The organism is Novosphingobium sp. ZW T3_23 (assembly GCF_044987305.1).
GTDB lineage: Bacteria > Pseudomonadota > Alphaproteobacteria > Sphingomonadales > Sphingomonadaceae > Novosphingobium.
Window position 1 is genome coordinate 1 of sequence record NZ_JBJDRF010000006.1, and the last position, 53,270, is coordinate 53,270.

The 53,270-nt window shown below is 64.9% G+C and carries 59 protein-coding genes and 2 tRNA genes (1 of these 61 running past the window's edge); 40 read left to right on the top strand and 21 right to left on the bottom strand.

The features are described 5' to 3' along the window. Positions 1-170: 170 nt before the first annotated feature. Positions 171-497 (top strand): hypothetical protein, encoded by a 327-nt coding sequence (locus ACI3K3_RS05230; RefSeq protein WP_404912566.1) that lies wholly within the window; start codon positions 171-173, stop codon positions 495-497. Between the two features lie 225 nt (positions 498-722). Beyond that, a complete protein-coding gene (locus ACI3K3_RS05235; protein WP_404912567.1) occupies positions 723-2,060 on the top strand; it encodes an MFS transporter in 1,338 nt (445 codons plus the stop codon). A gap of 28 nt (positions 2,061-2,088) precedes the next feature. Here ACI3K3_RS05235 and ACI3K3_RS05240 read toward each other — a convergent pair whose 3' ends face one another. The 3 genes from ACI3K3_RS05240 to trpB form a co-directional block, all read right to left on the bottom strand. Continuing rightward, a complete protein-coding gene (locus tag ACI3K3_RS05240; protein WP_404912568.1) occupies positions 2,089-3,384 on the bottom strand; it encodes a bifunctional folylpolyglutamate synthase/dihydrofolate synthase in 1,296 nt (431 codons plus the stop codon). Between the two features lie 103 nt (positions 3,385-3,487). After that, positions 3,488-4,282 (bottom strand): tryptophan synthase subunit alpha, encoded by a 795-nt coding sequence (gene trpA / locus ACI3K3_RS05245; RefSeq protein WP_404912569.1) that lies wholly within the window; start codon positions 4,280-4,282, stop codon positions 3,488-3,490. Between the two features lie 4 nt (positions 4,283-4,286). Beyond that, entirely contained in the window at positions 4,287-5,540 is a 1,254-nt protein-coding gene (gene trpB / locus ACI3K3_RS05250; protein WP_404912570.1) for a tryptophan synthase subunit beta, read from the bottom strand. Positions 5,541-5,785: 245 nt separating this feature from the next. Here trpB and ACI3K3_RS05255 point away from each other — a divergent pair, with 245 nt between their 5' ends. Then, a complete protein-coding gene (locus ACI3K3_RS05255; RefSeq protein ID WP_313434290.1) occupies positions 5,786-6,253 on the top strand; it encodes a hypothetical protein in 468 nt (155 codons plus the stop codon). Between the two features lie 122 nt (positions 6,254-6,375). Here the strand turns inward: ACI3K3_RS05255 and ACI3K3_RS05260 are convergent, their stop codons facing one another. After that, the gene (locus ACI3K3_RS05260) at positions 6,376-7,020 is read right to left on the bottom strand and encodes a phosphoribosylanthranilate isomerase (protein WP_404912571.1); all 645 of its coding nucleotides are present in this window, start codon (positions 7,018-7,020) and stop codon (positions 6,376-6,378) included. 52 nt (positions 7,021-7,072) lie between these two features. Here ACI3K3_RS05260 and ACI3K3_RS05265 point away from each other — a divergent pair, with 52 nt between their 5' ends. Continuing rightward, a complete protein-coding gene (locus tag ACI3K3_RS05265) occupies positions 7,073-7,510 on the top strand; it encodes a DUF4019 domain-containing protein (RefSeq protein WP_404912572.1) in 438 nt (145 codons plus the stop codon). 52 nt (positions 7,511-7,562) lie between these two features. Here the strand turns inward: ACI3K3_RS05265 and ACI3K3_RS05270 are convergent, their stop codons facing one another. The 4 genes from ACI3K3_RS05270 to purB all read right to left on the bottom strand — a co-directional run bounded on the left by ACI3K3_RS05270 (position 7,563) and on the right by purB (position 11,017). Next, positions 7,563-8,321 (bottom strand): SIMPL domain-containing protein, encoded by a 759-nt coding sequence (locus ACI3K3_RS05270; RefSeq protein WP_404912573.1) that lies wholly within the window; start codon positions 8,319-8,321, stop codon positions 7,563-7,565. A gap of 211 nt (positions 8,322-8,532) precedes the next feature. Next, a complete protein-coding gene (pyrF, locus tag ACI3K3_RS05275; RefSeq protein WP_313434283.1) occupies positions 8,533-9,210 on the bottom strand; it encodes an orotidine-5'-phosphate decarboxylase in 678 nt (225 codons plus the stop codon). A 4-nt stretch (positions 9,211-9,214) separates the two neighbouring features. Beyond that, complete coding sequence (locus ACI3K3_RS05280; protein WP_404912574.1) at positions 9,215-9,535, bottom strand: LapA family protein; 321 nt, start codon at positions 9,533-9,535, stop codon at positions 9,215-9,217. Between the two features lie 168 nt (positions 9,536-9,703). Further along, positions 9,704-11,017, bottom strand: a complete 1,314-nt coding sequence (gene purB / locus ACI3K3_RS05285; RefSeq protein WP_404912575.1) for an adenylosuccinate lyase — start codon at positions 11,015-11,017, stop codon at positions 9,704-9,706. Positions 11,018-11,371: 354 nt separating this feature from the next. Here purB and ACI3K3_RS05290 point away from each other — a divergent pair, with 354 nt between their 5' ends. Further along, complete coding sequence (locus ACI3K3_RS05290) at positions 11,372-12,472, top strand: alpha/beta fold hydrolase (protein ID WP_404912576.1); 1,101 nt, start codon at positions 11,372-11,374, stop codon at positions 12,470-12,472. A gap of 25 nt (positions 12,473-12,497) precedes the next feature. Here the strand turns inward: ACI3K3_RS05290 and ACI3K3_RS05295 are convergent, their stop codons facing one another. From ACI3K3_RS05295 to radC, 3 genes are all read right to left on the bottom strand, one after another. After that, entirely contained in the window at positions 12,498-13,607 is a 1,110-nt protein-coding gene (locus ACI3K3_RS05295) for an endonuclease/exonuclease/phosphatase family protein (RefSeq protein WP_404912577.1), read from the bottom strand. Between the two features lie 109 nt (positions 13,608-13,716). Then, the gene (locus tag ACI3K3_RS05300) at positions 13,717-14,466 is read right to left on the bottom strand and encodes an NRDE family protein (RefSeq protein ID WP_404912578.1); all 750 of its coding nucleotides are present in this window, start codon (positions 14,464-14,466) and stop codon (positions 13,717-13,719) included. A 1-nt stretch (position 14,467) separates the two neighbouring features. After that, positions 14,468-15,226, bottom strand: a complete 759-nt coding sequence (radC, locus tag ACI3K3_RS05305) for a DNA repair protein RadC (protein WP_404912579.1) — start codon at positions 15,224-15,226, stop codon at positions 14,468-14,470. 125 nt (positions 15,227-15,351) lie between these two features. Here radC and ACI3K3_RS05310 point away from each other — a divergent pair, with 125 nt between their 5' ends. From ACI3K3_RS05310 to purT, 10 genes are all read left to right on the top strand, one after another. Further along, positions 15,352-18,531: a YdbH domain-containing protein gene (locus ACI3K3_RS05310; RefSeq protein ID WP_404912580.1), complete on the top strand. Its 3,180-nt coding sequence runs from the start codon at positions 15,352-15,354 to the stop codon at positions 18,529-18,531. A 50-nt stretch (positions 18,532-18,581) separates the two neighbouring features. Further along, the gene (locus tag ACI3K3_RS05315; RefSeq protein WP_404912581.1) at positions 18,582-18,815 is read left to right on the top strand and encodes a YnbE family lipoprotein; all 234 of its coding nucleotides are present in this window, start codon (positions 18,582-18,584) and stop codon (positions 18,813-18,815) included. Then, a complete protein-coding gene (locus tag ACI3K3_RS05320) occupies positions 18,815-19,210 on the top strand; it encodes a YdbL family protein (RefSeq protein WP_404912582.1) in 396 nt (131 codons plus the stop codon). Before ACI3K3_RS05315 ends, ACI3K3_RS05320 begins: the two co-directional genes overlap by 1 nt. 342 nt (positions 19,211-19,552) lie before the next feature. Next, complete coding sequence (locus tag ACI3K3_RS05325; protein WP_021233352.1) at positions 19,553-19,873, top strand: AtpZ/AtpI family protein; 321 nt, start codon at positions 19,553-19,555, stop codon at positions 19,871-19,873. 54 nt (positions 19,874-19,927) lie between these two features. Beyond that, positions 19,928-20,713, top strand: a complete 786-nt coding sequence (locus ACI3K3_RS05330; RefSeq protein WP_021233351.1) for a F0F1 ATP synthase subunit A — start codon at positions 19,928-19,930, stop codon at positions 20,711-20,713. A gap of 40 nt (positions 20,714-20,753) precedes the next feature. After that, positions 20,754-20,978, top strand: coding sequence for a F0F1 ATP synthase subunit C (locus ACI3K3_RS05335; RefSeq protein WP_007013775.1), 225 nt, complete (start codon positions 20,754-20,756; stop codon positions 20,976-20,978). Positions 20,979-21,076: 98 nt separating this feature from the next. Then, positions 21,077-21,571 carry an ATPase gene (locus tag ACI3K3_RS05340; protein ID WP_404912583.1) on the top strand — a complete coding sequence of 165 codons (495 nt, stop codon included), beginning with the start codon at positions 21,077-21,079 and terminating at the stop codon, positions 21,569-21,571. Then, the gene (locus tag ACI3K3_RS05345; RefSeq protein WP_404912584.1) at positions 21,564-22,175 is read left to right on the top strand and encodes a hypothetical protein; all 612 of its coding nucleotides are present in this window, start codon (positions 21,564-21,566) and stop codon (positions 22,173-22,175) included. The genes ACI3K3_RS05340 and ACI3K3_RS05345 overlap by 8 nt, the downstream gene beginning before the upstream one ends. Positions 22,176-22,418: 243 nt before the next feature. Beyond that, positions 22,419-23,798, top strand: coding sequence for a magnesium transporter (mgtE, locus tag ACI3K3_RS05350; RefSeq protein WP_404912585.1), 1,380 nt, complete (start codon positions 22,419-22,421; stop codon positions 23,796-23,798). Positions 23,799-23,828: 30 nt separating this feature from the next. After that, complete coding sequence (gene purT, locus ACI3K3_RS05355; RefSeq protein WP_404912586.1) at positions 23,829-24,995, top strand: formate-dependent phosphoribosylglycinamide formyltransferase; 1,167 nt, start codon at positions 23,829-23,831, stop codon at positions 24,993-24,995. A gap of 43 nt (positions 24,996-25,038) precedes the next feature. Here the strand turns inward: purT and gloB are convergent, their stop codons facing one another. After that, a complete protein-coding gene (gene gloB / locus ACI3K3_RS05360) occupies positions 25,039-25,809 on the bottom strand; it encodes a hydroxyacylglutathione hydrolase (RefSeq protein ID WP_404912587.1) in 771 nt (256 codons plus the stop codon). A 163-nt stretch (positions 25,810-25,972) separates the two neighbouring features. Beyond that, positions 25,973-27,685: a 30S ribosomal protein S1 gene (rpsA, locus tag ACI3K3_RS05365; protein ID WP_404912588.1), complete on the bottom strand. Its 1,713-nt coding sequence runs from the start codon at positions 27,683-27,685 to the stop codon at positions 25,973-25,975. Between the two features lie 325 nt (positions 27,686-28,010). Between rpsA and ACI3K3_RS05370 the strand changes: the two genes are divergently transcribed. Beyond that, complete coding sequence (locus ACI3K3_RS05370; RefSeq protein ID WP_404912589.1) at positions 28,011-28,808, top strand: aspartyl/asparaginyl beta-hydroxylase domain-containing protein; 798 nt, start codon at positions 28,011-28,013, stop codon at positions 28,806-28,808. A gap of 151 nt (positions 28,809-28,959) precedes the next feature. On the opposite strand, the gene ACI3K3_RS05375 is transcribed toward ACI3K3_RS05370, so the two are convergent. The 3 genes from ACI3K3_RS05375 to aroA all read right to left on the bottom strand — a co-directional run bounded on the left by ACI3K3_RS05375 (position 28,960) and on the right by aroA (position 31,332). Next, on the bottom strand, positions 28,960-29,592 hold the full coding sequence (locus ACI3K3_RS05375; protein ID WP_404912590.1) for a (d)CMP kinase: 633 nt from the start codon (positions 29,590-29,592) through the stop codon (positions 28,960-28,962). Positions 29,593-29,618: 26 nt separating this feature from the next. Next, a complete protein-coding gene (locus tag ACI3K3_RS05380) occupies positions 29,619-29,942 on the bottom strand; it encodes a permease (RefSeq protein WP_404912591.1) in 324 nt (107 codons plus the stop codon). Between the two features lie 67 nt (positions 29,943-30,009). Then, positions 30,010-31,332, bottom strand: a complete 1,323-nt coding sequence (gene aroA, locus ACI3K3_RS05385; protein WP_404912694.1) for a 3-phosphoshikimate 1-carboxyvinyltransferase — start codon at positions 31,330-31,332, stop codon at positions 30,010-30,012. A gap of 203 nt (positions 31,333-31,535) precedes the next feature. Between aroA and ACI3K3_RS05390 the strand changes: the two genes are divergently transcribed. From ACI3K3_RS05390 to rimM, 5 genes are all read left to right on the top strand, one after another. Continuing rightward, positions 31,536-31,856 carry a TIGR02300 family protein gene (locus ACI3K3_RS05390; RefSeq protein WP_404912592.1) on the top strand — a complete coding sequence of 107 codons (321 nt, stop codon included), beginning with the start codon at positions 31,536-31,538 and terminating at the stop codon, positions 31,854-31,856. Between the two features lie 223 nt (positions 31,857-32,079). Beyond that, positions 32,080-32,155: transfer RNA gene (locus tag ACI3K3_RS05395), tRNA-Ala, on the top strand. A 231-nt stretch (positions 32,156-32,386) separates the two neighbouring features. After that, a complete protein-coding gene (gene ffh / locus ACI3K3_RS05400; RefSeq protein ID WP_404912593.1) occupies positions 32,387-33,850 on the top strand; it encodes a signal recognition particle protein in 1,464 nt (487 codons plus the stop codon). Positions 33,851-33,882: 32 nt separating this feature from the next. Beyond that, a complete protein-coding gene (gene rpsP, locus ACI3K3_RS05405) occupies positions 33,883-34,311 on the top strand; it encodes a 30S ribosomal protein S16 (protein WP_334183587.1) in 429 nt (142 codons plus the stop codon). 18 nt (positions 34,312-34,329) lie between these two features. Continuing rightward, positions 34,330-34,839, top strand: a complete 510-nt coding sequence (gene rimM, locus ACI3K3_RS05410; protein WP_404912594.1) for a ribosome maturation factor RimM — start codon at positions 34,330-34,332, stop codon at positions 34,837-34,839. Positions 34,840-34,889: 50 nt separating this feature from the next. On the opposite strand, the gene ACI3K3_RS05415 is transcribed toward rimM, so the two are convergent. Beyond that, a complete protein-coding gene (locus ACI3K3_RS05415; RefSeq protein ID WP_404912595.1) occupies positions 34,890-35,213 on the bottom strand; it encodes a hypothetical protein in 324 nt (107 codons plus the stop codon). A 120-nt stretch (positions 35,214-35,333) separates the two neighbouring features. Here ACI3K3_RS05415 and ACI3K3_RS05420 point away from each other — a divergent pair, with 120 nt between their 5' ends. The 4 genes from ACI3K3_RS05420 (at position 35,334) to ACI3K3_RS05435 (ending at position 38,000) form a co-directional block, all read left to right on the top strand. Further along, positions 35,334-36,248, top strand: coding sequence for a LysR substrate-binding domain-containing protein (locus tag ACI3K3_RS05420; protein WP_404912596.1), 915 nt, complete (start codon positions 35,334-35,336; stop codon positions 36,246-36,248). A gap of 61 nt (positions 36,249-36,309) precedes the next feature. Beyond that, on the top strand, positions 36,310-37,056 hold the full coding sequence (gene trmD / locus ACI3K3_RS05425) for a tRNA (guanosine(37)-N1)-methyltransferase TrmD (RefSeq protein WP_404912597.1): 747 nt from the start codon (positions 36,310-36,312) through the stop codon (positions 37,054-37,056). Further along, complete coding sequence (rplS, locus tag ACI3K3_RS05430; RefSeq protein ID WP_404912598.1) at positions 37,053-37,421, top strand: 50S ribosomal protein L19; 369 nt, start codon at positions 37,053-37,055, stop codon at positions 37,419-37,421. The genes trmD and rplS overlap by 4 nt, the downstream gene beginning before the upstream one ends. A gap of 306 nt (positions 37,422-37,727) precedes the next feature. Next, positions 37,728-38,000 carry an HU family DNA-binding protein gene (locus ACI3K3_RS05435; RefSeq protein ID WP_313434240.1) on the top strand — a complete coding sequence of 91 codons (273 nt, stop codon included), beginning with the start codon at positions 37,728-37,730 and terminating at the stop codon, positions 37,998-38,000. Positions 38,001-38,116: 116 nt separating this feature from the next. Here the strand turns inward: ACI3K3_RS05435 and ACI3K3_RS05440 are convergent, their stop codons facing one another. Both ACI3K3_RS05440 and ACI3K3_RS05445 read right to left on the bottom strand, forming a co-directional pair. Continuing rightward, positions 38,117-38,953 carry a hypothetical protein gene (locus tag ACI3K3_RS05440; RefSeq protein WP_404912599.1) on the bottom strand — a complete coding sequence of 279 codons (837 nt, stop codon included), beginning with the start codon at positions 38,951-38,953 and terminating at the stop codon, positions 38,117-38,119. A 23-nt stretch (positions 38,954-38,976) separates the two neighbouring features. Next, positions 38,977-39,804: a TrmH family RNA methyltransferase gene (locus tag ACI3K3_RS05445; protein ID WP_404912600.1), complete on the bottom strand. Its 828-nt coding sequence runs from the start codon at positions 39,802-39,804 to the stop codon at positions 38,977-38,979. A 163-nt stretch (positions 39,805-39,967) separates the two neighbouring features. On the opposite strand from ACI3K3_RS05445, the gene ACI3K3_RS05450 reads away from it, so the two are divergent. From ACI3K3_RS05450 to ACI3K3_RS05470, 5 genes are all read left to right on the top strand, one after another. Then, a tRNA-Tyr gene (locus ACI3K3_RS05450) sits at positions 39,968-40,053 on the top strand. A 144-nt stretch (positions 40,054-40,197) separates the two neighbouring features. Further along, the gene (locus ACI3K3_RS05455; protein ID WP_404912601.1) at positions 40,198-40,947 is read left to right on the top strand and encodes a phosphatidylserine decarboxylase; all 750 of its coding nucleotides are present in this window, start codon (positions 40,198-40,200) and stop codon (positions 40,945-40,947) included. Between the two features lie 83 nt (positions 40,948-41,030). Continuing rightward, positions 41,031-41,858, top strand: coding sequence for a CDP-diacylglycerol--serine O-phosphatidyltransferase (gene pssA, locus ACI3K3_RS05460; RefSeq protein WP_404912695.1), 828 nt, complete (start codon positions 41,031-41,033; stop codon positions 41,856-41,858). A 2-nt stretch (positions 41,859-41,860) separates the two neighbouring features. Further along, on the top strand, positions 41,861-42,259 hold the full coding sequence (locus tag ACI3K3_RS05465; RefSeq protein WP_404912602.1) for a hypothetical protein: 399 nt from the start codon (positions 41,861-41,863) through the stop codon (positions 42,257-42,259). Next, the gene (locus tag ACI3K3_RS05470; RefSeq protein ID WP_404912603.1) at positions 42,256-42,729 is read left to right on the top strand and encodes a hypothetical protein; all 474 of its coding nucleotides are present in this window, start codon (positions 42,256-42,258) and stop codon (positions 42,727-42,729) included. Before ACI3K3_RS05465 ends, ACI3K3_RS05470 begins: the two co-directional genes overlap by 4 nt. Positions 42,730-42,756: 27 nt before the next feature. Here the strand turns inward: ACI3K3_RS05470 and ACI3K3_RS05475 are convergent, their stop codons facing one another. After that, positions 42,757-43,011 carry a hypothetical protein gene (locus ACI3K3_RS05475; protein WP_404912604.1) on the bottom strand — a complete coding sequence of 85 codons (255 nt, stop codon included), beginning with the start codon at positions 43,009-43,011 and terminating at the stop codon, positions 42,757-42,759. Positions 43,012-43,366: 355 nt separating this feature from the next. Between ACI3K3_RS05475 and rpsB the strand changes: the two genes are divergently transcribed. Further along, the gene (gene rpsB / locus ACI3K3_RS05480) at positions 43,367-44,125 is read left to right on the top strand and encodes a 30S ribosomal protein S2 (RefSeq protein WP_404912605.1); all 759 of its coding nucleotides are present in this window, start codon (positions 43,367-43,369) and stop codon (positions 44,123-44,125) included. Positions 44,126-44,298: 173 nt separating this feature from the next. After that, the gene (tsf, locus tag ACI3K3_RS05485) at positions 44,299-45,222 is read left to right on the top strand and encodes a translation elongation factor Ts (protein ID WP_404912606.1); all 924 of its coding nucleotides are present in this window, start codon (positions 44,299-44,301) and stop codon (positions 45,220-45,222) included. A 92-nt stretch (positions 45,223-45,314) separates the two neighbouring features. Here tsf and ACI3K3_RS05490 read toward each other — a convergent pair whose 3' ends face one another. After that, positions 45,315-45,923, bottom strand: a complete 609-nt coding sequence (locus ACI3K3_RS05490) for an NAD(P)-dependent oxidoreductase (RefSeq protein ID WP_404912607.1) — start codon at positions 45,921-45,923, stop codon at positions 45,315-45,317. Positions 45,924-45,979: 56 nt separating this feature from the next. On the opposite strand from ACI3K3_RS05490, the gene ACI3K3_RS05495 reads away from it, so the two are divergent. From ACI3K3_RS05495 to bamA, 8 genes are all read left to right on the top strand, one after another. Further along, positions 45,980-46,417 (top strand): winged helix-turn-helix transcriptional regulator, encoded by a 438-nt coding sequence (locus ACI3K3_RS05495; protein WP_404912608.1) that lies wholly within the window; start codon positions 45,980-45,982, stop codon positions 46,415-46,417. 224 nt (positions 46,418-46,641) lie between these two features. Further along, complete coding sequence (gene pyrH, locus ACI3K3_RS05500) at positions 46,642-47,364, top strand: UMP kinase (RefSeq protein ID WP_404912609.1); 723 nt, start codon at positions 46,642-46,644, stop codon at positions 47,362-47,364. Between the two features lie 3 nt (positions 47,365-47,367). After that, positions 47,368-47,925 carry a ribosome recycling factor gene (gene frr / locus ACI3K3_RS05505; protein WP_404912610.1) on the top strand — a complete coding sequence of 186 codons (558 nt, stop codon included), beginning with the start codon at positions 47,368-47,370 and terminating at the stop codon, positions 47,923-47,925. A 31-nt stretch (positions 47,926-47,956) separates the two neighbouring features. Further along, complete coding sequence (gene uppS, locus ACI3K3_RS05510) at positions 47,957-48,646, top strand: polyprenyl diphosphate synthase (protein ID WP_404912611.1); 690 nt, start codon at positions 47,957-47,959, stop codon at positions 48,644-48,646. Beyond that, positions 48,633-49,406, top strand: coding sequence for a phosphatidate cytidylyltransferase (locus ACI3K3_RS05515; protein WP_404912612.1), 774 nt, complete (start codon positions 48,633-48,635; stop codon positions 49,404-49,406). Before uppS ends, ACI3K3_RS05515 begins: the two co-directional genes overlap by 14 nt. A 5-nt stretch (positions 49,407-49,411) precedes the next feature. Next, on the top strand, positions 49,412-50,563 hold the full coding sequence (locus tag ACI3K3_RS05520; protein WP_404912696.1) for a 1-deoxy-D-xylulose-5-phosphate reductoisomerase: 1,152 nt from the start codon (positions 49,412-49,414) through the stop codon (positions 50,561-50,563). 32 nt (positions 50,564-50,595) lie between these two features. Further along, positions 50,596-51,981 (top strand): RIP metalloprotease RseP, encoded by a 1,386-nt coding sequence (rseP, locus tag ACI3K3_RS05525; RefSeq protein ID WP_404912613.1) that lies wholly within the window; start codon positions 50,596-50,598, stop codon positions 51,979-51,981. 157 nt (positions 51,982-52,138) lie between these two features. Continuing rightward, positions 52,139-53,270: the beginning of an outer membrane protein assembly factor BamA gene (bamA, locus tag ACI3K3_RS05530; protein ID WP_404912614.1), read on the top strand. It continues 1,538 nt past the right edge of the window; the window shows 1,132 of its 2,670 coding nt (coding positions 1-1,132); the start codon lies at positions 52,139-52,141; the stop codon falls past the right edge of the window.

The following is a 53,270-nucleotide window of genomic DNA, read 5'->3' on the forward strand; positions in this document are numbered from 1 at the left end:
GCAGCGACTATGCTCCGCGCGTCCGGCGAGCGGGGGCCGCGCGGAGCATAGTCGCTGCCACGCGGTGAAAATTCTCCGGGCCCCCGGCGAGTCGTGCGATCCCGCATTGCACCGCCCGAGCGTGCAGGGCCTTCGCCGCGTGCCGGTCGCTCGTCACGGGTACGTTCGGCGTGCGCGGGACGTTCGCTGCGCGTGCGTCGGTCATCGTCACGAGCCCGTTCACCGCGCAAGGGGCGTTCACCGCGCACAGGACGCTCACCACGCACGGGGCGTTCGCCGCGTACGGGACGTTCGTTGCGGCCGAAAATCTCGCCGCGATCACCGCGCCCGCCGCGAGCGGGGCGATCGTCACGGCCCGCGCGCGTGGGGCGCTCGTCCCGCGCGGGACGTGCATCGCGGGACAGGCCCTCGCGAGGGCCGCGTCCACGTTCGGCGCCTTCGGCTCGGCGATCGTCGCGCCCGGTTCTATCGGCGCCGCGCCGACCTCCCGCGCCTGAGTCGGAGCGTGAACCGGAGCCGGAGCCGGTGCGCGAGGGGCCACGGGAGGAGCCGCCATCGCGGGAAGAGCCGCCCCGCTTCGGGCCGCCGGATTTGAAAGGAGGTTTGGACATTCGCCCGCCCATACCTGTTGATCGCCGCTTCATCCAGCCTTCCCTTGCGCCGAGGCCGCGTTAGGGTGCGCCGACTTGGCATATTCGTGTGTCGAAGCCGGAGACTACTGCGTGGACGCCCAAAGTATCGAACAACGTCGCGGCGTCTGGGATGCGGTCAAACCCTATTTCGAGAAAGAATCGCTCGCCTCCTTCGCGCTCGGCCTGTCCTCGGGCTTTCCCTATGCGATGATCGGCGCGACGCTGACCACGCGTCTTGCGCAAGACGGGATCGACAAGAAGACCGTCACGGCCTTCACCCTGGCGTTCCTCGTCTACAATCTGAAAGTCTTCTGGGCGTGGATCATCGACGGCGTGCGCCTGCCGATGCTGGGCAGCATGGGCCAGCGCGTTTCATGGATGATGGTCTGCGGCCTCTTCGTGATCGCGGCGGTGCTGAACCTTGCCTTCGTCGATCCCGCCGCCGACATTTCCGCGACCGTGATCGCCGCCGTGCTGGTGGGCGTGGCGGGCGCCAGCTTTGACATCGTGATCGACGCTTATCGCATCGAGACGCTCAAGCCCTACCAGCTCGGCACCGGATCGGGCATGAGCCAGTATGGCTGGCGCATCGGTTCGGCGGGGGCCGGCGCCTTGGCGCTGGTGATTTCCGCAAGGTATGGCTGGAGTGCGGGCTATGCGGCCTGTGCCTTCTTTGCGCTGCCTGCGATGCTGACCGCGATGCTCCTGGGCGAGCCGGAACGCCGCAAGGTCGTGGTCGAGAAGCGCGGCGTGGTGGAAGTCTGGAATTCCATCGCCGGGCCTTTCGCCGAGTTCTTTCGCCGCAACGGCGCGGTGCTCGTGCTGACATTCATCCTCGTCCATAAGATCGGAGACACGCTGGCGAATCTGACGTTCCGCCTGCTGTTCGACGACCTCAAATTCTCCAACGACGAAATCGCGCTCTACGATGTCGGCCTTGGCTTCTGGGCCTATCTGATCGGCGTGTTCATCGGCGGTGTGGCTTTCGCGAAGATGGGGCTGAAGCGCTCGGTGCTGATCTCGCTGATCCTGATGGGTATCTCCAACCTCAGCTTCGCGGCGCTGGCGGCGGCCGGGCACAGCAACTGGGGCATGGCGGGCGCCATCGGTTTCGAGAACATTGCGTCGGGCTATGGCGGCGTCGTCGTGATCGCCTATTTCTCGGCGCTCTGCGACCTTCGCTACACCGCTGCGCAATATGCGCTGATTTCGGCAGCGGCCAGCGTGGTCGGCCGGCTGCTCACCGGCACCACGGCAGGCGCGCTGATCGAGGCCATGGGTTATGTGAACTTCTATCTGCTCACCACGGTCGCTGCCCTGCCGGGCATCGTGCTGTTCTGGTGGATGTGCCGGACCGGGCTTGTGGATCAGGCTATGGGCACGGCGGCAGAGGACACGGCGGAGTTGGAGGCGGACCAGCCCTCCTGACGAACCGTGGGTCTGGTCGCTAGGCGAATCACTCGGGTATTTCCCCGTTCGCCTCCAGCACCACGCCGGAGAGGTAGAGCGATCCGGCGATCAGCACGGGTAGGCCGTCGTCGGGAAGGGCGGCCAGTGCGGCTTCCGCGTTCTCCGCAGCCAGGGCGGAAGGGCCGAAGCTGGCCGGGCCATGGCACTCGTGCCCCGGCACCGGAACGGCGCGAATGCTGGCGATGCTCTTGGCCAGAGGCGCGGTGAGGGCGCGCGGATCCTTGTTGGCCAGCATTCCGATCACCAGATGAAGCCGCCGGCCGCTGAAATGGCGGGCGATGGCGAGGCCCGCGTCGGGATTGTGGCCGCCGTCCAGCCAGACCTCGCGCGCACCTGCATGGCGGGTCAGCGGACCCTCTGAAAGGCGCTGGAGCCGCGCGGGCCATCGAGCAGCGCCGATGCCTTCGGCCATGGCTTCGGGAGAAACCGTCACCCGGTCCTGATGGCGCAGGATGGCCACCGCCAGGGCGGCGTTCTCCGCCTGGTGCAGGCCCGGCAGGGTGGGTAGCGGCAGCGCGAGTTCGCCGTGGCGATCCGAATATTCGATCACATCGCCAACCGCGGCGTCCCAGTCGCGCCCGCGCACATGGAGCGAAGCCCCGGCCGTAAGGGCGGCCCGCTCGATTTCGAGCATGGCGCTTTCCGGATAGGCCAGTGTGACCACCGGCGCCGGGCCGCGAACGATTCCGGCTTTCTCGAAGGCGATGCGGGCCAGCGGTTCTTCGGGCGCGCCGTCTTCGGGGCGCAGCAGGAAGGCCTCGTGGTCGATGCCGAGGGTGACGATGCCGCAGGCCGCCGGATGGTCGATGACGTTGGTCGCGTCGAGACGTCCGCCAAGACCCACTTCGATCACACAGGCATCGGCAGGTTCGCGCGCGAAAGCGAGGAAGATCGCGGCCGTCGTCACTTCGAAGAAGCTGGGGCAAAGATCCTCGCCCGCATCGAGCACCTCGGCCAGCAGGTCCGCCAGCATGGCGTCGGAGATCAGCTTGCCGCCGAGACGGATGCGCTCGTTGTAGCGCACAAGATGCGGTTTGGTGGCCGAGTGAACCTTCAGGCCCTGCGCTTCCAGCATGAAGCGCAAGTACGTGCAGGTCGATCCCTTGCCGTTGGTGCCGGCGACGTGGAACGTGGGCGGCAGGCGCCTGTGCGGATCGCCCAGCCGTTCGAGCAGCGTCTGGATCGTCTCGAGGCCGAAGCGACCCTGCGGGATCGAGAGCGCGGCGAGCCGGTCAAGCTGGGCCTGAACACGCGGGTCTTCGGAAGTGGCGAAGTCTTTCATGGCAACCGTCCGGACAGGCACATCGCGGCAAGCCGGGATGGCCGCCGCGATGCACGGGATTGCTGTGTCGCCACGCGTTGCGCAATGGCGAATGTTTGGGAGATCAGCGCGCGGCGTGAACCGCTTCGGCCAGCGCCGAGGTCAGCGCACGCAGATGCGCGGGCGCGCCGGTGCCGTGCTGCTTGACCAGATCGACCAGCGCCGAGCCGACCACCACGCCGTCCGCCACTTTGGCGATCGCGCTGGCCTGCTCTGGCGTGCGCACGCCGAAACCAACGGCGACCGGGATCGAACTGGCGGCCTTGAGCCTGGCCACGGCATCCTCGATCGAGCCCTGCGCCGCCTGCTGCATGCCGGTGACGCCCGCGACCGAGACGTAATAGAGGAAGCCGGAGGAGCCCTCTAGCACGGCCGGAAGACGGGCTGCGTCGGTGGTGGGCGTGGCGAGGCGGATCAGCGAGACGCTCTTTTCGCGCAAGGCCGGGCCGAGTTCGGCGTCTTCCTCGGGCGGGATGTCCACGCAGATCACGCCGTCGACACCGGCTTTCGCGCATTCATCCGCGAACCAGTCGGCGCCGCGCGCGATCATCGGGTTGGCATAACCCATCAGCACCAGCGGCACTTGCGGATGACGGGTGCGGAATTCGCCGGCCATGCGGAAAATGTCGGCGGTCTTCGTGCCGGAATCGAGGCTGCGGATGTTCGCTTCCTGGATCGCCGGGCCGTCGGCCATGGGATCGGTGAAGGGCATGCCCAGCTCGATCACGTCGGCGCCGCCTTCGACAAGCGCGTCGAGATTGGCGGCGGTGTCGCCGTCACCTCCGGTGATGAAGCAGACGAGCGCCGCCCGGTTCTTTCCGTTAACTTCTTTGGCGAATGCGGTTTCGAAGCGGGTCATTGGTTTAAAGCTCCACGCCCAGTGCTTCGGCGACGGTGAAGATGTCCTTATCGCCGCGGCCCGAGACGTTGACGACGAGCAGCTTGTCCTCGTCCATCTCCGCCGTCAGCTGAGGCAGTGCGGCCAGCGCATGCGCGCTTTCGAGCGCCGGGATGATGCCTTCCAGTTCGCAGCAGAGCTGGAACGCTTCCAGGGCCTGCGTATCGGTGATCGGCACGTAGTTCACGCGGCCGCTCTCGTGCAGCCAGGAGTGCTCCGGCCCGAGGCCCGGATAGTCGAGACCTGCCGAGATCGAGTGCGCCTCGGTGATCTGGCCGTCATCGTCCTGGAGCAGGTAGGTCTTGTTGCCGTGCAGGATGCCGGGCTTGCCGCCGGTGAGCGAGGCGGCATGCTTGTCGGTGTCGATCCCGTGACCCGCCGCCTCGATGCCGGTCATCTGGACTTCGGGATCGTCGAGGAAGGGGTGGAACAGGCCGATCGCGTTCGATCCGCCGCCCACGGCCGCCACCAGCATGTCGGGCAAGCGGCCTTCCTTTTCCAGCATCTGTTCGCGGGCTTCCTTGCCGATGATCGACTGGAAATCGCGCACCAGTTCCGGATAGGGATGCGGGCCGGCGGCGGTGCCGATGATGTAGAAAGTGTCGTGGACGTTCGCGACCCAATAGCGCAGCGCGTCGTTCATCGAGTCCTTCAGCGACTGCGATCCGCTTTCGCAGGAAACGACTTCGGCACCCAGCAGCTTCATACGGAACACGTTGGGCTTCTGGCGTTCAATGTCCTTGGCGCCCATGAAGATCTTGCAGGGCAGGCCGAAGCGCGCGGCGACCGTGGCGGTGGCGACGCCGTGCTGGCCCGCGCCGGTTTCGGCGATGATCTTCGTCTTGCCCATGCGGATCGCGAGCAGGATCTGGCCGATGCAGTTGTTGATCTTGTGCGCGCCGGTGTGGTTCAGCTCTTCGCGCTTGAAGTAGATCTTCGGACCCTTGCCGGCAGGAGCGAGCGCCCGGAAATAGTCGGTCATGCGCGGCGCGAAGTAGAGCGGGCTGGGGCGACCGACGAAGTCCTTCATCAGGGCATCGAATTCCGCCCAGAACGCGGGATCCTGCTGCGCCTTGCGATATTCCTTCTCGAGATCGAGGATCAGCGGCATCAGCGTTTCGGCGACGTAGCGGCCACCGAACTGGCCGAAGTGGCCGGTTTCGTCGGGCAGGGTGCGCCAGGAGTTTACAGCGCTGTTCACGGGCGTGGGTGCGGTCATGATCCGGGCGATTGGCAGAGCGCGGCGGTCAAGTCCAGCGCCTAACATGCCTTGGGATCGGGAAGTCCGTTTTCAATTGCAAAGCTTGCAACAGGCATAACTGCATTGGCAAGATAGTGTCTGTAAGTGGCAGTTTCATGACGATTTTGAGCAACTAACAAATTTTCGTTCATTGACGTGAAAGGTTTGCAGGAGCAGCGGGGCGGTCCCCGGTGAGGGCCGGGGAACGTACTGGAGTAAATAATATGCGTATTGCACTCGTTTCGCTCGCCGCGGTTGCTGCCGTGGCCGCCGCCACCCCCGCTCTCGCCAACGAAGCGCGCGTCGAAGCCCGCACCGGCATCATCTGGGACGGCAGCGACAGCGAAGCAGTTGCAGGCGTCGCAGTCGGCTACGACTACGACCTGGGCAACAAGTTCTTCGTGGGCGTCGAAGGTTCGGCCGACAAGGTCCTGACCGACAACACCCGCGTTTCGTGGGGCGCCGGCGGCCGCGTTGGCTTCAAGGTGACCCCGACCACCAAGCTCTATGCCAACTCGACCTGGCAGTCGAAGTTCGCCAAGTACGGCAACAGCGCCGTTGCTGTCGGCGGTGGCGTTCAGCAGTCGCTCAACGACCGCTTCTACGGCAAGGTCGAATACAAGCACCTGCTGGTGGGCGACAACACCCCCGACGCAGACGTTGGCCTGATCGGCGTCGGCGTTAAGTTCTGATCGATTTCCGGCCTGACGCAGCTACCGAGTTCGTCAGGCCGGGAAACGTGAACGGATCCGCTCCGCCAGGAGCGTAAGCCAGGGAAGGGCGGTCTATGAGGGGCCGCCCTTTCTTGTTTTTGCTACCCTGCTGCCGAGACTGCCCGCGCGAAAGCGGCGATGCGATCGAGATCCTTGACGCCGGGCGCGCTCTCCACCCCTGACGAGGTATCCACCAGCGGCGTTCCCGTCAGTCGAACCGCTTCGGCGACGTTCTCGGGCGTCAATCCTCCGGCGAGCCCCCAGGCGACCGGCCCCTTCCAGTTCGCCACGAGTTTCCAGTCGAAGCTGAGGCCCATGCCGCCCGGCAGGCTGCCCTTGGGCGTCTTGGCATCGAACAGCACCAGATCGACCGCCCCGGCATAAGCGGAAGCCCGGGCGACGTCTTCCGTCGTTGCGACCGATAGCGCCTTCCACACGGCTATGCCGAAGCGCGCGCGAAGCTGCGCCGCGCGCTCCGGGGCCTCGCTGCCGTGGAGCTGAAGCGCGTCGAGACGCGCGCTGGTGACGGCCTGCGCGATCGTGGCATCGTCGGCATCGACGAACAGGCCTACCCTGCCGATCCGCCCCTGGGCACGGTCGGAAAGGGCTGCCGCCTCGGCCGGAGTGACGTTGCGGGGGCTTTTCGGAAAGAACACGAATCCGGCGTGGGCCGCGCGCGCGCGAATCGCGGCTTCGAGCGCTTCGCCGGTGCTGATCCCGCAGATCTTGATCGCCGCTGTTGGCATGTCGTTTTTCCAGCCTAGATAGCGATCCCGAACACAGGCCCGAGGACCGCCGATGAACCGCCAGATGATGAACCGAATCGGCCGCCTTCTAGTCCCATTTGCCGTTGCGGCAATGCTGGCGGGCTGCGGCGTGAAGGAGTCGTTCAAGGATGCCGAGGTCGAGGTGGGTAAGTTCCACCGGGCGCTGGACGCCGGAGACTTGCGCGCGATCTGGCGGCAGGCCGATCCGGCCTTGCGGCAAGGGGCGCAGCGGGCCCAACTGGAAAAAGTGCTGGATGCCGTGCATCGCAAGCTCGGCAAGGTGAAACAGGCCAAACAGGTCGGCTGGAACGCGAATGCCACCACCGGCGGCACTTTCGTCACCCTGACCTATCAAACGGCTTTCGAGCAGGGCTCGGGCGTCGAGCAGTTCGTCTATCGCAAGGGCGACGGCGGCAGGATCGCCCTGACGGGTTACAATATCGAATCGCAGGACATGATGCTCAACTAAGGTGCGGGGACGGATCGCGCCGGTAGCGCGATCCGTGCCTATATGACGGCTATCAGGGAGCCAGTTCGAACTGCACCGTGACGTTGACGTTGGTTTCCAGCTCGCCTGCTGCGACCGGCGGGGCGGACGCCAGCGAGTCCATGGCGGCCTTGGCGCGGAACATCACCGGTGCGGGCGCGTAGCCACCGCTTTCGGTGATCGAGACGACGCGCGCGACGCGCATGCCTGCCGCCCCGGCGTAGAGGTCTGCGCGGGCGCGCGCATCCTTGATGGCCGCCACGCGCGCCTCGTTCAGCGCCGCGTCGGGCTGGGACAGCGAGAAGTTCGGACCGTTCACCTGATTCGCGCCCGCCTTGACGAGAGCGTCTATGACCTTGCCCATGTCGTCCAGCTTGCGCTGGCGCACGCTGACGTTGTTGCTGGCCTCATAACCGACGATCTCGCGCGGGCCGTCTACGAAGCTGCCGTCGGGCTGGCGCTTGGGCTGGGCATAGACCGGGTTCACGCTGAGGTTGCTGGTCTGGATGTCCTTGTCGGCCACGCCGGCGCGCTTCAGCGAGGCGATGACCTGGTTCATCCGCGTGGAATTGGCGTTAAGCGCTTCGCTGGCCGTGGCGCCCTGCGTCGTGACGCCCGCCGAGAAGCCGGCCATGTCGGGCGTGCGCGTGGAGGAGCCCTGGGCATTGACCGTCAGCAGCGTATGGCCTGCGGCGATGGCGGGGACCAGGCCGGTGTCCTGCGCCGCGGCAGGCACGGCCATGGCCGATGCGATCGCGGCAGTGGTGACGGCAAGCAGGTTCAGGGATTTCATGAGGTCGCACTCTCCATTGGTAACTCGGATCAACGATCTGGAGCGTGCGAGGTTGCGGGGCGCTGAACCGTGCATTTTGCGCCGTGAAAGGTTCGGCGCCTGCCGTCGTCCCGGACCTGATCCGGGACCGCTGTCAAATCTTTAGGCGTCACGAGGCGAGCAAGGCGCGGCTTGGCCAGCGGTCCCGGATCGAGTCCGGGACGACGGCTACCTACAGCGTCGCTTCGATCGCACGCGCAGCGGCGAGGGGGTCTTCGGCGCGGCTGATCGGGCGGCCGACGACGAGTACGCTGGCACCGGCATCGCGCGCGGCGCGCGGGGTCATAATGCGCTTCTGGTCGCCGTTGCCGCCCGTATCCGGACGCAGGCCGGGAACGACGAAGTAGCCGTCCTTCCACTGCTGATGCACGGCGCCCACTTCATGCCCGGAGCAGACGATGCCGTCGAGCCCGGCGGACTGGGCCAGTTCGGCAAGGCGCAGCGCCTGTTCGTGCGGTTCGGCATTCACGCCGATGGCGTTGAGGTCTCCGCCGTCCAGGCTGGTGAGCACCGTCACCGCCACGACCTTGGTGTTCTCTCCGGCCGCTGCCTTGGCGTCTTCCATCATGGCGCGGCCGCCCGCAGCGTGGATGGTGACGATGGCGGGTTCGAGCACGTGGATCGCCTGCATCGCCCCGGCCACGGTGTTGGGGATATCGTGCAGCTTCAGGTCGAGGAAGATCGGCAGGCCCAGCTTGTGCAGTTCATGGACGCCGTGGTGCCCGTGAGCGCAGAAGAACTCCAGACCCAGCTTGATCCCGCCGATGTGCCCGGCGACCTTTCGCGCCAGCGCCTCGGCGGCGTCGAGGCGGGGCAGGTCGAGGGCGAGATAGACGGGATTGCTGTTCATGGTCTCAGGTTTCCGGGGCAGATTCAAAAGTGGAGACGGGCGCTTCCGCAGCGGTAGGCGCTATGCTGTTGGCGCGGAGCGAGTTTTCCAACGACGCGATGCGGCGCTGGAGGCGCCAGCGCACGGCCCGCAGGTATAGCCAGACCGGCGTCATACCCAGGCCGAAGAAGACCAGGGCGACAACGCCTACGGGCCATTCGAAGTGGACGTAGTTGGCATCGTCCAGCGGCCAGAAGTTCACGGGAACCTTGGTCCAATTCATGGCGATGAAGGCCACCAGGATCGCAGTGATGGCGATCCACAGCACGGTGCGGACAATGTTCATATATCCTCCGGCAATTCCTGCGCTGCAGGCCGCGCAGCAAGACCTCGACAATCGCGTTTAAATTCTTTGCTTATCGCATCTTCCGAGTCGGCAGGTGCGGGCACCTGCCTTGAAAATGCTCCGAATGCTAAGCGCGATTGCGAGGCATGTGAAGTGTCGGAAAGGAGCTTAGTTCCCGAAAACGCGCGCGAAGATCGTGTCGACCTGCTTGAAATGGTAGTCGAGGTTGAACTTCTCCTCGATCACTTCGGCGGGAAGCGCGGCGGTGACTTCCTCGTCGGCCTTCAGCAGTTCGAGCAGCGAGAGCTGGCCGTCCGATTCCCACACCTTCATCGCATTGCGCTGGACGAGACGATAGGACTGGTCGCGCGTGAGGCCGGCCTGCGTCAGCGCCAGCAGCACGCGCTGCGAGTGGACGAGGCCGCCCATGCGATCGAGGTTCTTCTGCATGCGCTCGGGATAGACGAGCAGCTTGTCGATCACGCCGGTGAGGCGGGCGAGCGCGAAGTCGAGCGTGATCGTGGCGTCGGGGCCGATGAAGCGCTCGACCGAGGAGTGCGAGATGTCGCGCTCATGCCAGAGGGCCACGTTTTCCATGGCCGGCGTGACCGACGAGCGGACCACGCGCGCCAGGCCGGTCAGGTTTTCGGTGAGGATCGGGTTGCGCTTGTGCGGCATCGCCGACGAGCCCTTCTGGCCGGGCGAGAAGTATTCCTCGGCCTCCAGAACTTCGGTGCGCTGAAGGTGGCGCACTTCGATGGCGAGGCGTTCGATCGAGCTGGCGATCACGCCCAGCACCGCGAAGAACATGGCATGACGGTCACGCGGGATCACCTGCGTGGAGACCGGCTCCACTTCGAGGCCCATCTTGTCGGCGACGTACTGTTCCACCGCCGGATCGACATTGGCGAACGTGCCCACCGCGCCCGAGATCGCGCAAGTGGCGACTTCCTCGCGAGCGGCGACCAGGCGCTTCCGGCAACGCGCGAACTCGGCATAGGCCTCGGCCAGCTTGAGGCCGAAGGTCACCGGCTCGGCATGGATGCCGTGGCTGCGGCCGATGGTGGGGGTGTACTTGTGCTCTTCGGCGCGACGCTTGATCGCGGCGAGCAGGGCGTCGATGTCTACCAGCAGGATGTCGGCGGCCTTGACCAGCTGGACGTTTAGCGTGGTGTCGAGCACGTCGGAGCTGGTCATGCCCTGGTGCATGAAGCGCGCTTCGGGGCCGACCTGCTGGGCAACCCAGTCGAGGAAGGCGATGACGTCGTGCTTGGTCACGGCTTCGATCGCGTCGATCGCGGCGACGTCGATCGTCGGGTTGGTGGCCCACCAGTCCCACAGGGCTTGGCCGGCGCTGGCGGGCACGGTGCCCATCTCGCCCATCTTCACGGCGGCGTGCGCTTCGATCTCGAACCAGATGCGGTAGCGGGCTTCGGGCTCCCAGATCGCGGTCATGGCGGGGCGGGCGTAACGGGGGACCATGTTCGACTCCTTGCTAACCTGACACGACCGGCTTGAACCGGGCCTTGTTGGCCGTGCCGCTAAGGCGCGCTTGCGACAAAGGCAAGGGTGCGCGGGTCGGGAGCGGAGAAAGAATCCGACTGGAGAGAGGCCAGGTGGCCCGTGGTTCCGTCATATCGGGCGTTCGGGGAGGGGGTGGATAATGCGCGGCAGGATTGCGCAAATCGAAAGCGCATTTTCCGGGGCTGCCATAGGACATGCGCCTGAGCGATTGATTATCGGGAACTTTCTCGATTGGAGGAGCCTTCCCCGCCCCGGCGCGCTATGGTCCTGACGCAATCGGTCTCAATGTTGTCGACGATGGAAGGAACAGCGATGCTACGCACGCTCACCGCAATTCTCGCCGCACCCCTGCTGTTCGGCGCGACTTTGGATCGGGCGGCGGCACAAGAAGCAGGCGCGCCGGCCGGCGTCTCGGATAAACTCGGCCCAAATAATCTCGGTTCAGAGAACGTTGGCGCACAGGACATCAAGCTGGAGGAGTTTGGTTCCAACCTCGAGCGTTTTCCCTACCCTTGGAAAGTCGAGGTGATGGAACTGAAGGTGGGGGCCGAGGACGCCGCCATGGCTTACATGGACGTGCTTCCGGACCAGCCCAACGGGCATGCCGTCGTCCTGCTCCACGGCAAGAACTTCTGCGGCGCGACCTGGGAGGACACGGCCCGCACCCTGCTCTCGGCAGGCTACCGGGTGCTCATTCCCGACCAGATCGGATTCTGCAAATCGTCCAAGCCCGCGTCCGCGCAGTACAGCTTTGCGATGATGGCCGATGCCACGCATCGGCTGATGGAGAAGGTCGGCCTGGAGAAGGCCATCGTGCTCGGCCATTCCACCGGCGGGATGCTGGGGCTGCGTTTCGCGCTGATGTTCCCCCAAGCGGTGGAGCGACTGGTGCTGGTCAATCCGCTGGGTCTGGTCGATCGCATGGCCGAAGGCGTGCCCTATGTTCCGCTGGACAAGCTGCTGGCGAGCGAGCGCGCCAAAGGCTACGCCGAAATGCGGCAATATCAGCTCGACACCTATTATCACGGCGACTGGAACCCGCGCTACGATCGCTGGGTGAAGATGCTGGCGGGGCAATATGCCACGGCCGATCAGGACGCCGCGGAACTGGCGCAGGCCAAGACATCGGAGATGATCCTGACCGAGCCGGTCAACTACGAGTTCGGCAACCTGAAAGTCCCGGTTACGCTGATGATCGGGATGCGGGACACGACGGTATTCGGAAAGGGCCAGGCCCCCGCAGAGCTTCGGGCCAGGCTGAAGCCGATACCGCAAGTGGCGCCGCAGGCCGCGGCAGCGATGCCGTCAGCCCGGATCGTCGAGTTCCCGGACTATGGCCATTCGCCGCAAGTCGAGGCACCTGAGGTGTTCGGCGCCCGGCTGCTGGAGATACTGTCCGCTCCTGCCCCCTGAACGCCCGCCCCTTCAACGATCGACGCTATCGGCGCGAGGCAAGCGTGCCCGGAAGCGCCGCGCATGCCGATGGACGGTTGTCCGATGCCTTCCAGCGAAGCTCGTAAGTGACGAGGAAGCCGTCATGGTCGGAGAGCTGCGGGCTGCCCGGCCGGCCGTCGAACAGCGCCTCGACGCGGATCGGGCGGATCTGCACTTTCTCGCCGGGCCAATAGAACTGGAGATCCTGCGTATCCATCCAGGGCTCGTCGCCATCCCACGACATGCGGACGTCGCAGCCCGATCCGGGCTGGGTGCAGACGCGATGCACCAGATCGAGCGACTGGTAGCGTGAGAAATTGCCCCAGCGCTCTTCCGAGTGGCGCATGTTGAAGTCGCCCCCGAAGATCACCGGCGTGGCATCGTCATGCGTCCGGTCGATGAACTCGGATGCTTCCAGGGCCTGCCGGTCGTGCGCGGCGAGGTTGCGGGGCGCGGGTGCTCCGGAGGCTCCGCGCGAATTCATGTGGGTATCGTAGATGTCGATCAGCGAAGGGACGCCCGGCACCGCGATCCGCGCGAGGGCGATGCCCTTGTTGGACAGGCAGTCGAAGCCGGCGCAGGACTTGCGGCCGTAGGCGCGCCGGTCGCTATCGACGATGGCGTAGCGCGAAGCGATCGCCAACCCGCTGCCGAACGCATGGATGCCGATTTCGCCCCGCTTCACGCTGGAATGGCCCGGCAGCTTGTCCTTGGTCGAGCCCCGCGCCCGAGTGGTGCGGCGGGGGCCGGAATCGATGGCGGGATAGCCGCTCGTCATCACCGCGCGCTTGGCGGCGTCGCTGAACATTTCCTGGAACAACACCACGTCGGGCGCGCTGCCCGAGGCGCGCATTCGTGCAAGGTGCTGCCCGATCTGCTCCAACGAAGGCCCGCGTCCGCTGCGCGCGGGCCAGGACAGCCCCTCGATGTTGAAGGTGAGGACGGAAAGAGTCGTCGTTGCGCTCTGTCCGTCAGGGGAGAGCGTGACCTTTGGCGGCGCCGTAGCGTTGCAGGAAACTTGCGCAACCGGGGGCGCCAGGGTGTTGCAGCCGCTTGCGAGCAGGGCCGCGCCAAGGGACAGCGCCCGAAGGCGGGAAAAGCCTTTCACTTTCATCCGTTGCCGATCCCCTGTCGCTGATGCCCGGTGCCTTCGCCCATCGTCCCGGAAAGATTAGCGAGCGGGACGGGCAAGTCCATCATCGCGCCGGGCAGACCCCGTGCCTTCATGCCTGCGGCCAGAGGAAGTCGATCCGGACCTCGCCGGAAGCCGACCCGTCCGGGGCGAAGCTGCGCTCGACGATCGCTCCGGTTCCGTCGCGGTGCACCGTGATGACCGTGCTGCAACGCGTCCCATACACCGCGTCTCGGATGAAGACGGGTGCGAAGCGCGGTTCGGGGGCGCCTTGCAGAGCCGTTGGAGCAGGAGCGGGCGTTTCCGCGCGAAGGGCGTCCAGCAACGGCGCCACATCAGATCCCGGCGCATTGAGCCAGGCCTGGACCGAGGCTTCGACTTGCCGCGTCTTGGGCCAGGGCATTTCGAAACCGCCGTTCGAAAGGCCGTGGATGCCCGGTGCGAGCGGCTGGGAAACCGCTCGGGGGTGATTTGTCAGGAAACGCGCACCCGTTCCCGCGATCTCGACGAGGTTGAACGGGTTCATCGTCTCCACCGGTTCGGGCTCATGGCCCCGGAGCAGATCGGTGACGAGTTTTCCCCTTGAAGGTCGGCCCGGAACCGAGCCTTCGGGAACGCGATAGTTGGTCACCAGAACCATGCGATTGGCCGCCGGCTCCGCGCTTTCCGCGATACCCAGCCAGGTGCCGCCGCCCAGCAGGTCTCGCCCGGCGATGATGCCGCTTCCATCCTCCCAGCGCGCGAGCGGTGCCGAGGGACGGGCATGAAACTCGTCGCGATTTCCCGCCACCACGAGCAGCCAGTCCGGATGGGCCTGCCACGCCAGGGCTGCGACGCACATCCTAGATCAGTCCCTTCGCCCGCAGGCTCACATGGCCCTCGCGGCCGATGATAACATGGTCGTGGACCGAGATGCCCAGCAGGCGCCCGGCTTCCGCGATGCGATTGGTGATGTCGATGTCGGCGCGGCTCGGCTGCGGCGAGCCTGAGGGATGGTTATGAGCAAGGATCAAGGCGGTGGCGCCGATGTCCAGCGCGCGGCGAATCACCTCGCGCGGGTGGATCGCCGCTTCGTCGATCGATCCATCGCCCACCAGATCGTCGAGGATCAGCATGTTTTTGGAATTGAGATAGAGCACCCGCACGCGTTCGAGCGTGAGATGCGCCATGTCGATCGTGAGGTAGTCGATCAGCGCCTGCCAGGAGCCGAGTACCGGCGTTTCCCGGACTTTCTGGCGCACCATGCGGGTGGCCGCGACGGTCACCACGCGCAGCGCCGCCACCGTGGCTTCTCCCATGCCGGGATGTCCGCCCAGCGTGCGAGGATCGGCCTGCAGGACGCCCGCGAGCGAGCCGAAGCGATGGATCAGGCTGCGGGCGAGAGGTTTCATGTCCTGACGGCGAACCGCCTGCATCAGCAGGAGTTCTATGACTTCATGATCCGCCAGAGCATCCGCCCCGCCGTCCACCAGCCGTTTTCTCAGCCGCGAGCGATGCCCGCTGGGATCGTTTGCCGGATCGACGCAAATCGCCGCTTCCGAAGTGGAATCGGAGCCGACATTGTCGGCGGGTTCATCGAAGAGACGGTCTTGCTCGGGCATAACGCCTACAGACAATTGCCTTTCCGGAAAGGCAAGCGCAAGTGATGGACCGGATGTCGCAGGAGCACGAGCAAGTTACCCCACCGGCGGAGTTGTCGCGGTCTGCCCGTTTCGGGCGGCGGCGCATGACGGCGCTTGCCCTGCTAGGTGTGCTCGGCGTGGGCGTGGCGGGCGCCTGGGTCTGGCGCGAGGACATTGCCGATGACCTGATCGCCGACGAACTGGACAAGCTGGGACTTCCCGCCCGCTATGAAATCGTCAGCATCGGCCCGTCGGAGCAGGTGATCCGCAACCTCGTGGTTGGCGATCCCAGGCGGCCAGACCTGACGATCGCGGAACTGCACGTCGCGACGCGCCTGAACTGGGGATGGCCCGGAATCGGGCGCATAACCGTGGTTCGCCCGCGCCTGTTCGGATCCTGGCGCGACGGCAAGCTGACGCTCGGCGCTCTCGACAAAGTGCTGGAAGGCGGCGGGGGCGACAAGGACTATGCCTTGCCCGACCTGGATCTCGCCATTGTCGACGGGCGGGCGCTGATAGAGAGCGACCACGGCCGTCTTGCCGCGCGAATCGCCGGCGCGGGCGCGTTGCGCAATGGATTGGCCACTGGATTGGCCAATGGATTGGACGGCGGCTTCCGCGGCGAACTGGCCGTCGTTTCACCCCGGTTGGCGGCTGAAGGCTGCGAGGCAGGGCCTACGACGCTGTACGGCAAACTGTCGGTTTCGGGCGGTCGCCCCCGCTTCCAGGGCCCATTGCGGACGGCGGCACTAACCTGCCGGGATCGGGATTTGCAGCTTGGCGCCAGCGGCGCGCAGCTCGATTTCGTGCTCGACCGAAAGCTCGATGGCGGCGAGGGTAGCCTGAGCCTTGCCGGCGGTCCTCTGAAGCTCGGCCGCAATCGGCTGTCTAAACTCGACGCCTCCGGCCGTTTCTCCTATCGCCGCGAGGCGCTCAACGCGAATTTCCAGGCCAAGGGCCAGGATGTCGTAACCGAACAGGCGCGGATCGGCGCGCTTGGTTTCGATGGGCGGGTGCGGGCCAGCCATGGTCTGGCCCGTTTCGATCTCGAAGGCGACGTGAGCGGATCCAGGCTGTCGATCGGCGAATCGGTCGATTCGCTGCTCGCCGAAGGCATGAAGGCGGGCGAAGGAACGCTGGCGGCGCCGCTGGCGCGGCAGTTGCGCGGCGCCCTGGCCCGCGAAACCCGGAACAGCACGATCGCTGCCAATCTTGTCCTGCGCGGAACCGAGGACGGCATGACGCTCGTAGTGCCGCGCGGCAATGTGAAGGGCAGCAGTGGCAGCGCGCTCCTCACCCTGTCGCGGGTGCAGGCGCAGTTCGGCGGCAGGCGCGCGGTCGTCACCGGCAATTTCGCCAGCGGCGGGCAGGGCCTTCCGCAGGTGTCAGGCCGCATGGAAAGCGATGCGCGGGGCCGTCTGGCGCTGCAAGTGGAGATGTCCGAGTACGCCGCCGATGATTCGCGGCTGGCAATTCCCCGACTGGCGCTGTCGCAATCGCCGGACGGCGCCATGCGCTTCACCGGCGAGGCGCGCTTGTCCGGCGCACTGCCCGGTGGTGCCACGAAGGGTCTCGTCCTGCCCCTCGACGGGCGCTGGGGCGCGGACGGCGCTCTGGCGGTCTGGAGCGCCTGCACGAAGGTCGGATTCGAACGTCTTGCTATTGCCAACCTCACCCTCGACCGGCGCTCGCTCCAGGTCTGCCCCGCGCCGGGCAGCGCCATCGTGCGCAGTCGTAACAGGGGCAGGGGCAGCGGCATCGATATCGCCTTCGGCATTCCCCGCCTGGACCTGTCGGGGCGGCTGGGCGAAACGCCGATTCGCATCGCCAGCGGACCTCTGGGCTATGCGCAGCTGGCCGGTCGTACCGGAAACCTCACGGCGAAAACCGTCGATGTGGCGCTGGGCACGCCCGATGCACCGTCGCGCTTCCGGCTTGCCCGGCTCGACGCACAAGTGGGCAAGGATATCGGCGGCACGTTCGACGAGGCGGACATCGGTCTTGCCGCCGTCCCGCTGGACTTGCGGCAGACAGCGGGGAACTGGCGCTATGCCGAAGGCAAGCTGCTGATCGACCAGGCGCGGTTCACGCTCGTGGATCGCCAGCAGGTTCCGCGCTTCCAGCCGCTTGTCGCGAAAGACGGAACCTTGCGGCTGGAGAACAACGTCATCACCGCCCAGGCGGTATTGCGCGAGCCGAAGAGCGAGCGCGAGGTCGTCCGCGCCGATATCGTCCATGACCTGGGCAATGCCAGGGGCCATGCCGATCTGGCGGTTCCGGGCATCAGCTTCGACAAGGACATGCAGGCCGAGACCCTGTCTCCGCTGCTGCTGGGCATCGTCTCGGACTTGCGCGGATCGCTCCAGGGCAAGGGCCGGATCGACTGGAACGCGCAGACCGTCACCAGCAGCGGCCGCTTCTCCTCCAAGGGGCTGGACTTCGCGGCCGCCTTCGGTCCGGTGAAGGGCCTTACCGGGGACGTCGTGTTCACCGATCTGCTCGGGTTCGTGACGGCGCCCAACCAGCAAGTGCGGATTGCCTCGATCAACCCCGGCATCGAGGTTACCGACGGCGTGCTGGGCTTCCAGATGGAGCCGGGCTATCTGCTGCGGATCAACGGTGCGGAATGGCCGTTCATGTCGGGCCGGCTGGCGCTCGATCCCGCGACTATGCGAATCGGCGCTACGGAAGTCCGCCACTACAAGCTGAGGGTCAGCGGACTCGATGCCGCGACTTTCGTGCAGCATCTCGAACTGACCAACATCAACGCCACCGGCATCTTCGACGGCGAAGTGCCGATGGTCTTCGACGAACAGGGCGGACGCCTCGTCGACGGCTATCTGGCTTCCCGCGATCCGGGCGGCAACGTCAGCTATCTGGGGGCGCTGACGTACAAGGACTTGTCGACGATGGGCAACTTCGCCTTCGGCGCATTGAAATCCGTCGATTACAAGCACATGGAGATCGGCCTGAACGGATCGCTCGGCGGCGACATCTTCACGCGGCTGGCATTCGACGGTTTGAGCCAGGGTACCTCGGCCGACAAGAATTTCCTGACCCGGCAGATCGCGAAGCTGCCGATCCGCTTTGTCGTCAAGATCAAGGCGCCGTTCTTCAGCCTCTTCGGCTCCATGCGCTCCCTTTACGATCCCGCATACCTCACCGATCCACGTACGCTCGGCATATCCAGTGGCATACCACCGAGAGCGCTGCCTTCCGGCACCAACTCGGTTCGTCCCGCGCCAGCAACCATTCAGCCTCCAGTCAGCGAGAACAATCCATGAAGGCCCCGGAATTGACCGGAAGCGATCCGGCTGCGACAAGCCCGGCGATGATGAGCCAGCTACGAGATATCGCGCAGCAGTTCGCCCTCCGGTCCGGCAGGCGCGCCGTTCGCGCCTTGGTGATGATGACGGGTGTGGGATCGGCACTTGCCGGCTGCGTCAACGTGACGGCGCCGGACAAGCCGATCGTGATCGAACTCAACATCAACATCAGGCAGGAAGTGATCTATCGTCTCTCCCAGGATGCGGAGAACACGATCAAGGAAAACGAAGGCGTATTCTGATGACCAAGTTCCTTTCGAGCAGTCGCGCGGCCGTTCTTGGCGCACTGGTGCTGGCGCTTTCCGCAAGCGGCGGCGCCATGGCACAGGACGGACGCGATCCGGCCTATGCGGCGGCGCGCGCCGCCGGTCAGGTGGGCGAACAGAAGGACGGATATCTCGGCGTCATCGGCAGCCCCTCGGCCGAAGTCCGCGCCATGGTGCGCGACATCAACAATCGCCGCCGCGCCATCTACACCGAGAAGGCGGCGGGGAAGAGCACGATCGAGGAATATGCCTTCGCCACGGCATGCCGTCTGATCTCGCAGACACAGCCCGGCGAAAAGTATCAGGCGACGGACGGTTCTTGGAAGACCCGCGGAGCCGGCGCGCCCGATCGGGATGCCCGCTGCCCCTGATCGGGCGGGAAACGATCTTTCCAGGAATGAGTGAGCGGCCGGGATTCCCGGCCGCTTTTTTGCGCGCCGTACGCGTGCGGGCGCAAGATCGGGCTCCGCAGCGCTTCACCGCCGCATTGTCGTCGTTTTTCGTCGGCATCGTCCTTGCGGTATCGACGGAGCATTACCACCTTCCAGGCCTGAGCGGCACTTGGGCACGCGGGCTTCCGTGTGAACAACTGTTGCCGCGCGCGTCCCCGCATGGTTGACTCGCGAATGCCCCCACCCTAAGGGGTCGGCGCCCTCGGCGGGCAGCCGTTGAACGCGTCATTCGTTCCTATTCGATTGAGAAGGAGCCCTGACATGAACGACGAGCCGTCCGCACCGGGCCCTGTCGGCGAGGATGCGCGCCTCGATTCGCTGGACGATCGGCTTAAAGCCCTTCGCGAGCGGGAAGCGCAGCGTCAGAAGCCGGTCGCGGGTGCGGAAACCGACGATGCCTATCGTGCCGGTAACCGCGTCCTGGCCGACTTGCTCGGCGGGGTTGCGGGTGGTCTGTTCCTTGGCTGGGTGATCGATCACTTCGCCGGAACATCGCCCTGGGGTCTGATGGTGATGCTGTTCGCAGGAATATTCGTCGCCTTCAGGAACATTATCAGGAATTCGAACCGGCGCCCGGATTGACCCAGGAGGGGTAAGTTAAGGGCGCTGCCGTTCATTGGCGACAGGGATATTCGCGTGGCAGCCGAAGCGAAGGTCGATCCGATGCACCAGTTCAGCATCCAGCCGTTGTTCGGCTCGGAAGGCTGGAGCATCGCCGGTTACAACATCGCCTTCACCAACAGCACGCTGTGGATGGCGATCGCCGCCGTGACGCTGGCGTTCTTCGTTGCCGGCGGCATGAAGCGCCAGCTCGTGCCCGGTCGCTGGCAGATGGCTGTCGAAAGCTTCACCGGCTTCATCGACGGCATGCTGGCCGCCAACGTCGGCCCCGGCGGCAAGAAGTACGTTCCGTACATCTTCTCGCTGTTCATGTTCATTCTTTTCGCGAACTTCCTCGGCCTGCTGCCGCTGGGCGTGATCGGCCTCCACGCCTTCACCTTCACCAGCCACTTTTCGGCCACCGGCGTTCTCGCGGTGCTTTCCTTCGCGATCGTCCTGATCGTCGGTTTCGCGAAGCACAAGCTGCACTTCTTCTCGCTGTTCGTGCCGCACGGCACCCCGGTGATCATGATCCCGCTGATCTTCTGCGTGGAACTGATCTCCTTCCTGGTGCGCCCGTTCAGCCTCGGCCTGCGTCTCTTCGTTGCGATGATGGCCGGCCACGTTCTTCTTGAGGTTCTTTCGAGCTTCGTCATCAGCTCCGGCAATGCCGGCATCGGCCTCTTCGCCATCGCCGGTCTGCCCAGCTTCATCCTGATGGTCGGCATCTGCGCTCTCGAGCTGCTCGTCGCCGGCATCCAGGCCTATGTTTTCGCTCTTCTCACTTGCGTCTATCTGAACGACGCAGAGAACCTTCACTGATTTTCAGTCTCACTCGAGTTTTCCAAAGGGAGTTTTTGAAATGGACGCAGAAGCTGCAAAGCTGCTTGGTGCCGGTCTCGCTGCTATCGGTTGCGGCCTCGCCTCGATCGGCGTGGGTAGCGTTTTCGCCAAGTTCCTCGAAGGCGCGCTGCGCAACCCGGGCGCCGCTGACGCCCAGCAGGGCCGCCTCTTCATCGGCTTCGCCGGCGCCGAACTTCTCGGCCTGCTGTCGTTCGTCGTTGCCGCGCTGCTGATCTTCGCCTGATCGCGCGCACTGATCCCCTCCGGCTGCCCGAACCCTTTGGTTGGGCGGCCGGAGAGGACGCAAGAATTCTACCGGCCACTTCGAGACAGGGCTGACCCATGCCTCAGATCGCACAGCTAGCCGCGACCTATTCCAGCCAGATCTTCTGGATGCTGATCTTCTTCGGCTTCACGTTCTTCGTCGTCGGACGGGGAATGGTTCCCAAGGTCATGGATACGGTTGCGCAGCGCGACAAGCAGATTGCCGACGACCTCGCCGCCGCCGAACGCGCTCGCGCTCAGGCCGATGCGGAAGAGGAAGCCTGGCGCACGCGTGAGAACGCCAACCGCGCCGAGGCGCAGGCCCTGATCGCGGATGCCCGCGCGAAGGCCGCTGCCGTCACGACCGAGCGTCTCGCGACCGCCCAGGTGGCCATCGACGCCACGCTCGCCGAAGCCGAAACCCGCATCTCTCAGGCGCGCCGTTCGGCCGCCGCCGAGATCGAGGACGTCGCCGCCGACGCCACCCGGGAGATCGTCAGCCGCATCGCCGGCCTGACTCTCGACGACGGCGCGGTCCGTTCCGCCGTGAAGGAGAACCTGGTCCATGGCTGAGAACACTGAGCTGACCACTGCCGACGCGGCCGTCGATGCTACCGTCGCTGAGGGCACTGCCCACGAAGGCGCCGAGATGGCCGGGACGCAGGAACACGCTTCGGTCGAGCATCACGCCGAACCGCTCCTGCTGGGCGTCGCCCCGCCGGTCGCGGTCGTCAGCGCGTCGATGCTGGTGCTCCTCGCGATCATGGTCTGGAAGGGCCTGCCGAAGATGATCTCCGGCGGCCTCGACAGCAAGATCGCCGAGATCAAGGCCCAGCTCGAAGAGGCCAAGACCCTTCGCGCCGAGGCGGAAGCCCTGCGAAAGGAATATGCCGACAAGATCGCCGGTGCCGAAAAGGACGCCGCCGCTCTGATCGAGCATGCCCGCCACGAAGCGGAAACGATCGTCGCCAAGGCCCAGGCCGACACGACCGACGTCATCGCCCGTCGCGAGAAGATGGCCCAGGACAAGATCGGCGCCGTCGAGCGCGCTGCCGTGACCGAACTGCGCCAGCAGGCCGCCGCTGCCGCTGCTGCGGCTGCCAGCGGGCTGATCCGCGCCAATCACTCCGCCGGTGCCGACAAGGCGCTGGTCGATCAGGCGATCGCCGGCATCTGATCCTTCGGATCGGCTGCAAAGCAACAAGGCCTCCGTGCGCTGCACGGGGGCTTTTTTGTGTGCCGAAAAAGGGCGCCTGCAATCGGATGTTGACCTTGGCTGCGTTCGGGATCACACGGCGCCCGCGCAGCCGATGTTGCTGCGGTGTTTCAGGAAGCGAGGACATGTCCAGCGACAGTTCCAGTAGAACCGCACGTCCGGAGGGCGCTGGCTAGTTCTCGCTGGCCGTCGTCCGCCCGGGTCGTGCGGACGAAAGGTGTGATGATGGTGAACGACCCTCTCGCCGGCGTGAACGCCGGTGCCCGCCCCGCCAAGCGCGGGGTCTACATTGCCGATATCGTCGAGATGCTCCAGGCGCTGACGCCTGAGGCCGCTGCTGCCAAGCTCGGCCGCATGGCGGACGTGCGCGCCGTTGCCGTGCTCGACCGTCCCGAATTCACGGCGGCGCCCGATGTGCTGCCGCTCTTGCCGCAGCCGCGAGCGGTGCACCTGGTGGCGCAGATGGCCGAGGATCGCGCGGCTGACGTTCTGGCGGCGATGGACGAGGCCGCGTCGGTCCAGATTCTCGGCGCCCTTGCGCCGGAAGTGCGCACTTCGTTGCGCAGCCTGCTGGCCTGGCCGGAGGACAGCGCCGGCGGCATGATGACCACCGAGTTCGTTGCCGCACGGGTCTCGGCCAGCGTCGCCGAAGTGCTCGATCTCATCCGCACCGTCGAACGCAGCCGCGAGACCGTCTACTCGGTGTTCCTACTCGACGAACGCGGCCGTCTCGATGCGACGATCTCGCTGCGCCGCCTGATCGCGGCCGAGCCCGGTTCGCCCGCCATCGATCTCGCTCGCGACCGCGAGCCGGTAACGGTGACGCCCGCAACCGATCGCGAGGCGGTGGCCGACCTGATCCGCCGCCACGACCTGCTGGCCTTGCCGGTGGTGGACGATGCGGGCCGTCCGCTCGGCATCGTCACCATCGACGACGTGCTGGATGCGTTGGTGGCCGAGCATACCGAGGATGTGCAGAAGTTCGGCGGCGTCGAGGCGCTAGACCGGCCCTATCTCGAAACCGGCTTCTTCGAGATGATCCGCAAGCGGGCAGGGTGGCTCAGCGTGCTGTTCCTCTCGGAAATGCTGACGGCGAGCGCGATGCAGCATTTCGAGGACGAACTCGCCCGCGCGGTGGTGCTGACGCTGTTCATCCCGCTCATCATGAGTTCGGGCGGCAACAGCGGCAGTCAGGCGACTTCGCTCATCATCCGCGCACTGGCGATGGGGCAGGTGCGGCTGCGCGACTGGTGGCGCGTGGGCCTGCGCGAATTGCCGGCAGGCATCGTTCTGGGTGCGATTCTCGGCACGGTGGGTTTCGCACGCATCGCCGCATGGCAGGTGCTGGGCTTCTACGATTACGGCAACCATTGGGTCTTGATCGCCACGACCGTTTCGGCAGGGCTGGTGGGGATCGTCACGTTCGGCTCGCTCGCGGGATCGATGCTGCCGTTCCTGCTGCAAAGGCTGGGTTTCGACCCGGCAAGCGCTTCGGCCCCGTTCGTCGCGACGCTCGTCGATGTCACCGGCCTCGTCATTTATTTCACGATCGCCCTTGCCATACTCTCGGGGACATTGCTCTAGGGCGTAAATCATACGAAAGGACGGCCCGTCATGGCATTCACCGCGAAGATCCTGCTGCTCGGTTCGGGGGAACTGGGGCGCGAATTCGTGATCTCGGCCAAGCGCCTCGGCTGCCAAGTCATTGCCTGCGATGCCTATGAAGGCGCTCCGGCCATGCAGGTGGCCGATGGGTTCGAGGTGTTCTCGATGCTGGATGGAGAGCGCCTGCGCGCCGCCATCGAGAAGCACCGGCCGGACTTCATCGTCCCCGAGGTCGAGGCGATCCGCACCGAAGTGCTCGCGGAAGTGGAGGCGGAAGGGTTCTGCGTCGTCCCCTCCGCCCGCGCCACGCAGATGACCATGAACCGCGATGCCATTCGCGAGGTCGCGGCGGTGGAGCTGGGCCTGCGCACGTCGCGCTATCGCTATGCGGAGAGCCTGGACGAAGTGCTGGCAGGCGCGGAGCACACGGGCCTTCCCTGCGTCATCAAGCCGGTCATGTCCTCGTCAGGGAAGGGCCAGAGCACGGTGCGCGATGCCGCCGATCTGGAAAAGGCGTGGGACTACGCCGTCGCCAACATGCGCGGCGATCGCAAGCGGGTGATCGTCGAGGAATTCGTCGCCTTCGACTACGAGATCACTTTGCTCACGATCCGCAGCCGCGAGGGCGTCTCGTTCTGCCCGGCGATCGGGCACCGGCAGGAGCGCGGCGACTATCAGGAATCGTGGCAGCCGACGCCGATGGAACCTTCCGCCATTGCCGCCGCGCAGGACATGGCGCGCAAGGTCGTCGACGATCTCGGCGGCTACGGGCTGTTCGGCGTTGAGTTCTTCGTGAAGGGGGAAGAGGTGATCTTCTCCGAACTTTCACCGCGCCCGCATGATACCGGGATGGTTACGCTGATCTCGCAGAACTTCTCCGAATTCGACCTTCATGCACGAGCGATCCTGGGACTTCCGGTGCCCGAAGTGGTCCTGCATGGCGCCAGCGCCTCTGCAGTGATCCTGGCCGACCGCGACAGCGAATCCTTCGCCTACGAAGGCCAGGCAGAGGCTCTGGCGACGCCCGGTGCGCAAATGGACTTGCGGATATTCAGCAAGCCAGTGACGCGTCCCTACCGCCGCATGGGGGTGGCTCTGGCGCTGGCTGGAGACACGGACACCGCACGCCGCGCGGCGGCAGAGGCGGCGTCCCGGGTTCGTATCGTCTACAAGTGAGGCGGGGAAGGCGGGGCAGCTGCCCCGCCTGCGCCTTCCTGCGTCAAAAGCTGTTCTTGGCTTCTCGCAGCGCCGCGAAAGTGGCGACGGCGTCGCCCGGTGCGCCACCGGGTGCCCAGCGAACCTGTATCGCGGGATCGTCGGCTCGCAGGAACGGGTTGGTGAGCAATTCGCGGCCGAGTTTGGTCGGCACCGTCGGCAGACCGGCCGCCCGGGCGCGATCTATGTCCGCGGCATAGGCGGCGAGTTCGGCATTGTCGGGGTCGGCATGCAGAGCGAACTTCGCATTCGAGGCGGTGTACTCGTGCGCGCAGTAGAGCATGGTATCGCCGGGCAGGGCCTTGATCCGCTTGAGGCTGTCCCAGAACTGCGCGGGTTGGCCTTCGAACATGCGTCCACAGCCCAGGGCGAAGACGGAATCGCCGACGAATGCGATCTTGGCCTCGGGCAGATGATAGGCGCAATGGCCCAGGGTATGCCCGCCGACATCGATGACGTGGGCATGCCAGTCTCCCAGCGTGACGACATCGCCCTGGTCTACCGTGCGATCGACGCCCTGGATCTTTCCGGCATCGCCGTGGGGAGCGATGATCTTGCACCCGGTCGCCGCCTTGATGGCGCCGTTGCCGCCGGCATGGTCGGGGTGCCAGTGCGTGTTCCAGATTTGCGTGATCTGCCAGCCCTTGTTTCCGGCCTGGCGCAGGTATTCCTCGGCATCGGGCGTGTCGATGCAGGCGGTTTCGCCGCTCGCGGGGTCGTGGAGCAGATAGCCGTAGTTATCGCTGAGGCAGGGGAACTGGTGGACTTCGAGCATCGGTACTCTCCTTGAGCATCGATGTAGGCCCTGAGGGCGCGGTGGGGAAGGCCGTGCGGCGATAAGGTTCGCGCTCCCGGCGAACCCGAAAAAGCAAAAGCCCGCCCGGATTTCTCCGGACGGGCTTTTGATGGTTCACCTTGCGGTGAAGCCCGAAACGTTCTTACGAACGGTTCTTGAGGGCTTCGCCGAGGATGTCGCCGAGCGAAGCGCCCGAATCCGACGAACCGTACTGTTCCACGGCTTCCTTCTCTTCGGCCAGCTGGCGGGCCTTGACCGAGAAGTTCGGCTTCTTCGAACGATCGAAGCCGGTGACCATGGCGTCGAGCTTCTGGCCGACCTGGAAGCGGTCGGGGCGCTGCTCGTCGCGGTCGCGGCCGAGGTCCGAACGCTTGATGAAGCCGGTGGCGCCATCGTCGCCAGCCTGGACTTCCAGGCCGCCGTCGCGAACTTCGAGAACGGTGACGGTGACGACTTCGTTGCGACGGAGCGAGCTGCCGCCCGTCGCGGCAACGCCGCCAGCGGCCGGAGCGCCACGCTCAAGCTGCTTCATGCCGAGGCTGATGCGTTCCTTCTCGACATCGACGTCGAGAACGACGGCCGAAACCTCTTCGCCCTTGCGGTGCAGGGCCAGAGCGTCTTCGCCCGAGATGCCCCAGGCGATGTCCGACATGTGAACCATGCCGTCGACGTCGCCGTCCAGGCCGATGAACAGGCCGAATTCAGTGGCGTTCTTGACTTCGCCCTCAACCTGCGAACCGACGGGGTGCTTCTCTGCGAAGGCTTCCCAGGGGTTCTGCTGGGCCTGCTTGAGGCCGAGCGAGATGCGGCGCTTGTCCGAATCGACTTCGAGAACGACCACTTCGACTTCCTGCGAGGTCGAGACGATCTTGCCGGGGTGGACGTTCTTCTTGGTCCAGGACATTTCCGAAACGTGGACGAGGCCCTCGATGCCGGCTTCCAGTTCCACGAAGGCACCGTATTCGGTGATGTTCGTGACCGTGCCCGACAGCTTGGCGCCGACCGGGTACTTGACGGCTGCGCCTTCCCACGGATCGCTTTCCAGCTGCTTCATGCCGAGGCTGATGCGCTGGGTGTCCTGGTTGATGCGGATGATCTGGACCTTCACGGTGTCGCCGATGGCGATCACTTCGCTCGGGTGGTTGACGCGCTTGTAGCTCATGTCGGTGACATGGAGCAGGCCGTCGATGCCGCCGAGGTCAACGAACGCACCGTAGTCGGTGATGTTCTTGACGACGCCTTCGATGACCTGGCCTTCGCTCAGCTTGTCGATCAGCTCGCTGCGCTGTTCGGCGCGCGTTTCTTCGAGGACGGCGCGACGCGACACGACGATATTGCCGCGGCGACGGTCCATCTTCAGGATCTGGAAGGGCTGCGGCACGTCCATCAGCGGGGTGACGTCGCGCACGGGGCGGATGTCGACCTGCGAGCCGGGGAGGAACGCAACGGCGCCGTCGAGGTCGACGGTGAAGCCGCCCTTGACGCGGCCGAAGATCACGCCTTCGACGCGCTTGCCTTCACCGAATTCGTTTTCGAGCTTGTCCCACGCGGCTTCGCGGCGGGCGCGGTCGCGCGACAGCATCGCTTCACCGTCGGCGTTTTCGACGCGGTCGACATAAACTTCGACTTCATCACCGACCTTGAGGCCATGCTCGCCTTCACCGCGCGCGAATTCGCGCAGCGGCACGCGGCCTTCGCTCTTGAGGCCCACGTCGATGACGGCCTTGTCGTTTTCGATGGCGGTGATGGTGCCCTTGACCACGCGGCCTTCAAAGCCGTCGTCGGCAACGCCGCCGAGCTGGTCGTCGAGCATCTTCGCGAAATCGTCGCGAGTCGGATTGGCAGAAGTAGCCATTAAGGCGCTTTCCTTTGTAACGATTTTCCCGGCCAGGTGGTTGAATCCACCGGTCTTTCCTCCGCGCGTCCACACCATGCGAACGACGGGCCAAAAGGGCCGAACTGCCACGGGGGCCGAATGCCCGCCGCAGCGTCCTTCAAGCCATGGGGCCGTCCAGACCGGCGGCCACTACGCCTCGGAGTGCCGAAATGCAAGGAAAATGGCGCTTCGGCCGGTTGGCGGCAGAACGCCGATTCGATCGGGTCTCCGGCTTGCCGAGGCCATGGAAACGCGCCATTGTCGGGGAAGGGGAGCGTACGGGACCATTTCGTCAGGAGCCTGCATGGCAGAGCACGTTACGTCACCGATTCCCGACAAACTCGATGCAACGATGGCGCCTAGCAAGGCGCTGGTCCCGAAGCCGACCTGGATCCTGCGCTTCGGAAAGTGGATCCAGCCGAAGACGAACCGCTGGATCGCCCGCAGTTCGCGCGTGCCCGACGTGCCCGTCCATGATCCGTCCCGCTACGCCTGGACCCGTATTCTGGAAGAGAACTGGGAAGCGATCCGGGAGGAAGCCGCCGCCGCGCTGCAGGACCTTGAAGAGGTTCCCCCTTTGGCGACGATCTCTCCCGATCACCGGCGCATCGCTCCGGCCGGGCGCTGGCGCTCCTTTTTCCTCGTCGGCTATCGTTATCGCGACGAGACCAATTGCCGTGCCTGCCCCCGCACCACCGAGCTGATTTCGCGGATTCCCGGCCTGAACTCGGCCTTCTTCTCGGTCCTGGTGCCGGGCACGCATCTGCCGGCCCATACCGGCGTGTCGAAAGCCTTTCTGACCTGCCACCTGGGCATCCAGGTACCGCGCGAGTCCGAAAAGTGCCGGATGCGCGTGGTCGATGAATGGCTGGAGTGGCGCGAAGGCAAGTGCCTGGTCTTCGACGACGTCTTCAATCACGAAGTGCGCAATGACAGCGACGAAACGCGTATCGTCCTGCTCGTGCAGTTCAAGCGCCCGGTCGGGCCGATCGGATGGATCGTGGGCAACCTGTTTCTCGAAGGGGTGCGGCGTTCGCGCTTCGTGCAGGATGCCCGCGCCGGCGTGGAGCGCTGGCGCCAGCGGCCGAGGGCGCAGCTCTAGCTGTCGTCCCGGACTTGATCCGGGACCGCTGACAGTTCTTCAGGCGCAACCTCGCGATGAGCCCCGGGCCATGCTCGACCGCCAGCCACGCCCGATAGGAGGCGCGGCTCCGACAGCGGTCCCGGATCAAGTCCGGGACGACGGGGGCTGCTCAGGAAAGGGCGCGGCTGACGCAGGCTTCGACGGCGGCGATCGCGGCTGCGACCGCTGCGTCGCGGTCCAGTTCCGAAGTATCGAGCAGAACGGCGTCCTCGGCGGCGACCAGCGGCGCGTCCTTGCGGTTGCGATCGCGTTCGTCGCGGGCGGCGAGGTCGGCGGCAATCTCTTCCAGCGAGTGGTCGCGGCCTTGCGCTTCCATCTCGAGATGGCGCCGCCAGGCACGCGCTTCCACCGAGGCGGTGACGAAGAGCTTGGCTGCCGCTTCCGGAGCGATGACGGTGCCGATATCGCGGCCGTCCAGCACGGCGCCGCTCATCTGGGTGGCGAAGCTGCGCTGGCGCTCGAACAGGGCCTGGCGCACGGCGGGGTGCACCGAAACCCGGCTTGCCAGTCCCCCGGTCGCTTCGGAGCGCAGCTCGAGGTCGGTCAGCAGCGCATCGGGAAAGGAGCAGGCGGCGAGGGCGGCCACGGGGTCGTCCGGGTTTCCGCCGTCGAGAAAGCACTGGCGCCCCACGGCGCGGTAGAGCAGCCCGGTGTCGAGGTGGGGCAGGCGAAAGTGCTCTGCGAGGGCCTTGGCGATAGTGCCTTTGCCCGAAGCGGTGGGTCCGTCGACGGCGATGATCATCGCGGGCTCTTGGCGGCTCGGGCGCATCAAGGCAAGCGCGCTTCGTCGTTCTGGCGTGTCGGGCCCGGCTGCGATGAGCCCGGCTGTGTTCGGCCCGTCCTTGTGCGCAGTGCTTTCAGCAGGCCCCAGCCGGCAATGATCGCCCACAGGGCCTCCATCGCGATGGAGGGCAGGTTCACGTTCACCATGAGCGAGATCAGCAGGAGCACCGCCCCCGCAAGGTTCAATCCATGCTGGAGGTAGCGGTTCGGATCATGCTCATAAGTGATGTAGGCGTAGGCGAGGATGCAGCACGCAGTGCCGGCGAAACCGAGCGCGTTGCTGAGCCACTGCGGCAGGTCTAGGATCATGCGCACTCCCGTCAGGAGGCTGCCGACCGGAGAGCAAAGTCCTGCCGCAGCCTCCCGGAGAATGCCCTTATTCCGCCAGGCTGACCAGCAGCTCTTCGAAATTGGGGAAGCTGGTGGCGATGGGGCGCGTGTCGTCCACTTCCACCCCGCCACTGCTGACCAGCCCGGCGATGGCCATCGACATGGCGATCCGGTGGTCGAGATGTGTGGTGACCTGTGCATCCTCGGCGGTGCCGGGCAGGGGATTTCCCCCGGTGCCGGTGATGACCACGCCGTCCTCGCGCTCCTCGACCTGGGCGCCAGCAAGCGCGAGCGCCACCGCCATGGCGGTAAGGCGGTCCGATTCCTTCACGCGCAACTCGTCGAGGCCACTGGTGACGGTGACGCCTTCCGCCAGCGAGGCGGCGACGAAGAGGACAGGGAACTCGTCGATCATGGCGGGCGCGATGGCGGGATCGACTTCGATACCCTTGAGTTGCGAGTGCTTGACCAGCAGATCGGCTACCGGCTCGCCGCCGACCTCGCGTTCGTTCAGGAACGCGATGCTGCCGCCCATCTGGCGCAGCACTTCGACAAGACCGGCGCGGGTGGGGTTGAGGCCGACGTTCTCGATCACGACCTCGCTGCCCGGCACGATCAGGGCGGCAACGATGAAGAAGGCGGCAGAGGAGGGATCGCCCGGTACGTCGATGACCTGCGGCTTCAGTTCGGCCGGGCCCTTGATGGTGATGACGCGGGTGCCGTCGGCTTCCACGGTTACATCGAGGTCGGCGCCGAAGCCCTTGAGCATGCGCTCGGAGTGGTCGCGAGTAGGGACGGGCTCGATCACGGTGGTGGTGCCCGGCGTATTCAGGCCGGCGAGCAGGATCGCGCTCTTCACTTGCGCGGAGGCGACCGGCAGGCGGTAGGTGATCGGCACGGCGGGCGAGGCACCGCGCACGATAAGAGGCAGGCGGCCCCCTTCACTTGCGTCGAAGCTGGCGCCCATTTCTGAGAGCGGATCGATCACGCGGCCCATCGGGCGCTTGGAAAGCGAGCCGTCGCCCGTGAAACTGACATTGATCGGATGGCTGGCGACAAGGCCCATCAGCAGGCGGGTGGAGGTACCCGAATTGCCCATGTCCACCGGACCCTCGGGCTGAAGCAGGGCGCCGACGCCCACACCGTTCACCCGCCACTCGCCTTCTCCGACGCGCTCGACCGAGGCGCCCATCGCGCGCATGGCGGCGGCGGTGGCCAGCACGTCCTCGCCCTCCAGCAGGCCGCTTACGCGCGTCTCGCCCACGGCCAGCGCGCCCAGCATGATCGAACGGTGGCTGATCGACTTGTCACCCGGCACGCGAATCCGACCCTTGAGCGGCCCGGTAGGCAGGAAACGGCGAGGGCGCATCGGGGCGGCGGTGTCGTGGCTCACGGGCTTGCGTCTTTCGAGGCTGGAGGCTGCAAAATCGCCCGGCTTTTGACAGCGGGTGCGGCCTATGGCAAGGCGCGCGCCCTGATGCAGCCGGGACGCTTGATTTTGCGCGCCGGCCCTCCCATCAAGACACGGAATTCACGCCCGTACCGTTCGGGCGGGCAATATGAGGACATTTCATGGCAAAGCCTGAATGGGGCGCCAAGCATGGCTGCCCGAAATGCGGCACTCGCTTCTACGATCTGGGCAAGGATGACCCGGTTACCTGCATCGAGTGCGGCCATTCGTGGCACCCGGAACCGGTTCTGAAGTCGAAGCAGCCGATTCCCTATGAGGAAATCCAGAAGAAGGAAGCCGTCGAGACCGAGGATTCGGATCTCGCCGAAGACGATCTGGACATCGACGAGGACGGCGATTCGCCGGACAACGACGTCGACCTCGGCGGTGACGACGATCTCGGCATCGGTGCCGGCGACGACGACGTCGACCGCGACGAGTAAGCCTCGGGTCATCCCGTTATCAGGAAAGGGCGCGGCGCTTCGGCGGCCGCGCCCTTTCCATTTCTGCGGCCTTTTCGTGGGTCGGCGAAAAAATGACAGGTCGGTGAAAATTTCCACTTGCCAGCCTGGAGAACCCAATTTAGAGGGCGGCCTCCCAAGCGGAGGTGCAAGCCTCTGCCGGGAAACGGGTCGAGCCCCCCAGGGTCGATCCGCTGAAATGATCGGGGCCTTAGCTCAGCTGGGAGAGCGCCTGCATGGCATGCAGGAGGTCAGCGGTTCGATCCCGCTAGGCTCCACCATTTCTCCGAAATAGCCTTTCAAAGTTTTCTTCGTTCGGTTATTTCGACATATCAGTTTCGCGGAAACGCGATACGCTGGCTGACGAGGTTTCGTCCGCCGGCGTTTTTCGCATAAGGTTTCCGTCACGCCGGTCAGCGAGGTTTCGCCCACCGGCGTTTTTGGCGTTCTGGCGGCTGCGGCTGCCGAAAGGGTTTGTGGCATGTTCGCCGCGAGTGACGTTAGGAGCGAGAATGTTTGACTCTCTGTCTGATCGTCTTGGTGGCGTATTCGACAAGCTGCGCGGTCGCGGCGCTCTCAAGGAGCAGGACGTCCGCGATGCCATGCGCGAAGTGCGCATTGCGCTGCTCGAAGCCGATGTCGCGCTTCCCGTCGTTCGCCGCTTCGTCGATCAGGTTACCGAGAAGGCCATCGGCCAGTCGGTGCTCCGTTCGGTCACGCCCGGCCAGCAGGTCGTCAAGATCGTCAATGACGCGCTGGTCGAGATGCTGGGCGGGGAAGAGACCGCCGAACTCGATCTGAACGCCGCGCCGCCGGTCGTCATCATGATGGTCGGCCTCCAGGGCTCGGGCAAGACCACCAGCACCGCCAAGATCGCCCGCCTCCTGCGCGAGAAGCAGGGTAAGAAGGTCCTGATGGCCTCGCTGGACGTCAATCGTCCGGCCGCGCAGGAACAGCTTCGCGTGCTGGGCGAGCAGGTGGGCGTCGCCACCCTGCCGATCATCGCGGGCCAGCAGCCGACCGAAATCGCCACCCGCGCGATGCAGTCGGCCAAGCTCCAGGCTGTCGACGTGCTCATGCTCGACACCGCCGGCCGTCTCCACGTCGACCAGCAGCTTATGGACGAGATGAAGGCGGTTGCCGCCATCGCGACTCCGCGTGAAACGCTGCTCGTGGTCGATTCGCTGACGGGCCAGGATGCGGTCAACGTCGCGCAGTCGTTCTCCGGCGAAGTCGACCTCACCGGCGTCGTGCTCACCCGTATGGACGGTGACGCGCGCGGCGGTGCGGCGCTGTCGATGCGGGCCGTCACCGGCAAGCCGATCAAGTTCGCGGGCACCGGCGAGAAGATGGAGGCCCTCGAGGTCTTCCACCCCAGCCGCGTCGCCAACCGCATCCTCGGCATGGGCGACATCGTCTCCATCGTCGAGAAGGCGGCGGAAGCGGTCAAGATCGAAGACGCCGAAGCGCTGGCCAAGCGCATGGAGCAGGGCAAGTTCGACATGAACGACCTGCGCATGCAACTGGGCCAGATGCAGAAGATGGGCGGCCTTGGCGCGCTCGCGGGCATGATGCCCGGCATGAAGAAGGCCAAGGCGGCGATGGCCGCTTCGGGTATGGACGACCGCGTGCTGCTGCGCATGGATGCGATCATCGGTTCGATGACCCAGAAGGAGCGCGTCAATCCGGCGCTGCTCAACGCCAAGCGCAAGATCCGCGTCGCCAATGGCTCGGGCACCCAGGTGCAGGACGTCAACAAGCTCCTGAAAATGCACCAGGAAATGTCCAAGGCCATGAAGCAGATCAAGAAGATGGGCGGCCTCAAGGGCCTGGCCTCCATGTTCGGCAAGGGCGGGCTCGATGCCGCCATGCCCGGATTGGGTGGTCCTGGCGGCATGGGTGGTCTCGGCGGCGGCGCCGGGCTTCCCGGTCTTGGCGCCGGTGGTCCCGATCTCAGCAAGTTTCTGAAGAAATAATTTTTTTGAAGATTTGAAGGAAAGGTAGAACAATGTCCGTTTCGATCCGTCTGTCGCGCGGTGGCGCGAAGAAGCGTCCTTACTACAAGATCGTCGTCTCCAACTCGCGCGCCCCGCGCGACGGCAAGTATCTTGAGCAGGTCGGCACCTACAACCCGATCCTCGCCAAGGACGACGAAAACCGCGTCCGTCTGGTCGAAGACCGCGTGCGTTACTGGCTCGGCGTTGGTGCCCAGCCGACCGACCGCGTTGCCCGCCTGCTCGACAAGGCCGGCATCAAGGAACGCGCCGCCACCGTGAACGCCCAGAAGGGCGAGCCGGGCCAGAAGGCCAAGGACCGCGCCGAGGAAAAGGCCGAGAAGCTGCGTGAAGCTGAAGAAGCTGCCGCCGCTGCTGCTGCTGCTCCGGCCGCTGAAGAAGCGCCTGCCGAAGCAGCCGCTGAGGAATCGACCGAAGCCTAAGCTTCAGGTTGAATCCAGATGGCTGGTCAAGACCGCCCCGTCACGCTTGCTGCCATAACCGGCGCGCACGGCGTGACGGGCGAGGTTCGCCTCAAGCTGTTCGGTGAAGGCGTGGCGGCGCTCAAGCGCTACCGCGCCTTCAACGATTCCAAGCTCACGCTCGGCAAGCTGCGCGATGACGGCAAGGGCGGCGCGATCGCGCGTTTCGAGGAAGTGCCGGATCGCACGGCCGCCGAGAAGCTGCGCGGCACCGCGCTTACCGTTCCGCGCTCGGCCATGCCGGAACTGGCGGAAGGTGAGTATTATCACGCCGACTTGCTGGGGCTGCGCGTCGTATCCGATGCGGGCGACGAACTCGGCATTTGCATCGCCATCGACAACTTCGGTGCGGGCGATGTCATCGAGATCGAGCGCCTGACCGGCGAAGACGGGAAACGGCGCCGTTTCATGGTGCCGATGACTTCCGCCGCCGTGCCCGAATGGGATCACGAACGACTGGTGGTCAACGCTGCCTTCGTGGACGAATGAAGAAAAGGCCGCCCTTGCAGGCGGCCTTTTTTTGCTCTTCGGTCGGAACGTCAGGCCAGTGCGGCTGTGACGCAGATACGATTGCCCTCTTCGGGACAGTTCAGCGCGGTCACCAGCGGGGTTATCATCGCCAGGGCAGACCCCGCCAGAACGCCGGCGATAATGCCGATCGCCGTCAGTCGCGCCCTGTGGGCTAAAGGGCAGTTCTGCGAGGCGGCGCGCTTTTCCCCATTATCCAGCGCTGGTTCGCTGGCCTTTACCGAATCGCCGTGTTGACCACCGCGCAATCCGCTGCCGAGGGCTTCGAAGATCCTGCGGGCCAGGCGATCGACATCGTTGGAAAACCGTTCATGGTCGGCGTTCCACTGCTGCATGAAGTGTTGATCCTGCATTGTCCGGTTCCTCCATCGAATGAAAGGAATGTGCCGGATCGCTTGGTGCTCCGCCAACAAAGCCACTGGCACAGGTCATAAGGCTGCCTTATCGTTGCGCGCATGGATCGCCTTCCGCCCCTGACCGCTATCCGCGCTTTCGAAGCTGCCGGCCGACACGAGAACTTCTCGCGCGCCGCAGAGGAACTGGGGATGACGCAGGCCGCGATTTCCTACCAGATCCGCCAGCTGGAAGACCGCGTGGGCAAGCCGCTGTTCGTGCGGCAGAAGGGCAGGGTGCGCCTGTCCGAAGTCGGGCGCCGTCTGCTGCCGACGCTGACCGGCGCCTTCGCATCGATGACGGACGCTTTCGCCGCGGTGTGGAGCGAGGACGAGGATGTGCTCTCGCTCAATGCCTCGGTTTCGATCGGAGCCACCTGGGTGAGCGAGCGAATTGGCCGTTTCCAGTTGCGCCATCCCGACCTGGCGGTGCGCATGTCTCTCAGCAACGAAGTCGTCGATTTAGCTACCTCGCCCTATGACGCGGCGATCCGTGTCGGTTTCGGGAAGTGGGATGGGCTGCGCGCGGATTTCCTGTTCCGCCAGCATTTTTCGCCGATCTGCGCGCCGGCCTTCCTCGAAAAGAATCGCATCGAGAAGCCGGAAGACCTGCTGTCGGTGGAGCGGTTCGCGCCGAACGATCCGTGGTGGACGGGATGGTTTGCCGCCGCGGGGATCGGCACGGCACCTCCGCCGCGAACGGGCATCGTCTTCGACAACCAGCTTCAGGAGGCGACAGCTATGCGCCAGGGCTTCGGCATTGCATTGCTGTCTCCACTGTTCTGGCGGGCCGACCTGGAGTCCGGGCGTCTGGTCCAGCCGTTCGATACGCTGCACTACACGGGGCCGGCGCAGTGGCTTGTCCATTCGGAAAGCCGCGTGGGCGTCCGCAAGATCGAACGCCTGCGCGAATGGCTGCGCGAGGAGATCGACGCCGATCGGAATTTCCTGCCCGCCGAAGTCTGGGAACCGCTCTGAAGGCCGCAACTCCGGCATTTGCCCCTTGCCGCCATCCTGTATTTGGGCTTTGCGCGGAGACATGACATTCAACGCCACCGTTCTCACCCTTTATCCGGAGATGTTCCCCGGCACGCTCGGCATCAGCCTGGCGGGCAGGGCGCTGACCGAGGGGAAGTGGGCCATGAACCCAGTCCACATGCGCGATTTCACGACGGACAGGCACCGCACCGTGGACGACACGCCCGCCGGTGGCGGCGCGGGCATGGTGCTGAAGGTGGACGTGCTGGCCGCGGCGATTGACCACGCGCGCGCGATCAATCCCGACGCGCCGGTGATCGCGATGACGCCGCGTGGAAAGCCCATTTCGCAGCAGCGCGTGCGCGAACTGGCGGACGGCCCCGGCGTCACTATTCTCTGCGGCCGTTTCGAAGGCTTCGACGAACGGATTTTCGAGGGCCGCGACGTCGAGGAGATATCCGTCGGCGATGCGGTGCTTTCCGGCGGCGAACCCGCGGCGATCCTGCTGCTTGATGCTTGCATTCGGCTGCTTCCCGGCGTAATGGGCGCGGCTTCCAGCGGGACCGAGGAATCGTTCGAGGACGGTCTTCTCGAATACCCGCAATATACCCGACCCACCGAGTGGGAAGGGCGCACGATCCCCGAAGTGCTGCGATCGGGGGATCATGCGAAGATCGCCGCCTGGCGGAAACAAAAGGCGGAGGAAGATACACGGTCACGCAGGCCGGACCTTTGGGAACGTCGCAGTGACGTTCGGGGCCAGCCTGCCTCTGGCGCGCGGCGCAAAAACGAGGACTTAGGTTCATGAACCTGATTCAGCAGATCGAGGCCGAGGAAATTGCCAAGGCCGCCAAGGATATCCCGACCTTCCGTCCGGGCGACACCGTCCGCGTCGGCGTGAAGGTTGTCGAAGGCACCCGTACCCGCGTCCAGGCTTACGAGGGCGTGTGCATCGCGCGCTCGAACCGTGGCATGGGTTCGAACTTCACCGTACGCAAGATGAGCTTCGGTGAAGGCGTGGAGCGCGTATTCCCGCTCTATTCGCCCAACATCGATTCGATCACCGTGGTTCGCCGCGGCGTCGTGCGTCGTGCCAAGCTGTACTACCTGCGCGGTCGTACCGGCAAGCGCGCTCGCATCGCCGAGCGTCGCGTCAACGACGCCCAGGGCTAAGCTGCGCTTCATGTCCGGCTCTGCGGGGCCGGGCAACTTGAAAGGCGGTTCGGTTTCGAACCGCCTTTTTTGTGCCTGTCTGTCGTCATGAGACGGGAGCGGCGCCAGCGACTTTGTTCGCCCATGCTGCGGTGCACAAATCAGCATTTGTCATCCGGACGGCGGAAAAACGCGACAAATTGCCCTTTTCGGCCGTGTTTAGCCTTTGACACCGCAGGTAAAAACGGCTCAATTCCGTCGCGTTTAGAGGCGAATCCGATTATCCCGACACATCCGATTCAAATGAAAGGTTAGGGGGTACCCATAATGAACAAGAACGATCTTATCAGCGCCGTTGCAGACTCGAGCGGTCTTACCCGTACCGACGCCACCAAGGCTGTCGAAGGCGTGTTCGACGCCATTTCCGGCGCGCTGAAGGCCGGTGACGAAGTTCGCCTCGTCGGTTTCGGCACTTTCTCGGTCGCCAAGCGCAAGGCCTCGACCGGCCGCAACCCGCGCACCGGCGAGCCCATGGAAATCAAGGCTTCGGCTCAGCCGAAGTTCAAGGCCGGCAAGGGCCTCAAGGACGCTGTCAACTAAGCATCCTTGCAGCCTGCTACGCCTCGCAGGCTGAATACGATTACGCCGCGCCACCCTCTGGGTTGCGCGGCGTTTTTCGTTCTACGGAAATGGACGTCTGTTGTTCGGTGAGCCGATCAGGGCGTCAGCCTGACCAGAGCAGTCGGTGCCGCCGGCGTGCGCGGATTGACCTTCCAGACCAGGGCCTTTCCATTCGGAACCGAAACCGGCCCTTCATCGGTGTTGTTGGCAAGGATTTCTCCGTCAGTGGTCAGCGTGAAGGTGCCGTCGGCGTCGACGGTGCTGTCGGACGTGTCGCCGCCCTTGTCGTTGGCAGCAAAGCCGCTCATCATGGCTCCCATGCCCGCAGCACCGCCCTGAGGGCCGAATGCAGGGGCATCCAGACGCACAGAGCCGTCCCGCCGTAGCGAAAGCTGGACGAAGGCATTGTTCATCGCGAAGCCTTCGATGGTGGGGAAGGTGAAGTCGTGATCGAGCCGGCCCGTCATCGCGAAGTCCACGTCGAACTTGCCGTCACCCACGTAATCGACCTTGTTCCACCCCACCTGACGGCGCAGCTTTTCGGCGATCTGCTCGCCGGCCTTGGGATCGCTGGGATCGAGACCGCCGAGCAGCATCTGCGAAGCCTCCGCGTCGCTCTTCTTCTTTCGCTCGTTCGACGCTTCCCAATCCGTCTTCTGCTTGGCGAGTTCCTCGTCGGTGCAGGGGCGTTCGTTGTAGTCTTCGTCGTGGCAGGCTTCGGGTTCGTAGGGCTTGGGCTTCGATGCCTTGAGAGGCACCATCACGATCTCACCGGCATAGCGGAAGGTGAATGTGCGGTTCTTCCGCAGGTCCAGCGTGGATGTGAACTTGCCGGGCGCGAAAATGCAGGCCGCCGCCAGGAGCGCGAGGGCGGTGACCCCCAGCCCTGCAAGAAGGCGGCGTCCCAAGGGACGCCGTTCGATGCGATTCATGATTGTGCCCCTCAGGTGTGCGATTATGCTGACCGCGTCGCCGCAGCGTAAAGCGCGATGGCTGCCGCGTTGCTGACGTTGAGGCTTTCCATGGCCTCGCTGATCGGCAGTTTGGCGATGGCATCGCAGTGCTGGGTGATGTTGTGGCGCATGCCGTCTCCTTCGGCGCCCAGAACCAGCGCGACGGGGCCGGTGGGCAGGGCGTCGCCCAAAGTGGACTCCGCCTCGCCGTCGAGCCCGATGCGCCAGTATCCGGCCTCGGCGATCTCTTCGAGCGCACGGGCCAGATTGACGACGCGAATCCAGGGAAGGATCTCCAACGCGCCGGACGCGCTTTTGGCGAGGGTTCCCGATTCGGGGGGCGCGTGACGATCCTGGGTGACGATCGCGCAGGCATTGAAGGCCGCGGCCGAACGCATGATAGCGCCGACGTTATGCGGATCGGTCACCTGGTCCAGCACCACCACCGGGCGCGATGGATCGCCGTCGAGCACGTCGTCGATGAAAATGTCGTCCAGCGGGGCGCATTCGAGGACAAGGCCCTGATGGGGCGCATCGCGTGCCACCAGGCGCGCCAGATCGGCAGGCTGGGCCCACTCCACCGGGAAATCGCTGGGCAGTTCGCCGTCGAGCGATTCCACGCCTTCCCGAGTCGCCCAGAGCTTGCGGTGGCTGCGATTCGGATTCTTCAGCGCCGCTTCCACGGCGTGGCGGCCCCACAGGCGAACCATGCCGGTGCTGGCCCGCCCGCTGCCACGGCCGTTTTTCATCCGGCCGGCGCGACCGCGCAGCGGCTTCCCCGAACGTCCGCCTTCGCGGTCGCCGTCTTGCGGATCGCTACGTTTTGTCATGAAAATCGTCCTTATTCGAAAAAACTGTGCCGCTCCTGCCATTCCCCCCATTGACAGGCAAGGCCGCGTTCTACATAGGCGCGCTCCTCGGCAGCGAGGCTCTGGTTTCGGAGCTTCAACACAACGGGTCTTCCGAAAGGAAACCCCCGCCAGCAACTGGTGTGGACAGGTGGCCGAGTGGTTAAAGGCAGCAGACTGTAAATCTGCCCGTGCAAGCGTACGCTGGTTCGAATCCAGCCCTGTCCACCACCGGTTCCTCCAGATGAGCATTCCCTTCGGGGCTCCCGGAACCTACTCCTACCACGAAAAATAAGCTCGTACGTTTCGGCGTTCGGGAACAGGGTCGTGCTTCCCGGCATTGCGGGGGCGGTGGACAGTGACTAGAGGACGGTGATGCCCGGAGAAATTCTCGACAATCAGGGACGCGGCGAAGCGTCCTGGAGCTGGCCTTCCATTCACCCGGAAGGTCGCAAGTTCGGCGCCATCGCCGGTGCCGTCGCGCTGGTAGGCTGGATCGCATTCGGTCCGCTGGTAGGCCTGCCGCTCGCTCTGCTCACTTACTGCGTCCTTGCCTTCTTCCGCGACCCCGTTCGCGTGACGCCGCAGGACGACCGCTACATCGTGGCACCTGCCGATGGCCTGGTGACGTTGATCGGCAAGGTCGCGCCTCCGCGGGAGCTGACGGTAGAGGACGGCAGCGGCTCGCAGCCGATGTCGACCGAGCCGGTGACCCGGATCTCGATTTTCATGAGCGTCTTCGACGTTCACATCAACCGCAGCCCCATCGGCGGCACCATACGTCGGGTGATCTACATTCCCGGCAAGTTCCTCAATGCAGACCTCGACAAGGCGAGCGAGGAGAACGAACGCCAGCATATCCTGGTCGAGCGTGGCGATGGCCTGCGCGTCTGCTTCACGCAGATCGCCGGCCTGGTGGCCCGCCGTATCGTTCCTTTCGTCAAGCCTGGCGACATGATCGCCTCGGGCCAGCGCATCGGCCTGATCCGCTTCGGCAGCCGCGTCGACGTCTATCTGCCGGCTGGAACCGAACCGAAGGTGCTGATGGGCCAGCGGATCGTCGCCGGTGAAACGGTGCTGGCGGAACTGGGATCGGCGCCCGTGATCGAGGGTATCTCGCAGTGACCGGCGAGCCCGGCGGCATCGAGGGCGGCACGGCAGGGAGCGAGTCCTCCCCCGGACGCCGCCGCATCGCCGGTGGGCTGCCGATGCGTGTTTTCGTACCCAATGCCATTACGGCAGCGGCGCTCTGCTCCGGCTTGACCGGCATCCGTTTCGCCATCGGCGGGGATTACGAGCGCGCCGTTCAGGCCATCATCCTGGCCGGCCTGCTCGACGGCATCGACGGTCGCGCTGCGCGTCTGCTGAAGGCCCAGACGCGTTTCGGCGCCGAACTGGACAGCCTTGCCGACTCGATCTCGTTCGGGGTCGCTCCGGCTCTGATCGTCTATCTGTGGACGCTTCATCAGCTTCCGAGCATGGGCTGGATCGCGGCGCTTGCCTTCGCGATCTGCTGCGTGCTGCGCCTGGCGCGCTTCAACTCTCGCCTCGACGAGCTTGATCAGCCGCACAAGCAGGCCGGCTTCCTGACCGGCGTTCCTGCGCCTGTCGGGGCAGGGCTGGCATTCCTGCCGATGTATCTCTGGATCGCCACCGGACTGTCGGTATTCACGAATCCCGTCGCCGTCAGCATCTGGATGGTGATGATCGCGTTTCTGATGATCTCCAGCCTGCCCTCGCTCAGCTGGTCGCGAATGCGGCCGCCGCCCAGCCTGCGTCTTGGCGTCATTGCACTGGTGGGACTGACCGTGGCCGCCTTGCTGACCGAACCGTGGTTCACGCTGGCAGTGATCACGATCGCCTATATCGTGCTGATACCGATCGGCATCGTCACTTATGCGAAAGTCAGGCGGCGATCTCAGCGCCACGCTCGGGCCATTCAAGACCGGGACGTTCCGCCACATTCCACGCCGTATTCCCCTGGGTCACGTTCCACTGGAGATGACGGCGCGAGCGAAGCAGACGGTCCTTTCTGAGCATGGAAAGCGCGGGCATCGGCACGCGCTCCGCCGCCTTCCAGTCGAGCGTCATGGAATCGGTGCACGCGCGAAGCTGCTTCGACAGCATCCGCGCAGCCCCGGCATGGCGCAGCCAGCTTGAAGCTATGATCTGGGCTGCGACGAGTGCAGCCATGGCGAAGAGGCAGGCGGCGAAGACAGTCATGACATTCCCTTTCGAACCGACATCCAGCGCTTACGCGGATCCGAATGCCTCCAGCCCTGTGGAGAGCTTGTGGAAAATCCAGAATCGTTCTATTAATGTTCCTGTGATCTGGTTGTTCTCAATTTGTTCTTCTGCTGTCAAGCGGAAATCGGTCCGGTCGATGTGCGCGGAATTTCTGCAGGCCGTCGTTATTAAGGGGCATTATCCAACATGAGCGGCGTGCCTGAAGGCGGGTTCCTCGCGGATCTTGGCGGGTTGGACGAGTGGTGCAGCGACAACGAGTTCGACGTTGAGGAGATCGATTCGTCCGAACTGGTGTTGACCGATCAGGACACGGGCAGCGTCTGGTCCGTGTTCGGCGTGGACGACTGGATCCAGATCAAGGGCCTCGTGCTCGAAGAGGTCGAGCCCGGTGCGGCCTTGTGCATCACGCTTGCCCGGCTACATGACCGCCTCCTCGGCTGCCGTTTTTCGGTGGACGCCCAACACGGGCTGGTCATCATCGTGGACCTGATGCCATCGTGCCGTTCAGCGGCAGCGATTGCAGAGGCGATCATTCAGATGCAGGCGATCATCGATCACACAAGCGACCTGCTTGAAGATGTCGTTTCTTCCGGTGTCGAAGCCGATGACAGGAAGATCGACCAAGCCTTCGGCCTGGAAGGATCGCGCCGGCTTCATTGATCGTGACTAGGCAGCCGGCGACCCGCGTCAGGCAGCGCGGTTTTCGATACGGCGCAATGCCGGGCTCAGCGAACGAGGATGGTGTCGACGCGCATTTGCGCGCGCGGGAGGTAGTCGCTGGCCAAGGGCCTCTCCCTTGCGGACACAGACCGGATTGGCCGATGCTTCAATCTGTCGTTTCAGCCGTCGAAACGCGGGAAGGGCGGTTCTGTAGCTGGTCCAGATCGTCATGAGCGCGATTGTAGCGCCGATGCCGAACAGGATGGATGAAACGACACTCATCGATTGAATCCTTGTTCTTGCCATCCCCTCAGGCGTTGAAGCTGGGACGTCTTCGGGGCTGTCGGCCCTTGGGACTACTCTGTGGAAAACCCTGCAAAGGCCCCATGTTTCCCCCGGATTCGGGAAGTGAAGGGTGTTAGCGACGAGTTGCCTCGTCCGAACGCCGGATTGGGGCTGGTCAATTGCTCGAAACGGCGCTAAGGGCGGCCCCGCTCGAAAACACCATATCGAATTCGCGATATCGGCCGATTCGGGCAATCCACATGGAAAGCGCACATACCGGTGCCTTGGCGGTCGCGATCAAGCTCCGCCTGGTTCCTGCTTTTCAGAGGCTCAAACCGGAAGGAATTATCTTATGGCGGCTCCCGTCGTCACCATGTCGCAGCTCATCGAAGCCGGCGCACACTTCGGTCACCAGACCCACCGCTGGAACCCGCGCATGAAGCCGTACATCTTCGGCGCGCGCAACGGCATCCACATCATCGACCTGTCGCAGACCGTGCCCCTGATGGCCCGTGCGCTCGAGTTCATCTCGGCCACCGTCCAGGCCGGCGGCAAGGTGCTGTTCGTCGGCACCAAGCGCCAGGCTCAGGAGCCGATCGCCCAGGCCGCCCGCGCCTGCGGTCAGCACTTCGTCAACCACCGCTGGCTGGGCGGCATGCTCACCAACTGGAAGACGATCTCGGGTTCGATCAAGCGCTTCAAGGCTCTTGAAGAGCAGCTTGCTGGCGACACCGCCGGTCTGACCAAGAAGGAAGTCCTTCAGCTCACCCGTGAGCGCGACAAGCTTGAGCTGTCGCTCGGCGGTATCCGCGACATGGGCGGCATCCCGGACGTGATGTTCGTGATCGACGCCAACAAGGAAGAGCTGGCCATCAAGGAAGCCAACGTCCTCGGCATCCCGGTCGTCGCCGTGCTCGACACCAACGTCAACCCGCAGGGCATCTCGTTCCCGATCCCGGGTAACGACGACGCCAGCCGCGCCGTGCGCCTGTACTGCGAAGCCGTCGCCCAGGCAGCCACCAAGGGTGGCCGTGACGCGATCGTCAACAGCGGTGCCGACATCGGCGCCATGGACGTGCCGGTTGCCGAAGAAGCTGCTGTCGAGGCCTGATAGGTCCGGCGACGACTCTTTCGTCATGGAATTGTCGCGCGCCGGGTCCAATGGGCCTGGCGCGCGTTAATTTTTGGGCCGCTGTGCGACCCGGTGAATTTTTGGGCCACTGTACGGCCCTGCAAATTTTAAGGCCATGGAACGTGGCTCCACCAAGCAAAAGGATTTGAGCGATGGCTTACACCGCCGCTGACGTGAAGAACCTGCGCGAGCGCACCGGCGCCGGCATGATGGACTGCAAGAAGGCCCTGGACGAAACCGGTGGCGATCTCGAAGCCGCCGTCGACGCGCTGCGCGCTCGCGGTCTGGCTGCTGCCGCCAAGAAGTCCAGCCGCACGGCTGCCGAAGGTCTGGTCGGCGTTGCCGTTACCGGCACCCGCGGCGTGGCCGTCGAAGTGAACTCGGAAACCGACTTCGTTGCGAAGAACGACCAGTTCCAGGATTTCGTCCGCAATACCACCGAAGTCGCTCTCGGCGTTTCGGGTGACGACGTGGAAGCGCTCAAGGCTGCTGCCTACCCGACCGGCGGCACCGTCGGCGACGCGCTGACCAACAACGTGGCGACCATCGGTGAGAACCAGCAGGTTCGCCGCCTGAAGACGGTCGAAGTCGCTCAGGGCCTCGTCGTTCCCTACATGCACAACGCCGCCGCGCCCAACCTCGGCAAGATCGGCGTTCTGGTCGCTCTCGAATCGGAAGCTTCGGCTGACGTTCTCGAAGCGCTCGGCAAGCAGATCGCGATGCACATCGCAGCTGCCTTCCCGCTGGCCCTCAACGCCGACGATCTCGACGCCGAGCTGATCGAGCGCGAGCGTAAGATCGCCCAGGAAAAGGCTGCCGAATCGGGCAAGCCCGAAGCCGTGCAGGCGAAGATGGTCGAAGGCGCGATCGCCAAGTACGCCAAGGAAAACGCTCTGCTCTCGCAGGTCTTCGTCATGGACAACAAGACCCCGATCCAGCAGGTCGTCGACCAGGCCGGCAAGGAAGCCGGTGCAAAGATCGTGCTGAAGGACTACGTTCGCTTCCAGCTCGGTGAAGGCATCGAGAAGGAAGTCACCGACTTCGCGGCCGAAGTGGCTGCTGCTGTCGCTGGCTGATTCCCGGGGCTGATCCTTCACGGGATACCGCAATAAGAAAAGGGCCGGGAAGCTATGGCTTCCCGGCCCTTTTTCCATGCCTGCTCGCGTCTTCAGTAGGCGGCGGTGAAGCGCGCGCGACTGTGCTTGTGGACTTCCAGTTCGTCGATCATGGCGATGGCATAGTCGGCGAAGCTGATCTTGCTCTCACCCGCATCGTCGGTAACGAGTTGGTCGGTGCCCGGGCGATAGGTGCCGGTGCGCGGGCCTTCGAAGATCAGGGCGGCGGGGGAGAAGAAGGTCCAGTCGATGTCATCGACCTGCTTCAGCGCGTCGAGGAAGGTGATGCCGCCCACCGCGAAAGGCTTCCATTCTTCGGGGAAATCGGGCGAATCGATGAGCCGCTGGCCGGGCGCGACCTCAAGGCTGGCTGCGCCGCCGGTGATGAGAAGACGCGGGACGCTGGCCTTGCGGATCGCGGAGAGCACGGTTTCGGCCGGAACGTCGAAATGCAGGGCGCTGATGACGGCATCGCTGCCGGAGATGAGCGCGCTCAGCGCTGTGGGGTCGGAGGCGTCGCCTGCCTGTGCCGTTACGCCGGGTGCGGCGGCGATCTTCTCGGGGTTGCGTGCGATGGCGAGAACTTCATGACCGCGCGCGGCGGCTTCCTTGGTTATTTCGGATCCGGCACGGCCGCTGGCGCCTAGGACTGCGATTTTCATTACGAGAATTCTCCATCGGTTTCCAATAGTGACCAGGTGTGTCATGGAGTGCGTCTATGCAAGAAGGCACTTTCATCGCACCGGGTTACCCCGAGGAAACCCCGCAGAGGACGCCGGACGTCTATGCGGCCAATTGTCCGACCAGGCAGTTGCTCGACCGCGTTGCCGACAAGTGGAGTGTGCTGATCCTGACGACGCTAGGCACGGGTAGCGGAGAGATGCGTTTCAATGCCCTGAAGCGGCATATCGAGGGCATCTCGCAAAAGATGCTCAGCCAGACGCTGCGTTCGCTGGAGCGGGATGGGCTGGTTACGCGCCATGTCGTGCCGACGGTTCCGGTAACGGTCGGCTACGCGATCACGCCGCTGGGCCGCGAACTGCTCGATGCGCTTCAGGCCATGATCGACTGGGCGGAGCGCCGCATGGCCGAGGTCGCCCGGTCGCAGATTTCCTACGATCTGAGGGAGCGGGAGCTGGCGGCATTATCTCTCTAAGATGAGCGACTTCGGGGAAGCATGGGTCGGTCTTCCGCGACGTCCGCACCTTGGCGATCGGCCGGTCTGCGACGGCGGCTGCGCTACCTCGGAAAGGGTAGTCCGAAGTATCGGGCCGCTCGGCCGCGCTCTTCCACAAGCTCGCCCCTTGGCAAGCCGCCCCTGCGCTCCTAAAGCCGGGCGGCCTGGAATTGGGCAAAGTGCCCAGAGGAGATTGTGCGGCCATGAGTTCTTCCCCCTACAAGCGCGTCCTTCTCAAGCTGTCGGGCGAAGTCTTGATGGGAAGCCAGCAGTTCGGGATCGATCCCGAATTCGTCGCCGAGCTTGCCAAGGAAGTGAAGGCCGCCAAGGAAACCGGCCTGGAGATCTGCCTCGTCATCGGCGGCGGCAACATTTTCCGCGGCATGGCCGGCGCAGCGCGCGGCATGGACCGCGCGCAGGCCGACTACATGGGCATGCTGGCCACCGTCATGAACGCCCTGGCGATGCAGAACGCGCTGGAGCAGCTCGGCGTCGAAACGCGCGTGCAGTCCGCCGTGCAGATGGACCAGGTCTGCGAGCCGGTGATCCGCCGCCGCGCCGAACGCCATCTTGAAAAGGGCCGCGTCGTGATCTTCGCCGCCGGTGTCGGCGCGCCCTATTTCACCACCGATTCGGGCGCCGCTCTGCGCGCTGCCGAAATGCGCTGCGATGCCCTGTTAAAGGGCACGAGCGTTGACGGCGTCTACGACAGCGACCCCAAGACCAACCCGGACGCCAAGCGTTACGATTCGGTCGATTACGATACCGTCCTTGCCGACAACCTGAAGGTGATGGACGCTTCCGCCGTGGCGCTGTGCCGCGACAACTCAATCCCGATCGTCGTGTTCTCGATCCGCGAGAAGGGCAATCTTGCCACCGTTCTCGCGGGCGGCGGCACCAAGACGGTCGTCCAGAAAGGAGCCTGACACATGGCCAAGTATGACAAGGCGGACCTCGAACGCCGCATGACCGGTGCGATCGAAGCGCTGAAGCACGATCTTTCGGGCCTGCGCACCGGCCGCGCCAACACCGCGCTGCTGGAGCCGATCATGGTCACCGTCTACGGCGCCAACACCCCGATCACCCAGGTCGCGACGATCTCGGCGCCCGAGCCGCGCATGCTTTCGGTGCAGGTGTGGGACAAGACGAATATCGGTCCGGTGGAAAAGGCGATCCGCTCGGCCGGTCTCGGCCTCAACCCGATCAACGACGGCAACACGCTGCGCCTGCCGATTCCCGACCTGACCGAGGAGCGCCGCAAGGAACTGGCCAAGCTTGCCAGCTCCTATGCCGAGAAGGCCCGCGTCGCCGTGCGCAACGTGCGCCGCGACGGTATCGAGAACCTCAAGGCCGACGAGAAGAAGAAGGAAATCTCGGAAGACGACCGCAAGCGCGGCGAAACCGAAGTCCAGAAGCTGACCGACGACATGATCAAGCAGCTTGATGATGTGTTCAGCGCCAAAGAAAAGGAAATCCTCGGCAAGTGAGGCCACTGGGCCCCGATTCGAGGAACGCCTGATGGCCAAGAGCGAACCCGTTTCCGCGCGCCACGTTGCCATCATCATGGATGGCAACGGGCGCTGGGCGAAGAAGCGCCATCTGCCGCGTGCGCTGGGCCACCAGCGCGGCGTCGAAGCCGTGCGCCGCGTCGTGCGCGGCGCACGCGAGATGGGCCTGGAGGCGCTGACGCTCTATGCCTTCTCCACCGAGAACTGGCGCCGGCCCGAGGATGAGGTTTCCGACCTCATGAGCCTGATGAAGCGCTTCATCCTCTCGGACCTCGATGAGTTCGCTGCGGCCGGTGTGCGCCTCAAGATCATCGGCGATTACAAAGCCTTCAAGCCCGACGTCGTCGAACTGATCGAAGGCGCGGTGGCGAAGACCGCTGCCAATACCGGCACGACACTCGCGGTGGCGCTCAACTACGGTTCGCAGGACGAGATCGCCCGCGCGGCCACCAGGGCGGCGGCGAAAGGGCCGATCACGCCCGAAACGATCGCGTTGGAGCTGGATACCGCCGACCTGCCGCCGCTCGACCTGCTGATCCGCACGTCGGGCGAAGTGCGGCTGTCGAATTTCCTGCTCTGGCAGGCGGCCTATGCCGAAATGATGTTCACCGAAGTGCTCTGGCCCGATTTCACCGCCGAGCATCTGCGGGAAGCCCTCGAAGACTTCACCTCTCGCGAGCGACGCTATGGCGGACGCTGATCCCACGAGGAAGAACGCCGACCTTGGGGTGCGCACGGTTTCTGCGGCGGTCATGCTCGTCGTGGCTGGCGGCGCACTGTGGCTGGGCGGGGTGGTCTGGACGGCTTTCGTCTGCGCCGTGGCGCTGGGCGTGCTGTGGGAATGGACCCGGTTGGCGCGGGCGGGCACGCAGCATCCTGGAGAGCGCGCGGCGTTCAACTTCGGCGGCATGCTCTACGTCGGTATTGCGGCGGCCATGCTGCTGTTCCTGCGCAATCCGGCCTTCAGCCTGGCGCCCCTACTGACGATCCTGCTTGCCGTGATCGGCGTGGACGTTGGCGCCTATTTCACCGGGCGCAGCCTGGGTGGGCCCAAGATCGCGCCGTCGATCAGCCCGTCGAAGACCTGGTCCGGCCTGCTGGGCGGGGTGCTGGGCGCCACGCTGGTGCTGTTCGGTGCGGCGCGGTTCTGGCAGGAAGGGCTGCTTTCGGTCCAGCCGCAGGGCAATGCCGCCGACGGACCGGCGTGCTTCGGCATGCAGCCCTGCTGGTATCTCACCGCCAATCCGCTGCCGCTTTTTGCGATCTGTCTCATGATCGGCATCCTCGTGGCGGTCTGCGCACAGGCCGGCGATTTCTTCGAAAGCTGGATGAAGCGCCGGGCGGGCGTTAAGGACTCCGGTAACTTCATCCCTGGGCACGGCGGTTTCTTCGACCGTCTCGACGGCTTGCTGGCCGTGCTTTTCGTGCTAGGGCTGATGATCCTTTTCCAGCCACGATGACGATTATGCGCACCATTTCCGTTCTCGGAGCCACCGGCTCCATCGGCGCATCGACGCTGGACCTCGTTCGCCGCAATCCGGCCGATTGGCGCGTCGTCGCGCTGACCGCCAATGGCAACGTGCCCGAACTGGCGAAGCTGGCGATTGAATTTTCGGCCGAGCTTGCCGTCGTTGCCGATGAGGCGCGCCTCCCCGAACTGCGCGAGGCTCTCGCCGGGCGCGGCATCGAAGTCGCAGGCGGCGCTGTCGCGCTGATCGAGGCGGCGTCGCGCGGAGCCGACGTGACGGTCGCGGCGATCGTCGGCTGCGCAGGCCTGGCGCCGACGATGGCGGCGATCGAGCAGGGCGGCGTGATCGCGCTCGCCAACAAGGAGGCGCTGGTCTCGGCAGGCGAGGTGATGACGGCCGCGGTCGAACGCCACGGCGCCACGCTGCTGCCGATCGATTCCGAGCACAACGCGATCTTCCAGTGCCTTCAGGGCAATAGCCTCGATCATGTCCGCTGGATCACGCTCACCGCCAGCGGCGGCCCGTTCCGCGACTGGTCGCTCGACAAGCTGACGCTCGCGACGCCCGCCCAGGCGATCAAGCATCCCAACTGGGACATGGGCGCCAAGATCAGCGTCGATTCGGCAACGATGTTCAATAAGGGCCTGGAACTGATCGAGGCCCATTACCTGTTCCCGGTCGGTCTCGACCGCTTGCGCATCATCGTCCACCCGCAGTCGGTGGTCCACTCCATGGTCGAGTATCGCGACGGGTCGACACTGGCACAGCTCGGCCCCTCCGACATGCGCGTGCCGATCGCCTCGGCGCTCGCCTGGCCGGAGCGGATGAACACGCCCTGCGCGCCGCTGGACCTGGCCGAAATCGGCGAACTGACCTTCCGCAAGCCCGACGAGGTGCGCTTTCCGGCAACCCGTCTCGCGCGTGAGGCGGCAGAGGCGGGCGGCGGCATTCCCGCCGTCCTCAATGCCGCCAATGAAGTGGCCGTGGCTGCTTTCCTGGGCGGCCAGATCCCCTTCACGCGCATCGCCGCGCAAGTAGAGGACGTGCTCGGCGCCTACGCTCCGCCCGCGCCCGCAAGCCTGTCGGACGTACTTGCGGTTGACGGCGAGGCGCGAGCAAGGGCAAGCATGCTGGCCGGGACTGCGTAACGATACGCGGTCCGAAGAGGATTCCCTGAATAGTGACCGCATCGCCCAACCTGCTGACGACGATTTTCGCATTCCTGCTGGTGCTGGGACCGCTCGTGCTGATCCATGAGCTGGGCCACTATCTGGTGGGGCGGCTGTTCGGCGTGAAGGCAGATGCCTTCTCGATCGGCTTCGGCAAGGAGATCGCCGGCTGGACCGACAAGCGCGGCACGCGCTGGAAGCTGTCGATGTTGCCGCTGGGCGGTTACGTGCAGTTCGCGGGCGACATGAACCCTGCCTCGGCACCGAGCGCGGCGGAAGATGGCCTTTCTGCCGAAGAGCGCGCCATGACCTTCCACGTCAAGCCGTTGTGGCAGCGCGCGCTGATCGTGTTCGCCGGGCCGCTTACGAACTTCGTGCTCTGCGTGCTCATCCTGGCGGGCTTCGTCTATGCCCATGGTCGGCTGATCGCGGATGCCGAAGTGGTGGGCTTCTCGGAAACCTCCGCAGCCAAGGCGGCCGGCGTGGAAGTCGGCGATCATATTGTCGCCATCGATGGCAACCGGATCGACAGCGTCACCGACATTCCCGAGCGCACCGTCTATTATCCGGGCAAGGCCGTGGAACTCGTGGTCGAACGCGATGGCCGTTCCGTCGTTCTGCCCGTCACCCTCGCCAATGAGGAAGTGAGCGACGATTTCGGCAACAAGGCGCGGATCGGTGATCTCGGCGTGGACTTCGCGGTGCCGGTGGTCAGCGGCTTCACCAGCGATTCTCCGGCCGAGCAGGCAGGCATGAAGATCGGAGATCGCATCGTGGCGGTCGGCGAGACGTCGATCAACAGCTTCCGTGAAGTGCCCCCGCTGATCATGCCCAAGGCGGGCGCCAGCACCACGATCACCGTGATGCGGGATGGTCAGGCCCATGTCCTGCCGATGACCATCGGCTCCGCCATCCAAGAGGACGAGAAGGGCAACAAGGCAACCGTCGGCCGGATCGGCGTGCAGTCCGGATTCGGAAGGCTGGAGCCGGTAGGCCCGGTGGAAGCGCTGGGCATCGGCGTGGATCGCAGCTTCGCTCTCATGGGCACCATCGTGACCGGGATCCGCCAGATCGTGACTGGCGACCGCTCGGTGCGCGAGCTGGGCGGGCCGATCAAAATCGCCAAGTATTCGGGCGAACAATTCTCGCTGGGTTGGGAGCCTTTCGTCGGTTTCGTGGCGATGATCTCGATTAACTTGGCATTCATCAATCTCCTGCCAATTCCTGGCCTCGACGGCGGGCACCTGGCTTTCTACGCGGCCGAACTGGTTCGCCGTAAGCCGCTGGGACTGCGCAGTCAGGAATGGGCGATCCGCACCGGGGTGGCACTCGTGCTAGCCTTGATGCTGTTCGTGACTGTCAACGATCTGGCATCGCTCCCGATTTTCGGGGGATAGCCTGGAGAATTCGTCAACCATCACATTTCCGCCGGGATTGGCTGCTTGATTGGACGTCGTCCATCGGGCAGATGGGCGCGATTGCCCGTCGTCATGACGGGCAGCCTGGCGGGTCGGTCGAAGTCCTCGCGAAAGCGAATACAGGAATTTGCGTAGAATGATCGGATTGGAAATGGGCCGCAGCACTGACGCTCGCCGTGCGCCGCACCTTGCAGCAGTGCTCTTGGGGACGACGATCCTTGCGGGCGCCCCCGGTGTGGCTTTCGCGCAGGACGCAGCCACGGCTCCGGCCCCAGTTGCTGCGCCGGCAGTCGAAGCGGGCGAAACGATCCAGACGATCCAGGTCACCGGCGCCGAGCGCCTTGAGCCGCAGACCGTGCTGTCCTACATCCAGCTCCGCGTCGGGCAAACCTATACCAAGGCTTCGGGCGACGCCGCGCTGAAGGATCTCTACGCCACGGAGCTGTTCTCCGACGTGCAGGTCAGCAACGACAAGGGCGTCGTGACCATTCAGGTCAAGGAAAACCCGGTCGTCAACCGCATCATCCTCGAAGGCAACAAGCGCATCAAGGACGACAAGATTCTGCCGGAGATCAAGGTTTCTCCGCGCCAGATCTTCACGCGCTCCAAGATCCGCGCCGACGTGGCCCGCATCATCGAACTGTACAAGCGCCAGGGCCGTTACGCGGCGACCGTCGAGCCGAAGATGGTCATGCTCGACCAGAACCGCGTCGACATCGTGTTCGAGATCACCGAGGGCGACAAGTCCAAGGTCCGGCAGATCAACATCATCGGCAACGAGCAGTTTTCGGACGGCGAACTGCGCGGCCAGATGGTCACCAAGCAGGCCCGCTTCACGCGCCTGTTCAGCTCGGGCACCAGCTACGATCCCGACCGCATGGCCTTCGACCAGCAGAAGCTGCGCCAGTTCTACCTGACGCAGGGCTATGCCGATTTCCGCGTGGTGTCGGCCGTGGCCGAGCTGACGCCGGACAAGAAAGACTTCATCATCACCTACGTGGTGGAAGAAGGCAAACGCTACAAGTTCGGCGACGTGAAGGTGGAGAGCCAGCTGCGCGACTTCGACGGCGAAAAGCTGGCGAAGAACCTCGCGATCCACAAGGGCGACTGGTACGACGCGAAGCTGGTCGAAGACACGATCGAAAGCCTGAACGACACCGCCGGTGCCTTCGGCTATGCTTTCGCCGACGTGCGCCCGCAGTACGATCGCGACAAGGAAAACCTCACCATGGGGTTGACCTTCGTGATCCAGGAGGCCCCGCGCGTCT

What these genes read in the sequence shown, in the direction of transcription:
- ACI3K3_RS05470 (WP_404912603.1), top strand. Translation starts at nt 42,256, where the DNA reads ATGAGCGGCGTGCCTGAAGGCGGGTTCCTCGCGGATCTTGGCGGGTTG.
- ACI3K3_RS05440 (WP_404912599.1), bottom strand. Translation starts at nt 38,953, where the DNA reads ATGAATCGCATCGAACGGCGTCCCTTGGGACGCCGCCTTCTTGCAGGG.
- gloB (WP_404912587.1), bottom strand. Translation starts at nt 25,809, where the DNA reads ATGCTCGAAGTCCACCAGTTCCCCTGCCTCAGCGATAACTACGGCTAT.
- pyrF (WP_313434283.1), bottom strand. Translation starts at nt 9,210, where the DNA reads ATGAACAGCAATCCCGTCTATCTCGCCCTCGACCTGCCCCGCCTCGAC.
- frr (WP_404912610.1), top strand. Translation starts at nt 47,368, where the DNA reads ATGGCCAAGTATGACAAGGCGGACCTCGAACGCCGCATGACCGGTGCG.
- ACI3K3_RS05295 (WP_404912577.1), bottom strand. Translation starts at nt 13,607, where the DNA reads ATGAAAGTGAAAGGCTTTTCCCGCCTTCGGGCGCTGTCCCTTGGCGCG.
- radC (WP_404912579.1), bottom strand. Translation starts at nt 15,226, where the DNA reads ATGCCCGAGCAAGACCGTCTCTTCGATGAACCCGCCGACAATGTCGGC.
- ACI3K3_RS05270 (WP_404912573.1), bottom strand. Translation starts at nt 8,321, where the DNA reads ATGAAATCCCTGAACCTGCTTGCCGTCACCACTGCCGCGATCGCATCG.
- ACI3K3_RS05255 (WP_313434290.1), top strand. Translation starts at nt 5,786, where the DNA reads ATGCGTATTGCACTCGTTTCGCTCGCCGCGGTTGCTGCCGTGGCCGCC.
- ACI3K3_RS05325 (WP_021233352.1), top strand. Translation starts at nt 19,553, where the DNA reads ATGAACGACGAGCCGTCCGCACCGGGCCCTGTCGGCGAGGATGCGCGC.
- ACI3K3_RS05465 (WP_404912602.1), top strand. Translation starts at nt 41,861, where the DNA reads ATGGAAAGCGCGGGCATCGGCACGCGCTCCGCCGCCTTCCAGTCGAGC.
- purT (WP_404912586.1), top strand. Translation starts at nt 23,829, where the DNA reads ATGGCATTCACCGCGAAGATCCTGCTGCTCGGTTCGGGGGAACTGGGG.
- ACI3K3_RS05315 (WP_404912581.1), top strand. Translation starts at nt 18,582, where the DNA reads ATGAGCCAGCTACGAGATATCGCGCAGCAGTTCGCCCTCCGGTCCGGC.
- rpsP (WP_334183587.1), top strand. Translation starts at nt 33,883, where the DNA reads ATGTCCGTTTCGATCCGTCTGTCGCGCGGTGGCGCGAAGAAGCGTCCT.
- ACI3K3_RS05475 (WP_404912604.1), bottom strand. Translation starts at nt 43,011, where the DNA reads ATGAGTGTCGTTTCATCCATCCTGTTCGGCATCGGCGCTACAATCGCG.
- ACI3K3_RS05335 (WP_007013775.1), top strand. Translation starts at nt 20,754, where the DNA reads ATGGACGCAGAAGCTGCAAAGCTGCTTGGTGCCGGTCTCGCTGCTATC.
- ACI3K3_RS05415 (WP_404912595.1), bottom strand. Translation starts at nt 35,213, where the DNA reads ATGCAGCAGTGGAACGCCGACCATGAACGGTTTTCCAACGATGTCGAT.
- ACI3K3_RS05455 (WP_404912601.1), top strand. Translation starts at nt 40,198, where the DNA reads ATGCCCGGAGAAATTCTCGACAATCAGGGACGCGGCGAAGCGTCCTGG.
- uppS (WP_404912611.1), top strand. Translation starts at nt 47,957, where the DNA reads ATGGCCAAGAGCGAACCCGTTTCCGCGCGCCACGTTGCCATCATCATG.
- aroA (WP_404912694.1), bottom strand. Translation starts at nt 31,332, where the DNA reads ATGCGCCCTCGCCGTTTCCTGCCTACCGGGCCGCTCAAGGGTCGGATT.
- purB (WP_404912575.1), bottom strand. Translation starts at nt 11,017, where the DNA reads ATGGTCCCCCGTTACGCCCGCCCCGCCATGACCGCGATCTGGGAGCCC.
- rplS (WP_404912598.1), top strand. Translation starts at nt 37,053, where the DNA reads ATGAACCTGATTCAGCAGATCGAGGCCGAGGAAATTGCCAAGGCCGCC.
- ACI3K3_RS05515 (WP_404912612.1), top strand. Translation starts at nt 48,633, where the DNA reads ATGGCGGACGCTGATCCCACGAGGAAGAACGCCGACCTTGGGGTGCGC.
- ACI3K3_RS05370 (WP_404912589.1), top strand. Translation starts at nt 28,011, where the DNA reads ATGGCAGAGCACGTTACGTCACCGATTCCCGACAAACTCGATGCAACG.
- trmD (WP_404912597.1), top strand. Translation starts at nt 36,310, where the DNA reads ATGACATTCAACGCCACCGTTCTCACCCTTTATCCGGAGATGTTCCCC.
- ACI3K3_RS05340 (WP_404912583.1), top strand. Translation starts at nt 21,077, where the DNA reads ATGCCTCAGATCGCACAGCTAGCCGCGACCTATTCCAGCCAGATCTTC.
- ACI3K3_RS05310 (WP_404912580.1), top strand. Translation starts at nt 15,352, where the DNA reads ATGACGGCGCTTGCCCTGCTAGGTGTGCTCGGCGTGGGCGTGGCGGGC.
- ACI3K3_RS05490 (WP_404912607.1), bottom strand. Translation starts at nt 45,923, where the DNA reads ATGAAAATCGCAGTCCTAGGCGCCAGCGGCCGTGCCGGATCCGAAATA.
- ACI3K3_RS05435 (WP_313434240.1), top strand. Translation starts at nt 37,728, where the DNA reads ATGAACAAGAACGATCTTATCAGCGCCGTTGCAGACTCGAGCGGTCTT.
- rpsB (WP_404912605.1), top strand. Translation starts at nt 43,367, where the DNA reads ATGGCGGCTCCCGTCGTCACCATGTCGCAGCTCATCGAAGCCGGCGCA.
- ACI3K3_RS05445 (WP_404912600.1), bottom strand. Translation starts at nt 39,804, where the DNA reads ATGACAAAACGTAGCGATCCGCAAGACGGCGACCGCGAAGGCGGACGT.
- tsf (WP_404912606.1), top strand. Translation starts at nt 44,299, where the DNA reads ATGGCTTACACCGCCGCTGACGTGAAGAACCTGCGCGAGCGCACCGGC.
- rpsA (WP_404912588.1), bottom strand. Translation starts at nt 27,685, where the DNA reads ATGGCTACTTCTGCCAATCCGACTCGCGACGATTTCGCGAAGATGCTC.
- ACI3K3_RS05320 (WP_404912582.1), top strand. Translation starts at nt 18,815, where the DNA reads ATGACCAAGTTCCTTTCGAGCAGTCGCGCGGCCGTTCTTGGCGCACTG.
- rimM (WP_404912594.1), top strand. Translation starts at nt 34,330, where the DNA reads ATGGCTGGTCAAGACCGCCCCGTCACGCTTGCTGCCATAACCGGCGCG.
- ACI3K3_RS05520 (WP_404912696.1), top strand. Translation starts at nt 49,412, where the DNA reads ATGCGCACCATTTCCGTTCTCGGAGCCACCGGCTCCATCGGCGCATCG.
- pyrH (WP_404912609.1), top strand. Translation starts at nt 46,642, where the DNA reads ATGAGTTCTTCCCCCTACAAGCGCGTCCTTCTCAAGCTGTCGGGCGAA.
- ACI3K3_RS05420 (WP_404912596.1), top strand. Translation starts at nt 35,334, where the DNA reads ATGGATCGCCTTCCGCCCCTGACCGCTATCCGCGCTTTCGAAGCTGCC.
- ACI3K3_RS05380 (WP_404912591.1), bottom strand. Translation starts at nt 29,942, where the DNA reads ATGATCCTAGACCTGCCGCAGTGGCTCAGCAACGCGCTCGGTTTCGCC.
- ACI3K3_RS05495 (WP_404912608.1), top strand. Translation starts at nt 45,980, where the DNA reads ATGCAAGAAGGCACTTTCATCGCACCGGGTTACCCCGAGGAAACCCCG.
- ACI3K3_RS05260 (WP_404912571.1), bottom strand. Translation starts at nt 7,020, where the DNA reads ATGCCAACAGCGGCGATCAAGATCTGCGGGATCAGCACCGGCGAAGCG.
- ACI3K3_RS05390 (WP_404912592.1), top strand. Translation starts at nt 31,536, where the DNA reads ATGGCAAAGCCTGAATGGGGCGCCAAGCATGGCTGCCCGAAATGCGGC.
- ACI3K3_RS05265 (WP_404912572.1), top strand. Translation starts at nt 7,073, where the DNA reads ATGAACCGCCAGATGATGAACCGAATCGGCCGCCTTCTAGTCCCATTT.
- trpA (WP_404912569.1), bottom strand. Translation starts at nt 4,282, where the DNA reads ATGACCCGCTTCGAAACCGCATTCGCCAAAGAAGTTAACGGAAAGAAC.
- ACI3K3_RS05280 (WP_404912574.1), bottom strand. Translation starts at nt 9,535, where the DNA reads ATGAACATTGTCCGCACCGTGCTGTGGATCGCCATCACTGCGATCCTG.
- ACI3K3_RS05240 (WP_404912568.1), bottom strand. Translation starts at nt 3,384, where the DNA reads ATGAAAGACTTCGCCACTTCCGAAGACCCGCGTGTTCAGGCCCAGCTT.
- ACI3K3_RS05290 (WP_404912576.1), top strand. Translation starts at nt 11,372, where the DNA reads ATGCTACGCACGCTCACCGCAATTCTCGCCGCACCCCTGCTGTTCGGC.
- trpB (WP_404912570.1), bottom strand. Translation starts at nt 5,540, where the DNA reads ATGACCGCACCCACGCCCGTGAACAGCGCTGTAAACTCCTGGCGCACC.
- ffh (WP_404912593.1), top strand. Translation starts at nt 32,387, where the DNA reads ATGTTTGACTCTCTGTCTGATCGTCTTGGTGGCGTATTCGACAAGCTG.
- ACI3K3_RS05375 (WP_404912590.1), bottom strand. Translation starts at nt 29,592, where the DNA reads ATGATCATCGCCGTCGACGGACCCACCGCTTCGGGCAAAGGCACTATC.
- pssA (WP_404912695.1), top strand. Translation starts at nt 41,031, where the DNA reads ATGCGTGTTTTCGTACCCAATGCCATTACGGCAGCGGCGCTCTGCTCC.
- ACI3K3_RS05300 (WP_404912578.1), bottom strand. Translation starts at nt 14,466, where the DNA reads ATGTGCGTCGCAGCCCTGGCGTGGCAGGCCCATCCGGACTGGCTGCTC.
- ACI3K3_RS05345 (WP_404912584.1), top strand. Translation starts at nt 21,564, where the DNA reads ATGGCTGAGAACACTGAGCTGACCACTGCCGACGCGGCCGTCGATGCT.